Raw genomic sequence first — 49,912 nt, 5'->3', positions numbered from 1 at the left:
TTATATCTATTACTACAATAATAAACGGATTAAAACAAAACTGGCCGGAAAAACTCCGGTTCAATACCGAAATCTTTCCGACCAGCTAGTTGCTTAAACTTCTCTCCAATTTTTGGGGTTCAGTTCATGGTCGCTTTTTATTATTAAATATAATCACGATAATTTTAATAAAATATTAGATAAATTCGCCGAATGTGTATAATAAGTTGACATTTTAGAAAAAAAGCAATAACATTTGAATATCGAATATTTCGATGTTCGAAATAAATTTTGGAAGGAGCACAACTGTGGCAGTTCTATCTACGACAGAGATTATGGATTTAATTCCAAATCGTTATCCTATCTTGTATATGGATTATGTTGACGAGATGACTCCAGGAGAATCATTAGTTGCAACGAAAAACGTCACAATTAATGAACAATTTTTCCAAGGACATTTCCCAGGTAATCCAGTGATGCCAGGAGTGCTAATTATTGAATCATTAGCGCAAGCAGCTTCGATTTTAATTTTATCGTCACCACAATTTGTTGGTAAAACAGCTTATATGACTGGAATCGATAACGCGAAGTTTAAGAGAATGGTTAAACCAGGTGATACAGTGAAATTACACGTTGAATTTGGTAACTTACGTGAAAATATGGGAACAGTGCAGGTTAAAGCAGTGGTTGATGGTAAGTTGGCTACTAGCGCTGAACTAATGTTTGTCGTTTCACCTGAAGATAAGTCAGCCAGTGACACGGAGAAATAAGTATGACCGCACATGAAGAAGACTCTTTTGAAAAAATGAATGAATCCTTAGTAGATGTCTTTAATAATGTGATGTGGATTGAAGAAGCGTCACTGCGTAAGTCACGTTTTAAGGATATTTCTATTAAGGATATGCATACGATTGCGGCGATCACGATGTATGACACACGGACCGCTTCACAATTATCGCAAACGATGCATCTAACACCTAGTGCAATGACTAGTGTGATTGATAAGCTTGAAAAAAAGGGTTATGTGGTTCGTACTCGTGATAGCAAGGATCGACGTGTTGTTCGAATCGGATTGACGCATAAAGGACGTACTGTTTTTCGTGCTCATGAGGCCTTTCATCGTGGCATGGCCCATTCATTGTTTGATTCATTAGAGGAAGGTGAAGCACCCGTGGTTGAAAAGGCCGTTGGTGACTTACAAGATTATCTTCATGAGCTAATACAGTTTTAATTGAGGACATTATGGAACGATTTACAATTGTTGAGTCCGCTCACGTGGTACCTGAACGTATTGTTACAAACGATGAATTGGCAACGTTTATGGATACGTCAGACGAATGGATTCATTCACGAACAGGTATTCACCAACGGCATATTGTGTCAAATGAGAATACTAGCGATTTGGCAACAGCCGTTGCTAACAAGCTCTTGGCACAAGCTGATTTATCAGCAGATCAACTAGATTTTATTGTTGTTGGGACAATGTCACCAGACCACCTAACACCAAGTGTTGCGCAACAAGTTCAAGGTCGGATTGGGGCAACGAATGCTTTTGCATTTGATTTGTCAGCGGCTTGTTCGGGCTTTGTGTATACGCTTAGTATGGCTAGTAAGTTACTAGCAACTAATTATCAACGTGGTTTGGTCATTGGTGCTGAAGTGCTAAGTAAGCTAGTAGATTGGGAAGACCGTTCGACAGCCGTTCTTTTTGGAGATGGTGCTTCAGGCGTTTTGTTACAGCAGGCTTCAACAGAGACTGGTTTATTAGCAGAATCGCTAAAAACCTATGGTAATCAATCAGAGTTCTTGACAGCGGGTCGTCAGCAAAATACGAATCATTTTGTTGGTAACATTGTGACAGCAGATCCCTATTTTCATATGAACGGACGTGAAGTTTATAACTTCGCAACTCGCCAAGTACCGGTTGTTTTATCCGAGGCATTGGAGAAAGCACAATTAACGGCAAATGACATTGATGTGTATGTACTACATCAAGCAAATGCCCGAATTATTGCCAGCATTGCAAAAAGGTTTGGTCAACCGATTGAGAAATTCCCAATAAATGTGACCGACTATGGTAATACCAGTGCAGCAAGTATTGGTATATTGCTTGATGAACTACGGACAAATGGTGTGGTTCATCAAGGACAAAGGATTGCTTTAGCTGGTTTTGGTGGTGGCCTGACTGCAGGTGCCCTAATTATCCAGTTATAATTTATAACAATTAATTTACTATTTTAATAAACGAAAAAGAGGAAAAGAACATGACTGAAACAGAAATTTTTAACAAAGTAAGCGAAATCTTGGTTGACCAATTTGATTTAGAAGATGATGAAATTAAACTAACAACTAACTTAAGCGAAGATATTGATGCAGATTCACTTGATTTGTTCGAAGTTTTGAACCGTGTTGAAGATGAATTTGATATTAAGTTGGCTGTTGCTGAAGAAATTCAAACGGTACAAGATTTGGTTAACAAGGTAGCAGAACAAGTAAACGCCTAAGTAGTCGACGTAGTTAGAAGGGACGATATTATGAGCTTTGAGCTAAATAATCCACTTTTTGAAAAGTTGGGCATGAAGTATCCTATTATCCAAGGCGGTATGGCTTGGGCTGGAACTGGTCATTTGGCTGGATCGGTTTCAGAGGCTGGTGGATTAGGTATTATCGGAACTGGATATTGGAAGGCTGACAAAGTACGTGAAGAGATTCACCGTGCTCGTGAAGTAACGGATAAACCTTTTGGGGTTAACGTGATGCTATTGTCACGTCATATTCGTGAAGTATTCGATGTTGTGATTGAGGAAGGTGTGAAAGTCGTTGCTACTGGTGCCGGCGATCCATCACCTTTTATTGATGAGTTGCACAGTCATGGTATTTTAGTCATTCCGGTTGTTCCATCCGTTGGACTTGCCAAAATGATGGAAAAGAAGGGCGTTGATGCCGTTGTTGCCGAAGGTATGGAATCTGGTGGCCACATTGGTAGTTTGACGACAATGACGCTGATACCTCAAGTTGTCGATGCTGTTGATATTCCAGTTATTGCTGCTGGTGGAATCGGGGATGGACGTGGTGTTGCAGCCGCCTTCATGCTTGGTGCATCCGGTGTGCAAATGGGAACGCGTTTCTTAGCATCTGAAGAATCAGAGGTCCATGAAAACTTTAAGAACGCAGTTGTGAAAGCTAAGGATATTGATACATTAGTGACTGGTGAAATTATGGGAAACCGTGCTCGTGTGCTAAAGACAAAGATGTCAAAGAACTTTGTTAAGCAAGAACGAGTTGAAATTCAAAAGCCCAAGCCAGATGCTGACGCTATTGAGGATTTGGAAAACGGTTCACTACGCCGTGCGGTGATTGATGGTGATAAAACTACTGGTGCTTTCATGGCTGGACAAGTTTCTGGATTGATTAAAGAATTAAAGCCAGTGTCACAAATTTTGTCAGAGACCTGGTCTCAGGCAGAGAATCTTTTGAAGTAACAATATTGGAGGACATATGAAAATTGGCATTTTAATGAGTGGACAAGGGGCTCAAAAAGTTGGCATGGGTGCTGATTTATACGAGCAAGTTCCTGCTTATAAAGAAACCATTGATGAAGCTAGTCATGTGCTAGGTTATGACATCATGTCAACTATTGTTAATGATGAAGAAAATGTTAAACAGACAAAGTATACCCAACCAGCAATTCTAGCGATGAGTACTGGTATATACCGAGCACTAGCTGATGTTATGCCAAAACCACAAGCAACTCTTGGCTTGAGTCTAGGTGAGTATAGTGCTTTGGTAGCAGCTGATGTATTAACTTTTGATCAAGCAATGCGGATTATCAAAGATCGTGGCGCTTATATGCAACAAGCTGGTGAAGATAATCCTGGTAAGATGGTTGCCGTTATGACAGATGATCAAGATTTGGTCATTGCAACGATTAAAAAGTTACAAGCAGCTGGTAAACGTGTTTATCCAGCAAATTATAATACATTTAATCAACTAGTTATTGGTGGTGTTGAGGCAGATGTGGATGCTGCAGTAGCGGCATTGACAGATGCAGGCATTGAACGAATGGTTGCGTTGCCGGTTTCAGGACCGTTCCACACACCATTGATGCAATCAGCAGCTGATCAATTGACAACGCGTATCGCAGATGAAAACTTTGCACCGATGGCATTTGATGTTTATTCAAATACGACAGGTGAGAAGTTTTCAGATGTTAAAGCGACATTATTAGATCAGATTGTTTCACCAACTTACTTTGCACAAGCATTGCAAGCAATGGTCGATGATGGTGTTGATACATTAATTGAATTTGGTCCAAGTGATACGCTTTATAAATTTGCTCGTAAAATTGTTGGTAAAGATATCAAACGTTATAAGGTCACTAATTTCAAGACGTATCAAGAAGTGCGGAACATGCTAGCAGCAGAATAGGAGACGAAGTGATGAATCTCGAAGGGAAAACAGTCTTAGTTACAGGGTCAACCCGTGGTATTGGTTTGGCCATTGCCCAAGCTTTTGATAAAGCTGGCGCACGTGTCATTTTGCACGGCCGTTCAGCTCCCAAAGCAGAGGTATTAGCTAAATTTAGTGAAGATACAATGGCGATTACAGCAGATATTGCCGACGATGCGAGTGTTAAAACAGCATTAGATGGGTTATTCGCTGAAATTAAAGGGATTGACATTCTGGTTAACAATGCTGGAATTGTGAATGACAAACTCACAATGGGAATGAAGTCAGCAGATTTCGCACAGGTTGTAAATACTAACTTAAATGGGACATTCAATGTCACGCAACCTGTGTTTAAGAAGATGTTGCGTGCCCGTACTGGACAGATTATTAACATGGCTTCTGTTGTTGGTTTGATGGGCAATGTTGGTCAGGCCAATTACGCTGCTTCTAAGGCAGGTATCGTTGGATTAACCAAGTCTCTTGCTAAGGAAGGTGCAATGCGTGGTATTCGTGTGAACGCCATTGCACCAGGTATGATCGACTCAGATATGACGAATGCCTTATCAGATAAAGTGAAAAATCAAGTGCTGGAAGCAGTACCATTAAAACGGTTTGGTGAAGCAACTGAAATTGCACATACAGCTGTTTTCTTGGCTCAAAACGATTACATTACCGGCCAAACAATTACGGTCGATGGTGGATTATATATTTAAGCAACGCATACGTGCGCTTTTGCACTTATTTATTTTTATTGACTTTTTTCGTACGTATAGAATTGCTAAAACATAAAGGAGAACAAGATGACACGAGTTGTTATTACAGGTTTGGGTGCTGTTACACCCGTTGGAAATAGTACTGAAGACTTTTGGAATGGTATTTTTAACGGTGAAGTTGGTATTGCACCAATCACAAAATTTGATGCAACAGAAACAGGTGTGACTGTTGCTGGTGAAGTTAAAGACTTTGATCCTTCTGCACGCGTTGGTAAGCGTGAATCACGTAAGATGGATCTATTTTCACAATATGCTGTTCATGCGGCTGGTGAAGCACTTGAACAAGCAGATTTAGCTGATGGCGTTGATAATCCAGACCGTTTTGGTGTGATTATGGGAACTGGTATTGGTGGTTTAACAACTATCGAGCAACAAGTTATTAAGATGCATGATAAAGGGCCAAAGCGTGTAAGCCCAATGTTTGTACCTAATGCTATTCCTAATATGGTTTCTGGTAACGTTTCAATGCGTTACGGTGCTAAAGGAATTAACTATACGGTTTCTACAGCATGTGCCAGTGCCACAAATGCGATTGGTGAGGCTTTCTGGCGTATCCAATCTGGTAAGATGGACGTCATGATTACTGGTGGGGCAGAAGCTTCAGTTAATGAGATGGGGATTTCAGGATTCGCCGCTTTAACAGCTTTGTCAACTGAACCAGATCCATTAAAAGCTTCAACACCATTTGATGTTAACCGTCATGGATTTGTATTAGGAGAAGGTTCAGGTGTATTGATCCTTGAATCATTGGAGCACGCTCAAGCACGCGGTGCCAATATTATTGCTGAAATTGTTGGTTATGGTTCAAATGCTGATGCTTATCACTTAACGAGCCCAACCCCTGATGGTTCAGGACCTGCTGGCTCAGTTAAATTAGCATTGGATGATGCTGGCATTCAACCAGAAGATATCGATTATGTAAATGCCCATGGAACAGCTACTGGTGCAAATGATGCAGCTGAATCAAAGGCAATGGAAGCTATCTTTGGTAAGAATGGTGTTTTGGTGTCTTCAACTAAGGGAATGACCGGTCATCTATTAGGTGCCGCTGGGGCGATTGAAGCCATTGCAGCTATTGGTGCGCTTGTTCGTGAAGAATTGCCAGTTAATGTTGGCCTTACTGAACAAGATCCTGAAACTGCTGGTGTGACTCTAGTCAATGATGATAATAGGCATGTTGCACCAAATTATGTGCTATCAGCAAATTATGGGTTTGGTGGTCATAATGCGGTGGTTATTTTTAAGAAATGGAGTGAAAAGTAATGGGTTTGCAATTAGACGAAATTCGAACGTTAATGCAAGACTTAGAAAAAAGCTCATTGCGTGAATTTTCATTACAATCAGAAGATTTTAGCTTACATTTAAGTAAGAATGAGATGACACAGCCAGTTGTCACAACACCTGCTCAGCCAGAAACAACTGAGCAAGCTGTGACAACTGATAAGAAAGTAGCTGAAGGAACTGATGACTTGGGCGCTGATAATAGCGTCTTAGTTGAAGCACCTTTGGTTGGAACGGTTTACTTGAAGCCAAAGCCAGATGCCGCTCCTTTTAAAGAGGTTGGCGATCATGTGCAAGTTGGTGAACAAGTTGCTATTATTGAAGCAATGAAATTAATGACCCCCGTTAAAAGTGAAGTGACAGGTGTGATTAAAGAAATCTTGGTTGAAGAAGAAGATGTTGTTGATTACGGACATGCTTTGTTCCGTGTCCAACCGGATGACTAGGAGGATTTGATATGTCAGTATTAAATACACAACAAATTCAAGAAATTTTGCCACATCGTTACCCAATGCTAATGTTGGATACCGTAGAAGAATTGGTACCTGGCGAAAGCGCAGTTGCGATTAAAAATGTAACGGTCAATGAAGAAATTTTCCAGGGGCATTTTCCAGGCAATCCAACATTTCCAGGTAATTTAACAATTGAGGCTTTAGCCCAAACTGGCGCAGTCGTTTTGTTATCAATGCCTGAATACAAAGGGAAAACGGCTTATTTCGGTGGTATTAAAAAGGCTCGTTTCCGTAAAATGGTTCGCCCTGGTGATCAAGTGAGATTAGAAGTTAAGTTGACCCGTTTACGTGGCCCTATCGGGGAAGGTAAGGGAACAGCCTATGTGGATGGCAAGCGTGTCACCACGGCTGACTTAACATTTATTGTTGGAGATTAAATATGTTCAAAAAAGTTTTAGTGGCGAATCGAGGAGAAATTGCGGTTCGTATCATTCGTACACTGAAGGAAATGGGCATTAAATCTGTCGCTATTTATTCTTCAGCCGATGCGGATAGTCTTCATGTGCGATTAGCAGATGAAGCAATTGCCGTTGGTGGACCAAGGTCAAAAGACAGCTATTTAAATATGAAAAATATTTTGAGTGCTGCTGTATTGACTGGTGCTGAGGCTATCCATCCGGGCTATGGTTTCTTATCTGAAAATGAAGCCTTCGCTGAGATGGTGGGTGCAGTTGGTCTAAAGTGGATTGGACCAAGTCCTAAGGTATTGGAATTGATGGGAAACAAAGCGAACGCGCGTGAGTCAATGCGTGAAGCTGGTGTACCAGTCATTCCAGGATCTGAAGGCTTTATCCATAATGCAAGTGAAGCGAAAAAGGTTGCTGAGCGAATCGGTTATCCTTTGTTGCTAAAAGCCGCCGCTGGTGGTGGTGGTAAAGGGATGCGATTTGTTTATGAGGAAACCGAATTAGCTGACAAATTTGATGATGCCCAACATGAGGCGAAAGCCGCTTTTGGGGATGGTCATATGTATGTTGAGAAGGTCATGACTAATGTGCGTCATATCGAGATGCAAATTATTCGTGACCAACAAGGCAATGTGCTATATTTCCCAGAACGAAATTGCTCATTACAACGTAATAACCAAAAAGTTATGGAAGAAAGCCCAGCGGTTGGTGTGACACAAGCAATGCGTGATGAATTGGGAGCTATCGCAACCAAAGCCGTCAATGCATTAGATTATGAAAATACCGGAACACTTGAGTTTTTGGAAGATCATGAAGGTAATTTCTACTTCATGGAAATGAATACTCGAATTCAAGTTGAGCACCCAGTTACTGAATTAGTTACTGGCGTTGATTTAATAAAGATGCAGGTACAGGTGGCAGCTGGTGAGACATTAACCATGCAACAGGCAGAGATTAAAGTTAATGGGCACGCAATCGAGGTGCGATTAAATGCTGAACAACCAGAGCGTAACTTTGCTCCAAGTGCTGGTAAGATTAATTTTGCCTTTTTACCAACTGGTGGACCAGGTATTCGTATCGATTCTGCGATTTACTCAGGTGACATTATTCAGCCATTCTACGATTCCATGATTGGTAAGCTACTGGTGCATGGTGATGACCGTAGTGAAGCAGTTATTAAGATGAAACGTATTTTAGATGAGCTGGTCATTGATGGTGTCAATACGAATGCGGATTTCCAAGAAGCGTTGTTGAATGACGAGGTTGTCGCCAAAGGATTGTTTACGACTCAGTACCTTGAGCATGACTTTTTACCAACATGGCAAAAAAGTTTAACAACAGGTGAATAGGAGGCAAATAATGGATTTATTTAATAAACCAAATGCCAAATTGCCTAAAATTAAAAAGGATGCGCATGTTGATGCTCAAATTCCGGATGGTTTATTTTTAGCATGTCCATATTGTGGCGCACAATTATATTCTAAGCAATTGGGAGAACATCGCGTTTGTCCAACTTGTGGTTACGGATTTCGTTTGCAAGCATATGAGCGTGTTCATTTAATGACAACGGCATTTGAAGAGTGGGATGCAGACTTAACACTAGAAACGACAGACTTTCCTGGTTATGCAGAAAAGCTAAGTCGCGCAAAATCACAAACTAAACTGAAGGAATCAGTTTTGACTGGTCAAGCGGTTATTGAAAATGAGACGGTTGCACTGGGAATTATGGATTCTTACTTTATGATGGGGTCATTAGGAACTGTGACTGGCGAGAAAATTACGCGCTTGTTTGAAAAAGCAACCACGCAACAGTTACCAGTTATATTATTCACTGCCTCTGGTGGTGCCCGTATGCAGGAGGGTATCAACTCTTTGATGCAGATGGCTAAGGTATCGGCAGCAGTAGCCGCACATCAGGAAGCCGGATTGCCATACTTTGTGGTATTAACTGATCCAACAACTGGTGGTGTGACTGCTTCATTTGCAATGCAAGGGGATGTTACATTAGCTGAACCACATGCGTTAGTTGGCTTTGCCGGTAAGCGTGTGATTGAGCAAACCATCCATGAGAAAGTACCTAAAGATTTCCAGCGTGCGGAAACAGTGTTGGAAAATGGGTTCATTGATGCAGTTGTGCAACGTAAAGAATTGCCAAAGGTTTTGGCACAACTCGTTAAATTCCATCAACCACAAGGAGGTCGTTAATCATGGTGAGTTTATTTAGACGTGAATTAACCCCCGTCCAAATCGTTAAACGTGCGCGTGAGGACCGGTTTATGGCCCGTGAAATTATTTCAGGCGTGTTTACTGATTTCTTTGAGCTACATGGTGATCGTTATGCTGGTGATGATAAAAGCGTGATTGGTGGTCTCGCAAACCTTAACGGTGAACCAGTGACGGTGATTGTGATTGACAAAGGTTCAGATATCAATGATAAGTTAGCTAAACGTAATGGTTCACCTGAACCATACGGTTATCGTAAGGCAATTCGTTTAATGAAACAGGCAGCTAAGTTTGGCCGACCAATTATTACGTTCATTAATACACCCGGAGCTTTTCCAGGAAAAACCGCTGAGGATCAGGGGCAAGGTGAAGCGATTGCGCAAAGTATTTTGGAGAGTCTGAAATTACCAGTACCAATGATTGCCATTGTTTATGGTGAAGGTGGTTCTGGTGGAGCGCTTGCATTGGCAACAGCTGATCAAGTGTGGATGTTCCAGAATTCAACTTATTCGGTTCTTTCACCTGAAGGATTTGCATCTATTCTATGGAAGGATGCAAAACGTCATGATGAAGCAGCGGCAGTGATGGGCTTAACGCCTAATGATTTGCTAGATAATCATGTCATTGAGTACATCATACCTGAAAGTCGTTCACATTCACGTGTCTTTTCACTGATTCGTGCAAAATTGACTGAGGAAATTCAAACATTGGCTAATATGCCAACGGATAAATTGATTGCCCAACGACGGGCGCGTTTTCGTAAATTTTAATTATAAAGGGAGCGAGATAAAAGTTGTTTTGAAGCCGGTGTGTGACGTGAATTGTGTTACATTGAGGCTTCAGACTTTTGACACGCGTTTATACTATCAAAGTTACAGACGTAAATTAATATATTTTTAGTAAAAGTGGCTGGAACATTTATTTTGTTCCAGCCACTTTTCTTATCATTTAGAGGAATTAGCCCATCGTGTCATGTTGATTTCTGCCATCCCCGTCTTTTTTCTATCTTTTTTCAATTTTTCCCGGTAGAATAAACTTAATATTAGGGGGATGAGGAGGAATATACAGTGACTGATAGGCAAATGGTGCAAAAGCAACAAGCTGGAGAATTTGCGGCGACGTTGATTGCAGATGGCATGATTGTTGGTCTAGGGACCGGTTCAACTGTACGTTTTTTTATTGAAGCATTGGCGGCCAGAATTAATAGTGAAGGATTGGATATTATTGGTGTCACAACATCTAATAAAACATCTTCATTAGCCAAGTCATGGGGAATCAAGTTAGCTTCAGTTGATGAAGTACCCAAAATTGATTTAACGATTGATGGTGCTGATGAAGTCGACCACCAATTAAATGGCATCAAGGGTGGGGGTGCAGCTCTGCTGTTTGAAAAAATTGTTGCGTTAAATTCAGAGAAAAATATTTGGATTATTGATGAATCAAAATATCATGAGGTGATTGGTCAATTTCCATTACCCGTTGAAGTGGTGCCTTATGGCAGTCATCATCTGTTGCAAAAGTTTTTGGCAGCAGATATGAATCCGACTTTTCGACGAACGACGACAGGCGAACGGGTAACCACTGATGCAGGTAATTACATTATTGATTTGCACTTAAACCACATTACGCATCCTACAAGTTTAGCGTATTTTTTGGAACAAACGATTGGGGTCGTTGAACATGGGTTATTTTTGAATATAGTCGATGAGGTTATTATTGGCGGCAATCAACCGACATTAATTTCTAATACAAAGCCATCATGTTAGACTAAATAACGCCATAATCCTATGGTACAATGAGATTAGTTGTATTGGGGAACACAATAACAAAGGAGAATGACAGAAATGACTTGGCAAGATAATTTTCAATTATGGACAAAACACAATGATTTACCAGAATATTTAAAAAATGACATGGATGAGTTGGCAATAGATGAACAACAAGCAGAAGATGCTTTTTATCAACCATTGTCATTTGGAACTGCTGGTATGCGAGGCCTGTTAGGTGCAGGAATCAATCGTATGAACATTTACACGGTCCGACAAGCTACAGAGGGATTAGCTCGTTTGATGGATTCATTATCTGAAGATGTGAAAAAGCGCGGTGTTGCGATTTCATATGATTCACGTCATTTCTCACAAGAATTTGCTTTTGAATCAGCCAAGGTTTTGGGTGCCCATGGTATTAAGGCCTATGTCTTTGAATCACTACGCCCAACACCAGAGCTATCTTTTACTGTGCGTCATCTTAATGCTTATGCAGGGATTATGATTACAGCTTCGCACAATCCAAAAGAATACAATGGTTATAAAATTTACGGTGAAGATGGTGGCCAGATGCCACCAAAGGAATCGGATATTATTACAGCATCAATCCGTGAAGCCGACATGTTTACGGTACCAGTAAAGCCGCAAACGGAGCTAGAATCTGCCGGTTTGTTGGTAACCATTGGTAAGGATGTTGATGATGACTATTTGTCTGAAATCAAGACGGTTACGGTGGATCAAGAATTGGTTAATAAAGAAGGCCGTGATATGAAGTTGGTCTATTCACCACTTCATGGAACGGGCGCTTTGATTGCCGGCCAAGCGTTGGCTAATGCTGGCTTTAAGAATGTGACGATCGTACCAGAACAAGCACAGCCAGATGGTGATTTTCCAACAGTTACTTTGCCAAATCCGGAAGACCCAGCAGCATTGGCCATGGGGATTGATTTGGCTAAGCAACAAGGTGCTGATGTGGTGATTGGTGTGGATCCAGATGCTGATCGGATGGGAACAGCGGTCCGACTACCATCAGGTGAATATCAATTATTAACAGGTAATCAAATTGGAGCCATTTTACTGCACTACTTACTAACTGCTAAGCAAACAGCTGGTACGTTACCAGCAAATGGTGTGCTTGTTAAATCAATTGTTTCATCAGAGTTTGCGGCAGATATCGCAAAGAGTTTTGATATTGAAACTGTTAACGTGTTAACGGGCTTCAAGTATATTGCTGAACAGATTCAAAACTATGAATCAACGCATGAGCACACTTTCTTGTTTGGCTTTGAAGAATCATATGGTTACCTTGTTAAACCATTTGCTCGTGATAAAGATTCTGTTCAAGCAACTGTTTTGTTAGCGGAAGTAGCAGCTTATTACAAGTCATTAGGTAAGACGCTGTATGACGGTTTGCAAGACTTGTTCAAGACATATGGTTATTTTGTTGAAAATACACAATCACTAACATTTAAGGGAATCGATGGTGCGGAGAAGATTGCAGCATTAATGGCGAAATTCCGTGCTGAGCAACCAACTTCATTTGGTGACATTGCGGTCACAAAGTTTGCGGACTTTACGTTACAAACAGAGACTGATACGCAGACAGGTGTGACGACCCCAATGACATTACCAAAGGCAAATGTATTGAAGTATTGGTTGGCTGATGGCTCATGGGTAGCTGTGCGTCCATCTGGTACTGAACCAAAAATCAAACTATATGTTGGTACTAAAGGTGCAACACAACAAGCGGCTGATGATAAATTAACAGCTATTCAGCAATCAATTACTGATTATGTTGATTAATGCATTTTAAGTATAAGAGGTTGGAACATTTTCTTGTGTCCCAACCTTTTTTAGGTTATTCGTCAAATGGTACTGATAGCAGAATTATTTAATTGAATAGCTTAAGCGCTAAGCAGCTGAATTCTTCATGAATTTGGCTGCTTTTTGTGTATAGTTTTGTGAGTAGAAACTGTCTTTAAAAGCAATTAATATACGCAAACGGAATAGTTTGAAATTGCGAAAACCGTATGCAGTACGCTTAATGGCTTTAATTTTATTATTAGCCCTCTCAACGGGACCATTAGAGAACTTATAGGTAAAACTGTTTTCAATTTCTGATAGATGCTTTTTTAGAGTCAGCCGAGCCTTTTTCATATCTAGAGGGATTTTTTGTTGGACAGACTAGTTACAGCTGGTCTGTTTTTTTATTTATCGTAAATTATACAGAAACAAATAAAAAGGTACCGATGACTAATCTGAATGATTAGCTATCAGTACCCAAAATTGTAGAACCCTTTTTTATCAATAAAGGGTTGTTATGCCACACGCATATTATAAAAAAATAAATATTAGGCGATGGATATTTTTGGGCATGTTACAATGTAGGATAGTAGACTAGAAAGTATCTTATGATTATTAGTTCATAAAGATTGGAGAAAATGATGATTGGATGGATTATTGTCGGTATCGTGGTTGTCTTGGCTTTATTATGGGTAGGAATTTATAACGGCCTTGTACAGGCACGTATGCGTACACAAGAGTCATGGAGTCAGATTGACGTACAGTTAAAGCGACGAAACGATTTGATTCCAAATTTGGTGGAGACAGTCAAGGGCTCAGCTAAATTCGAACAAGGAACTTTAGAGAAAGTTGTTAGTCTGCGTAATGCATTAACACAAACACCAACTGATGACCATCAGAAAACAATGGCCCTATCAGACCAACTGACCAACTCTTTGAAGTCAGTTTTTGCAGTTGCTGAATCGTATCCCGATTTGAAAGCATCAAATCAATATAATAAGTTGATGGAAGAATTGACGAATACAGAAAATAAAATTGCTTATTCACGTCAGTTATTTAATACCACAACTGCCACATACAATACAAAATTGCAGTCGTTCCCAACAAACTTTGTTGCTAAGATTCATAGCTTCAAACCTAGTGAATTCTTGGAAACACCAGCAGAAGAACGAGAAATGGTCAACGTCTCATTTGATGAACGTGGCCTTTAAGAGGTGATTGACCATGTTATTTGAACAAATTGCAAAAAATAAACGCAAGACAATTGTGTTGTTTGTTGGTTTCTTTTTGTTCATGGGAATTGTTGGTGCAGCGTTAGGGTATTGCATGTTTGGTGAATGGGTAGCAGGTGTAATTATAGCGGTCGTAACAGGAATTGTTTACGCTGTCTATATGTTTGGTCAATCAACAGATGTCGTAATGGGAATGAATCATGCCCAGGAAATCACGAATGCGGACCAGGCGCCTGACTTATGGCATATCGTAGAAGATATGGCGCTAGTCGCAAATGTGCCAATGCCACGTGTATTTATTATTGATGATCCAAGTCCTAATGCTTTTGCAACGGGTAATGACCCTGAACATGCAGCGGTAGCAGCGACTTCTGGCATCATGTCAGTATTAACACGTGAAGAATTAGAAGGTGTCATGGCACACGAGATGACGCATGTTCGTAACTATGATATTCGACTGCAAACAATTGCCGTTGCTTTGACATCAGCAATTGCCATGTTGGCCAACTTTGGAACCCATTTTTGGTACTTTGGTGGTAGTCGTAATCGTGATAATAAAGAAGGCAACGTTATTGCGTTAATTGCTTCGATTGCTGTGCTTGTGTTGGCACCAATTGCGGCAACGTTAGTCCAATTAGCAATTTCACGAAATCGAGAATTTTTGGCAGATGCCGGTGCAGTGGAATTGACGCGTAATCCGCAGGGACTGATCAATGCCTTGAATAAAATTTCTAATAGTGAACCAATGTCTGATGAAAATGTTTCACCAGAAAGTGCCGCATTGTATATTTCTAACCCATTACAAACAAAAAAATTAACCAATCTATTTTCAACACACCCACCAATGTCTGAAAGAATTTCAGCATTACAAAAAATGTGAAGATGAATATATTTTAAGCATAAACATTAATAGACAAAAGATATTTTAAAGTCAGAGTAAATCGCGTGACATTGAAAGATCAGTCTTTTGCCACATGTTTATGCTTTTTTCTTTTGGCTTTTGAATACGCTGTGATACAATGAAAGAATTGTTGGTCGTCGAAAAGGCCAAAAGAAGGAGAAAATGATGAAAAAGAAAGCCCCAGTGGTTAAGAATCAAGAATTTGATGCTGAAGTAATCGACTTAACTTACCAAGGAAATGGTGTTGTTAAAGTTGATGATTTTCCGGTATTTGTGACGAATGCAGTTCCTGGCGAAAAGATTCGCGTGGGTATTACAAAAGTTACTAGTAATTATGCCTTTGGACGGGTGGTAAAGACAATTGAGTCATCACCAAACCGTAATCATATGGTTAATACAGCTGCTTTAACAACTGGTATTGCACCATTAGCACACCTAAAATATGATGCACAATTGAAATTCAAGCAACAACAGATTGCCGAATTATTCAATAAGCAACATGTTGATGTTAATGTAGCACCTACTATTGGTATGGAAAATCCAACGGGTTACCGTAACAAAGCACAAATTCCAGCTCGTGAAATTAAAGGACAATTAACGACTGGATTCTTCCGCCGTGGTTCACACCGGTTGATGCCAATTGAGGATTTTTATATTCAAGATCCTGAAATTGACAAAGCCATTGTTATTATTCGTGATATTTTACGGAAGTTCCATATTGCCGCTTATGATGAAGTTCATCATAAGGGGGTTATTCGTAATATTATGGTTCGTCGTGGTTATTATTCACACGAAATGATGGTTGTGTTAGTTACACGTTCAAAGCGTATTCCTGGTGCAAACATTATCATTCCACAAATTAAAGAAGCGCTGCCAGAAGTGACTTCGATTATTCAAAACGTTAACCAAGATAAGACAAATGTTATTTTGGGTGATGTTAACCATGTATTGTGGGGAAACAAAGTGATTAAGGATACTTTGTTTGATAAGACTTTTGCGATTGGACCAAATTCATTCTATCAAGTTAATCCACAAACAACCGAAGTGCTTTATAAGTTAGCAGCTGATAAGGCTGAATTAACTGGTAATGAAACAGTTATTGATGCTTACTCAGGTATTGGAACGATTTCATTGACGATTGCTGATAAGGTAAAGTCAGTACTTGGTGTGGAAGTTGTGCCAGCAGCTATTGATGATGCTAAGCGTAATGCAGATTTAAACAATGTTCATAATGTTAAATTTGAATTAGGTAAGGCTGAAGAAAAGATGGTCGCATGGCAACAAGATGGCCTACAACCAGATGTTATCTTTGTGGATCCACCACGTAAGGGATTGACCCCCGAGTTAATTGATGCGGCTTCGGCAATGGCACCAAAGAAAATTGTGTACATTAGCTGTAATCCAGCAACCTTAGTACGTGATATTGTGCAATTCGAAGAAAATGGTTACACGATTAAAGGTGATGTGCAACCAGTTGACCAATTCCCACAAACAACGCATATTGAGTCAGTAACTGTACTTGAGCGTGATTAATAATTATTTTTAAAAGCATGAATGAAGAGCAGGCTGAGGCAACTGGATGCCACAGCCTGCTTTATGCTTAAAATGTATCAATTGTAAATCAACAATTTTTACAGCATAAACACGTGTCAAATTTATTTTAGAATAATTTATCAGCTGAGAGATAGCTAATTTTATTGTTGATGATGATATAATTAATATTAACTAAACGTATAAGTAGTACACAAGGGGAACTAATTATGGCATACAAACTTGGAATCATTGGCACCAATTGGATTACAAAACAATTCGTACAAGCGGCTCACGAATCAGGTCAATATGTGCTAAAGGCAGTATATTCACGTCATGAAGATACTGGTAAGCAATTTGCTCAACCATTTAATGTTGATGATGTTTATACTGATTTGGAAACTTTCTATAATAGTGGTATCAATGTTGTTTACATTGCATCACCTAATAGTGTGCACTTTGAACAGGTTAAAGCTGCGATAAGCCATGATATTCATGTGATTGTGGAAAAAACTGCTTTTTCTAACCCAACGGAGTATGCTGCGATTTTAGAACTACTACATGATCATCCCAATGTACGTTTATTTGAAGCAGCCCGTCATATCCAGCAGCCTAATTTTAAAGTTATTGAACAACAAGTGGCCCAAATGGAAAAAATTTCTGGGGCAACTTTTGTTTATGAAAAGTACTCATCACGCTTTGATGACTATCTAGCAGGTAACGAACCTAATGTACTCAGTCGTCGTTTTAGTGCGGGAGCATTGACAGATTTAGGTGTGTACCCAATTTATGCCGCTATTAAACTGTTTGGTGCACCAAAACAAAGTCGTTATTTTGCGACACCATTACGTAATGGTGCTGATGGTCGTGGCATAGCTATTCTACGTTATGATGATTTTGATGTAACAATCGAGTTTGGAAAGGGATCTAATAGTCATTTACCATCTGAAATTCTAGGTCGACGGGACACCCTAGTAATCGGTGATATTGCTGAAGTACTTGATGTAACTTATTATGATAACGAAGGTGCTGCCCATCGATTGAGTCAAGAACCATTAGAAAATCCGATGATTGATGAAGCGGTAAAATTTGCTGATATGATGACAAATCCGGTCGATACTGCGGAAGCTTATCAAGAATTATTAGCCTTAAGTAAAACAGTAAACCAGGTACTATTTGATTTACGTCAAGATGCTGGGATTGTATTTCCTGCTGATAAATAACAATGAAACATAATATGAAGGAGATAAAATGGATTCCCGTTTTGAAGAACGTTTAACAAGTGTTGGGTTTACCACGCTAACGCCAATTCAATCAGCTGTTGCTGAACCCTTGGCAAATGGTCAATCAATTGATGCACTTGCACCAACAGGGACAGGAAAAACACTGGCCTTTACCTGGCCACTGTTACCTAAATTGGTGCCTGAAGATGGCGAACAATTATTAATATTAGCGCCGTCACAAGAATTAGCTATGCAAACAACACGGGTTGTCCGTGATTGGGCGAACGTACTGTCATTAAAAGTGTTGTCACTAACTGGTGGTGCAAATATCAAGCATCAATTGGATCGTTTAAAAAAGCACCCAGAAATTTTGATTGGAACGCCTGGACGGGTCAGTGAGTTGATTAATAACGGTAAACTAAAATTAAAAAGATTAAGAACGTTAATTTTAGATGAAGCTGATGAGTTGTTGCGCGATGATACAGCAAATCAAATTGATCTTATTTGGGATTCAATTGATGACGATGACGTACAAGTTGCATTATTTGGTGCGACGGAAGTTGATCAGTCAACGGCTAGCGGTCTATTTAATCGTGAATTTTCGCGGATTGATCAACGACAGGTTAGCATTCCAACAGCAATTAAGCATGAGTTTTGGTTAACAGCACGTGATCAACGACAAAAAAGATTGCGTCAATTAGCGACAGAAAGGCGTTTTCAAGCGATTGTATTCTTTAATACAACAAAACAATTAAAGATTACAGCCAGCTTTTTGGCACATGAACATGTGGCGATGGCGACTTTGGTACGCGGTGATTCAAGTACCACAAGGGCAAAATCACTTACTAATTTCCGCCAGGGTAAAGCAAAATTTTTGTTAACCACTGATGTTGCGGCAAGGGGACTTGATATTCCCGATTTGCCAGCAGTAATAAATTTCGACTTACCACGTGATGGGGAGACTTACACACATCGTGCCGGTAGAACTGGTCGTATGGGGAAAGTCGGTACTGTAATTTCTTTCGGAAATGATCATGATTTCCGCGATTTGAAGAAAATGGTTGCTATTGATATTCAGGCCATTTCTGGTGGTAAAGGGTTACCAAAGGCTGAGAAAGCAACAATTACTGAAAAAGCGGCTCATAAAAATCAAAATGAGACGTCTGTGACCCGTCCGAAATCAAAGTCATCAAAGGTTGACCAGCCTAGAAAAAAGAAAGTAGCAACTACCGACAGTATTTCACGTCAAGAGCGTTTTGCTAAAGAAAAGCGTGCCAAACGTAAGCATCGTAAAAATAAAGGTAAGCCAAAACATAATTAATAAGTGGATTGAGAACGAGATAAAATCAAATATTTCGCTCTTTTTTTATGAGCAATCCACTATTCAGGAAACGTTTTCACAAATTGTCTGTTTGTGAATAAAAAATTGTTATTTCATTCACAAAAAACGCTGTATATGTTACGATAATAGGTAATGAGAGATTCACAATATTTGAGATAGATTGTGAAAATAGGTAAATTTTGAAAAAGAGGTCGAAATAAATGGTTGAACATGATATTCCTAGAGCAACGGCAAAGCGATTGCCAATATACTATCGCTACTTAAAACTGTTGTTAGACTCTGGGACTGTCCGCGTTTCATCAAATGAGTTATCTGATGCAGTAAAGTTTGATGCGGCAACAATTCGACGTGATTTTTCTTACTTTGGCGCATTAGGTAAGCGTGGATACGGTTATGATGTCGAAGCCTTGATGACGTTCTTTGGTGAAATTCTTAATCAAGATACGTTAGCTTCTGTTGCGTTAGTTGGAGTAGGAAACTTAGGTCAAGCTTTGTTGAATTTCAATTTCCATCAAAGCTCAAATGCACGTATTGCAGCAGCATTTGATGTTAATCCTGATATTGTTAATACCATTCAGTCAGGAATTCCAGTGTACAGTCTAGATGATTTAGAGAAACAAATTACGGATCAGCGCATTGATGTTGCAATTGTAACGGTACCTGCTGATGTCGCACAAGATGTTGCTAAGCGTTTAGCTACTGCAGGTGTGCGTGGTATTTTGAATTTCACACCATTGCGTTTGGATGTACCAAAGTCAATTCGTGTTCAGAACGTGGACTTAACTAATGAGCTACAAACGCTTTTGTATTTTATAAATAATTTCGGTGAAAAGTAGGTTTTTACCAAAATTATAATTAATTATAAATAAAGAAGGGGTTACGACAGATTCTAGTCGTAACCCCTTTTCTCTTAAAATCAGCTTCAAGATGACTTTCGTCTCGTCTGATGTTAATCGTTAATATAAATGAAGTCTGCAGCATGTTGTGTAACTTGGAGCTTTCTATCACCAGAAATTAATACTAAGGGACCATCAAATGGTAGCCGCTCTTTAATTGTCCACGTGCTATTCAGGTCTAGTTGCAAAGTCTCGGTATATTGTAATAGTTCTAAGTCTTCAGTGAAACTATTGATAGTAACAGTTTCGTTATCGTTCGCTTCACGCAATGCTCGTAATGATTTTGGGTGGTAGTGATGGTCAATGTCGGGAATGACAAGCCCATGAGGACTCAATTCTGGGAATCCCAAATATTTATCTAGTGCGTTGATAAATTGATCATTTGCATCATGGTCCAGATGATCAGCATTAGAATGCGCTTCTGAAATTGATAAGCCAAGTTTGGTTGCACCAAATGTTTCAATCAAACGATGTGATCGGATTAAACGAAGGGCAGTTGCACGACCGGGTTTTGTTAAAGTGACACCATAATAAGGTACTACGTCAACTTCACCAGCTTCTTGCAGTTTTGCTAACATATTTGAAACTGATGAGGGAGTGACATTTAAATGTTCAGCAATTTGGTTATTTGAAATTTTTGTTGATTCATCGCCAACACTTAATTCTAGGATGGTTTGTAAATACTGGGTTTTAGAAATAGATTCAGGCATAATGTAAAAATTCCTCGTTTGTTGTGTAATAGTTAATGCTGTTAATTATATCACGGAAAAGACAATTGTGTTTTTTATATGATTAAAAAAATAATACGTTTGATAAAATATTTAGGATAGGTTATCATAATTATGGAAAATTAAATTAGCAACTGACGACAGTCAGTAACAAGTTTTGGAGGCTAGATATGCAGGAAACAAAGATGCGCCAAGAGAACAAGTTAGTTGGATGTGCCGTGATTCGGCAATTATTGCAAAGCTCGCGTGACATTTCTGAGCAGACTGTTCATCAATTAGTTGAATTGCTAGAGGCGACGCGTGATTGCCAACAAGAAGTTTTTGTTGGTCAGGTATATGATAGTTGTGTCTACAGAATCGGTTGTGGTTCCGTTTACTCGGAAACAAAATTAAAATTTGCCACACCGGATGTCCGTAATAAGTTTGCCAGTTCATTTGAGGCTGCTTGTCATGAGGTCGGGTTGCGTGTTCATCGAAGTTACTAATAATAGGTTAAAAACTACTTTCTAATTTCTATAATTAGTCATTTGGATGGATAATTATGAATATGACAGCCTGGTACTATAAAGTAGTGAGGCATGAGTTCAAAGGGGGTTGGGACATTTATTTGTCCCAACCCCCTTTATGCTTAAAATACATTAATCATAAGTTTATAAACTCTAATTATAAACGTTTTTTATTTGTCAGTCCTTAAACCAACGTAATTGTTTTATATTTTTTGGTGTAGCTGCTCAATTGTTTGATTGTTAAGCAAAAAATATAACAAAATACTTTGGATAGGTAAAAAGACAAGTTGTTTAATCACTCGTACCCATAACAAAGACATAATAGTTTCGTTATTATGAATATTACCAATTATCACGACCCATAATGTATTGCATAGGACGTTGACGATTACAAGGACAATACTTACTGTTACGATGATTCGAAGCCAAGATAACGTTTGTTGCTTATAGAAGGAAAAACCGTAAATGGCAGCTGCTAGGACAGCAGATAAGGTAAATCCCCAAAAATAACCGTAACCATTGAGCAAGCTACTGATCACATCAGTAAAAATCGCAACTAGCATTCCCCAGGCAGGACCATACCATTTTGCAATCATGCCAACGATTAAAAAAGTAAAACCAACTTTAATTGTGGCAGTTCCTAATGAGAAGCGACTGATGACTAACTGTAGGGCGATTAAAATACCCAACATAGCCAATTGTTTTGTACGTAAACGTGGTAAACCATATTCTAATGTTTTCATTTGAAAACACCTCCTTCTTTTGGAGGGTTTCACTTATTACAGTGAATGTGACCAAGACATCGCGGTAATCCTTCGTCCATGGCCCACATTCCGTTTCCATGGCACTTAACGCATCTTGATCTACCCTGTGCATCTAACAAATTTATATTATACTGCAAAGAATTTAAAAGTAAAATGAATTTCTAAAAAGCAAAACAAACGTCAAGGGTTTAAAATGTTTAAAAAGTTGGTAAAATGTTTTAATAAGGATAATTCATGGATATAAAAATGAAGACTGTCTACAAAGGGGCCGGATATGGGAAAAGTTTCAATTAGAGATGTTGCTAGTTTAGCGGGCGTATCAATCGCGACAGTATCACAAGTATTAAATGGCAAAGGGACTCGTTTTTCTGAAAAAACGAAAGCGAAAGTTTTGGCGGCCCGTGATGAAATTGGCTATGTACCAAATGCAAGTGCCCGTAGTTTAAAACAAGGGGCTACGATGCTAATTGGTGTCGTCGTGCCAAGTTTACGTAACCCGTTCTTTGGTGATTTGGTGCAACACATGCAAGAAAATATTCCTGATAATGTCTCATTATCAATTATGACGGCAGGAGCTGGTCAGGCTGATCAAACGGTTGAAATGTTGGTTAATTCAGGCGTTCATGGTATTATTATGGCAGGTCAATTGGCACAACCTGTTGCTATTGCTAGTAGTTTGAAAAAGCGTGGCATAGCCTTAGTGGTTCTTGAGAATCATGACGGATTAGTTGATGCAGATGCTGTTTATGCTTCTGATAAAATGGGTGGTCACCTGGTGGCTGAACACCTGTTAGCTCTCGGTCATAAACACGTTGTGCTGTTAGGAAATCAAGTTTATACTGATAACCTGCAATATCGAACAGCAGCGTTTAAAGAGACGATGTTAGCTGCAGGGGCGAAAGTTAGTGAGGTTGCAACACGTAATTTGACAAAGCATGCTGGCCGTGCAGCTGCAATGGCTGTTTCGATTACACAAGCAACAGCAGCATTTGCATTAAATGATGAACTTGCTATCGGCTTAATTGCTGGACTTAATGCACATGGTATTCAGGTACCTAAAGATATGTCGGTTATTGGCTATGATGATACTGACTATGCTGAATTTTTCAGACCTGCATTAACGACTGTTGAACAGCCACTTTGGTTAATTGCTGAAGCGGCCATGAAAACGGTGGTGGCACGTATTAATCATCCTGATGCGGAACGACAAGTGGCTGCATTTGATACGAAATTAATTGTTAGAGAATCAACTGCATCACTATCATAGATATGGTAAGGTAAGTGTAACAAGGAGGTCATTTTATAATGACAGGATTGTTCAAACGAACACGCGAACTAATAAAGTCACCAATAGGAGTCGATAAGCGCCAGACCATTATGTCAGCAGCCTTATCGACCCAAGTAACACATCTTATGAATGATGGTTGGGTGCCAAAGTCAATCGCTGCTTATGTTGACGATATTGTTAATAATGAGCAATTGAACGACCAAACAATGAATCAAATCTTATCGGAAAAGTGGGGCGAAGCACATCGGATTGGGTCGTCGCTTTTTACAACCATGTTTACAGCTGGGTTTCATCGTGGTGGTGTACCCGCAGCTGACCGCCTTGACGTGCTATACAAATTGCTGGGTATGACAGTTAGTCCAACTAATTTTGTGAGAATGTCACGGTTAGGTGATTGGGACTCAAAAGACAAAATTAAGGATGTAGACATGTATTATTTGCATCTCGAAACGGTTGATGAGGTGCAAGATTATTTTGAATTCGTTAAACAAATCGCCTTTATGGTACGGCTAAAGCATCATGCTTGGAATGGTATTCGTTCAAAGTATGAAACTAGTCGACAATTAAGTACGATCATGGACAATCAATTGCGATACTATCTCAGCAAGCCAATTGTGGATTTTATTTTACGCAATAATTGGCGTCAGGAAGACGTTGCTGAGGAAACCTTACAGTTGACTGGTACGCCAGTGTCTTATCCTAATGTCGCCTTTCATAATCGTGGGGTTGCGAAGCAGGATAATGTCAAGATGGCATTACCAGGTTATCATCTGGAATTGATTTTTAATAATCAAGGTCATTTGGTATCGATGTGGGAGGCCTTAGAGGCTCATCAGACGGTTGATGAATATGGCGTGCTTACTTTTTCAGAAGTACCAGACGATTACTCATTAGCTGAACTACAGATGATTGCCAATACGGAATCAACCAATTATGCAAATGCTGGTGGTCCAATCCACCAGTCATTAGATGTAAAGCCAGCCAATCGTTACGCTGGACTTGAATCAGATTTACGTAATTATGCGAAAAAGCAATTTTAAATAGATGTAACCCCCTCGTTGAACTGCAACGAGGGGGTTATTTGTATGTTAACGTTAGAAAACGGCGTTATATATGACTTGTACGGCTTCGTTCATGCGATCGACAGGGACACCAATCATTGTTGAAATTTGTGATGCGCCTTGATTTATCATTGGTAGATTGATACCAGCTTCAGCTAATGCCGAAGTTATTTTGCTAAATGTACCAATGTGTTGTTGCATACCTTCACCGACAATCATAATGATGGCATAGTCGTCTAACCAATCTAGTTCATCTGGGGCAATGATGGCGTAAAGATCATGACTAATATGCGCTTTGATCTCAGGTGTTAATTGTGCTTTATCAAAGATGATAGTCATATCATCGATTCCGGAAGGCATATGTTCATAGCTGACATTATATGTTGCTAAAATTTGTAAAATTTTTAAGGTAAAACCGACTTCACGGTTCAGCAAATAGCGATGTAAGTACAGGGAAGCAAAGCGATTGTCATTGGCGATACCTGTAACAGGATTTTTTGGATCAATCGCATGATTAGGCATGATCATTGTACCAGGAGCTTGTGGATCATTGGTGTTTTTGACATTAATTGGTATATTCGCTTCAATAACCGGGATAATTGCCTCATCATGGAAAACAGCAAAGCCGGCATATGATAATTCACGCATTTCACGATAAGTCATTTTTGAGATTGGTTGTGGATGGGCGACAATCTTTGGGTTAGCCGAGTAAATTGCTGATACGTCAGTAAAATTTTCATACAAGTCAGCTTGCAGGCCTCTTGCCAAAATTGCGCCAGTAATATCAGAACCACCGCGGCTAAACGTTGCAGCATAACCATCATTGGTATAGGCGATAAATCCAGGAACAATGAGGAGACTCGAGTCATCGAATTGATACTGATTGATTGCATGATAACTTTCTGGATCTAAGCGGGCAGCGCGTGGCGAACCAGTCACAGTAAGTCCTAATTCAGCTGGTGAAACAAAGTTAGCTAGCATGCCTTTTTCTTGCATAATTGCTGCTAGTAATTGGGCGTTTAATAGCTCACCATGTACCATGAAAGCGGCGTAGAGATGATTAAATGATGGATAGTGCACTCGGTTTAGGTGAACGAGTTGTTGCTTAATCTGTGAAATAATCTTATTATCTTCTAACGAAAAATGTTGAGCAATTTCTTGATAACGCGCTAATATTGTTGTCATAATTTCATCGGTGTTGGCACCAGCAATTGTTTGATCAGCGTAGGTTTTTAGTAAGTCGGTCACTTTGATGTCACTATCAAAACGCTTGCCCGGAGCTGATACGACAACGACCCGACGATCATGATCTGCTGTAATAATATCCAAAACTTTTTGGAATTGTGCGCCTGTCGCCAGGGATGAACCACCAAATTTTACGACTTTCATTGTTTCTGCCTCCAATTGAATTCCTAATTGGCACTAATTAAAAGTGAAAAAAAGATTAATGTCAAGTATTGACATAGCCATAAGATTAATATATTCTAATGTTACGTTAATGATTAATAGAGGTTGCAACCAACAACAGTCACTTAGTGGAGTTCACACAGACAATGATACTAAGTAAAAGGGGCGGTTGCCGAAATGATACAGATTGTGTAACTCGTATCGTTGGGCTAATAGCGAAAAACTATTAGACTGTCGCTGAATAAGCGGGGAGCTATTGTCACGGTCTTAAGGAATAGAAATGTGTCCGATTGACAGTGCAATAGTACTGTCAATCGGTTTTTTTATGCAATAAATTTAACAGCAAAGGGGCCATTATCATGGTAGTAGCAGCAACAAGACCAACAAGAATTAAAATATCACAAGTGGCAGTCACACATAATGTGGCCGTTACTCGTCAGGCCAGCGGTGCGAAGTTTATGTTTTTAGCCGTAAAAGCCAACGCTTATGGATTTGGTTTGATACCAATGGCACAAGCCGCGGTCAAAGCGGGGGTTGATGGCTTAGCGGTTGCCGTGTTAGATGAGGCCTTAGCGTTACGACAAGCAGGCATTACGGTACCAATTCTTATCTTGGGAATTACGTTGCCACAATATGCCAAGTTGATAGCTGATAATAATTTAATTGCGACGGTTAGTGATTTGGCTTGGTTACAATTAGCTCAGGAAAATTTGGATGAACATCAGGCGACTTTGCAAGTTAATTTAGGGGTCGATACTGGTATGGGGAGAATTGGTTTTCGTAGTCGCGAAACGTTATCTGAAGCAATTACGTACTTACAATCGCATGCGAGTTTCTTTAAATATCAAAGTATCATGACCCATTTTTCAGAATCTGATTCATTAGCCACAGATTACTTTCAAAAGCAGCTGGCAAATTGGCATCGCTTAACGGATGACTTACCAATGCCGCCGATGGTTCATTTAGCGAATTCTGGTGCCGCGATGTATCATGCCGATGAATTACCAACTGATTATATTCGTGCAGGGACAGTCGTGTATGGTATTGAACCATCACGTGGTGAGGTTTTGCCAGATAATTATTTAAAACCTGTCCTAACTTTGGAAACAGAACTTGTTTTTGTGAAAAAAATGCCCGCCGATGTGGGGATTAGTTATGGTCATACGTACTACACATATGAAGGTGAATGGGTTGGTACGCTACCAATCGGTTATGCCGATGGTTTGCCACGACCAATTCAAGGATTTGAAGTATTAGTAAATGGCAAAAAGGCACCTATTATTGGACAAATAGCAATGGACCAAATGATGATTTCATTACCGGAAGAGTTACCAGTGGGTACCGTCGTGACGATTATTGGTAAGCAAGGACAATATGAAAATACAATTGAAGATGTTGCGCAACATGTGGGACTAGCCCCTTGGGTCGTTGCTACAGGATTACAAGATCGACTGATGCGTGTGCTTGTTGATTAAAAGGGAGAAATAGTAAATATGTCAAAACCATATAAAGTCAATCAGGACGGTGAATTAACAATTGGTGGCGTTACAGCGACAGAATTAGCTTCACAGTATCAGACACCACTTTATGTGTATGATGTAAATCATATGCGCCAGCAAATGCGAGCTTTCAAGGCCGTGTTTATGAAGAGGAAACTTGATTATGCAGTTTCATACGCATCTAAAGCCTTTGCGACAGTTGCTATGTATGAAGTCGCTGCACAAGAAGATGTCCATTTGGATGTTGTCTCAGGCGGTGAGATTCAAACAGCCCTAGCGGCAAATTATCCAATGAATCATGTATCTTTTAATGGTAATAATAAGTCGGTTGCTGAGCTGGAAATGGCAGTTGATAGTGGTCTCGGCACGATTATCCTTGATAATTTTTATGAATTAGATATTTTACATGATGTGTTGAGTGAACGTGACAAAAAGCAAAATGTCCTATTAAGAATCACGCCAGGAGTTGAAGCACATACCCATGATTACATTTCTACTGGTCAAACTGATAGTAAATTTGGCTTTGATGTTGCAAGTGGTCAAGCTTATACAGCGCTTCAAAAAGCAATTGCTGATCCATATCTGAATGTACTAGGTGTTTCGGCCCATATTGGTTCACAGATATTTGATGTGACGGGTTTCCAGATGGCAGCTGCAAAGTTGGTCGACTTAGTACATGAATGGGGCTTTGATCCACAAGTTATCAATACCGGTGGTGGCTTTGGTATCCGATATACAGAAGATGACAAACCATTACCAGCAACTGAATTTGTTGAAGCTATTATTGATACGATTACGGAGAAAACGACGTCATATGGAATGGCGATGCCGGCTATTTGGATCGAACCAGGACGAGCAATTGTTGGTCCAGCTGGTTATAACTTATATACAATTGGTGCCAAGAAAGACGTACCTGGCATTCGAACGTATCTATCAGTTGATGGTGGGATGGGCGATAATATTCGGCCAGCTTTATATGAAGCAAAATATGAAGCGGTCTTGGCAAATAATCCACAAGCATCCACGGAACAAGTAGTTCGGGTTGCTGGTAAATATTGCGAATCGGGGGATGTCTTGGTTTGGCAACAAGAATTACCAAAAACGAAACCTGGGGATGTCCTAGCTGTCTTAGCGACTGGTGCGTATGGCTATTCAATGGCATCTAACTACAATCGTAATCCACGACCAGCAGTTGTCTTTGTGGAGGATGGCCACTCACAATTAGTTGTTGAACGAGAAACATATGCTGACATGCTTCGCTTAGACAAGCATTATCAATAAAAAATAATTGCAAGTAGGAGACAAATCAAGATGAATAATTTAGATGCACAAGAAATTATCAATTATATTGCAACTGCCCCTAAAAAGACGCCAGCAAGGGTAACTTTAGCAGGAGATTTAGCCGATATTGAATGGCCGACAACGGTGCAGGCTTTTATTGAAACCAAAACCGGTACGGTCATTGGTGACTACCAAGATATCCAACCTGTCCTTGCCGCAGCAGCGGATCAGATATCGGATTATCATGTGGAATTATTGGCGCGAAATAGTGGTGTCCCATTGTTGAACTATGAAAATGTTGCTGCACGAATTGAGCCAGGTGCCATTATTCGTGATCAGGTGGCAATCGGTGAGAATGCTGTGGTGATGATGGGAGCGGTTATTAATATCGGTGCTGAGATTGGCGCTGGTACGATGATTGATATGGGCGCAGTTCTTGGTGGCCGTGCAACTGTTGGTCAACACAGTCATATTGGTGCGGGAGCCGTGCTTGCGGGGGTCGTTGAACCAGCTTCAGCAACACCAGTGACGATTGGTGATAATGTATTGATTGGTGCCAATGCAGTAGTTATTGAAGGGGTTCAAGTTGGTGATAATGCGGTTATTGCAGCTGGTGCAATTGTTACCAAGGATGTACCAGCAAACACGGTAGTTGCTGGTGTTCCGGCTAAAGTAATCAAGGAAATGGATGAAAAGACCCAGGCAAAAACGGCGTTAGTTGATGCCCTAAGATCGCTATAAACGGAGGTAGATATGACGATTACAGATTTAAATTTAATTGATATTCGTCGCCATTTACATGCACACCCGGAATTGTCACTGGAGGAGTTCGAGACACAGCGTTATTTAAAAAATATTGTGACAGCTTGGCAATCTCCTTGGTTGACGATTCGAGAAATACCAGCGTTACCGACAGCCCTATTGGTACGATTGACCGGTAAGCATCCTAAACGAACGATTGGTTATCGAACAGATATTGATGCACTACCTATTACAGAAGAGACGGGCCTACCTTTCTCGTCAAAGCGTGCCGGAGTCATGCATGCATGTGGGCACGATATTCATATGACTGTTGCCCTGGGAGTTTTAGCCCATTTTGCTGAACAACAACCAGAAGATAATATGGTCTTTTTGTTCCAACCAGCTGAAGAAGAACACGCTGGCGGTAAACAACTTTATGAATTAGGCACATTTGTTGATGAATGGCGGCCAGATGAGTTTTATGCCTTACATGATCAGCCTGCTATGCCAGCTGGCCAGATTGCTACTCGTCAAGGCACTTTATTTGCCGGTAGTGCAGAAATTCACTTAACGATTAAAGGACAGGGTGGCCATGCTGCCTTTCCACATCGATCACAGGATGTGATTGTTGCTGCAGCGGCTTTTATCATGCAAGTTCAGACAATCGTCTCGCGTAATGTTGATCCAGTTCATGGTGGCGTGGTAACGATTGGTATGGTACAGGCTGGTAACATTGGGAATGTCATTCCAAACGAGGCAAAGCTAGCAGGGACGATTCGCGCGTTTGACCAGTCAGAATTAGAAATGATGCAACAACGCGTCAGAGAAATTGCACAAGGGTTGGCAGCTGTGTATGGTGTGGCATTTGATTTACAATTAGAACAAGGTGGTTATTGGCCTGTTAATAATAATTCCGATATTACCCGTGAGTTTATTCAGTACATGGCAAATGATGATGAGATTGATTTTACAACTTGTGAACCAGCTATGACGGGAGAAGATTTTGGGTATATTATTAACCAGATTCCAGGAACGATGTTTTGGCTAGGGGTCGGCGATGTTGACCATAGTTTACATGACAGTCGATTAAGTCCGGATGAAACAGCGATTGAAGCAGGAGTTAAGTCAATTATTAAGTATTTGTCTTGGCGGATGTCAGCATAGAAAGTGTGAATAAAATGTACGAAGATATTTCTTTAATTACAGCAATTATTACACCATTTACTAATGATAATACAATCGATTATCCAGCATTAGATTCATTAACTGAACGATTGATTGCCGAAGGAACCCAAGGATTTGTTATTGGTGGTACGACTGGTGAGTCGCCAACATTAACCCATGACGAAAAAATTTCGCTATATGCTTATTTTGCAGCGAAAGTTGGTGACCGGAGTCCAGTCATTGCGAACGTAGGTGATAATAATACCGCCCATTCCGTTGCATTTGCCAAAGAAGTCAGCGAGATTTCTGGTGTTGATGCGGTGTTGGCAGTAACACCATACTATAGTAAGCCTAATCAAAAGGGAATGATTGCGCATTTCAAGGCTATTGACGATGCATCGAATGTTCCCGTTATGATTTATAATATCCCCGGTCGTACCGTGGTTGGATTGGATAATGAAAGTGTTTTGGCATTGGCCGAACACCCTAATATCAATGCGGTGAAGCAAGTAACAAGTATTGATGACTTAGCCTATCTGGTTGATCATGCACCTGACGGATTTAAAGTTTATACTGGTGAAGATTCACAAACATTAGCTGCTAAGGCAGTGGGGGCAGCCGGAACGATTTCAGTGGCTGCACACTTATATAGTAAGGAAATGACTGATTTGTTCCAAGCACTTGCCGAAGGAGATGTGGCAAAGGCTGGTGCACAACAACGTTGGTTAACGCCACGTATGTCAGCTCTGTTTAGTTACCCATCCCCAGCACCAGTAAAAGCGGTGCTTGCGCATCAAGGTGAGGTCAAAAACGTGACTCGTTTGCCAATTATGTCATTAGATAACGCAGAGACAGCAGATGTATTAGCAAAACTTGATCGGAAGGAATAATGATATGACAACCGTATTTTTAGCTGGTGGTTTCGGTAAAATGGGCCGTGCCATTCAGCAGATGATTCAAGATGCCGCTGATTTAGAATTAGTTGGTCTATTATCAAGATCATCACATGACAGTGAATTACCTGTTTTTACATCATTAGCAGATATAGACGTGACAGCAGATGTTTGGGTTGACGTTACCCAACCAGATGCAGCTTTTGCTAATGGACAATATGCGCTAACGCATGGATTTCAGCTAGTTGTTGGGACCAGTGGATTACAATCTGAACAAATTACGACCTTAAAAACATTAAGTGAGAAAGAACAGCATTCAACTTTGATTGTGCCTAATTTTTCATTGTCGGGGGTTTTATTGATGCAGTTCGCCGCGCAAGCAGCTAAGTATTTACCTGATGCAGAAATTTTGGAAATTCATAATCCTAAGAAAATTGATGCACCCTCTGGGACAGCGCGTGCGACTGCGCAAGCAATTGCTAAAGCACGCCAACAAGCACCAGTGGCAACGAATACAGCAGATCCAGCACGCGGTGATCAGATTGATGGTGTTGATGTTCATGCCATGCGGTTACCTGGATATGTCGCCGAAGAAGAAGTTGTATTTGGCGCACCAGGTGAAACTTTGCGTATCAAACAAACATCGTTTACTCGTGAGTCGTTTATGGGTGGGGTCGGATTGGCTATCCGCCAGGTTAACACCATTACAGGATTACAAATTGGGTTAGAAAAGGTATTATAGATATTAAAAAGTAGGCAAGGAGCCAAGGGGAGTTAAAAATGGTTGAATTAAGTGCAGCGTTAGAAGGACAGTGCAACAAAGTATTAGCGGCGACGGTACCTTCGCCAATTCGTGTGGTCGATGAAAAGTTTTCACAAATTGATGGTATTTTAAAATTAACACTAGGTGAGCCTGATTTTGCGGCGCCAGAACATATTAAACAAGCAATTATTCGTGATGTACAAGCGAATGATTCACATTATTCACCTTCACAAGGTATCATGCCATTGCGTGAAGCAATCTCAGATTACTTAGTTGAACGTTTTGATACACCAAGATATGATCCAGCTACTGAGATCAGTGTAACAGTGGGGGCTGCTGAAGCAATCAATGCGGCATTTCAAGCTTTGTTTAATCCTGGGGATGAATTGATTATTCCAACGCCAACTTTCCCATTATATGAGTCGGTTGCTCAAACGTCAGACATTAAAGTAGTCGGTCTAAATACAGCCCCTGATTTTATTGTGACACCTGAAAAGTTAAAGCATGTCTTAGCTGAGCATCCAAATGCCAAAGCCATTTTGCTTAACTACCCATCAAATCCAACCGGGGTCACTTATTCTGAAGACGAATTAAAAGAATTAGTCGCTATTTTGCGGGACCATCAATTATTAGTAATTGCTGATGAAATTTATGCTGAGTTGGTTTACGATGCCAAGCATACTTCAATGGCTCGTCTTTTGCCAGAGCAAACAGTATTGATCAGTGGCGTCTCAAAGTCACATGCGATGACTGGATATCGAATTGGTTATGCTGTTGGACCAGCTAAATTGATGAAGCAGGTTGGTAAAGCGCATCAATCAATGATTGCTACCGCACCAGGTCCTATGATGGCCGGTGCTTTAGAAGCCTTGCGTAATGGTCGTGAAGACCCTGTTAAGATGCGTGCTGTTTATGAAGAGCGTCGTGATTTAGTTTTGAAAGGCTTGTCAGAAGCTGGCTTTACGGCGGCTCGACCTGGTGGGGCTTTCTACATTTTTGCGAAGATTCCAGAATTTTTGAATACTAATGATATTGAATTTGTTTATGACTTGGCAGATGCTGTCAAATTGGGAGTTGCACCTGGTTCAATTTTCGGTGCTGGTGGTGAAGGTTATATTCGTATTTCTTACCCCGCATCAACTGAAGATTTGGAATCAGCTATTACCCGTTTAAAACACTATGTTGATTTAAAAAAATAAATTTATAACTAGTGAAATGGGGGAGAAAATCAGATGACGAATGAAGCAGGTTACGATGTAGCTATTTTGGGAGCTACTGGTGCCGTTGGTACCCGAATTTTAGCGCAGTTAGAACAGTCAACGATTCCAGTTAAATCACTGAAATTGCTAGCGTCTGTTCGTTCAGCTGGCCAGATCCGCCAGTTTAGAGGACAAGATATTGTTGTTGAAGAAGCAACGCCAGATTCATTTGATGGGGTTGATTTGGTATTAGCATCTGCTGGTGGTAGTTTAGCAGGTAAATTATTACCAGAAGCTGTTAAGCGTGGGGCTGTGGCAGTTGATAATTCATCACGCTGGCGTATGGATTCTAATGTACCACTTGTGGTACCAGAAGTTAATCCGGAGACCTTGGCAAATCATCAAGGAATTATTGCTAATCCTAATTGTTCAACAATTCAAATGGTTGTTGCCTTGGAGCCATTACGTAAAGCTTACGGCTTGAATCAGGTGATTGTGTCGACTTATCAAGCTGCTTCAGGTGCTGGTCAACGGGCATGGGATGAGTTATTGCATGAAGCACAACAACACTTAGATGGGGAAACTGAAACGGCTGACATTTTGCCAACTAAGGGGGATAAAAAACATTTCCCATTGGCCTTTAACTTATTGCCACAAATCGATGTTTTCCAAGATGATGGCTATTCTTTTGAAGAACAAAAGATGATGCAAGAAACTAAGAAAATCTTGTTTGGTGATCCTAAGTCAAGTGAGGTAAAAGTTACGGCAACTGCCGTACGTGTACCGGTCCCAATTGGTCATGGTGAATCAGTGTATGTTTCTGTAGCTGATGAATCAGCAACGCGAGAGGATGTCCAACATATCTTAGCTAGTGCACCAGGGGTAATCCTAGAAGATGATCCAGCTAACCAAGTATATCCACAACCAATCAAAGCGGTTGGTAAGCGTGAGACATTTGTTGGTCGTGTCCGTGCTGACAGTGAAAATCCGGGCAGCTTTAACTTATGGGTCGTGTCAGATAACTTGTTGAAAGGTGCTGCATGGAATACCGTGCAAATTGCTGAAGAACTTGTAAAGCGCGACTTGATTCATAGTCAGGCTAAATAAAATACTAAAAAGGTGTGACAAAACAGTTTCAAAACGTTTTGTCGCACCTTTTTTAGTATTTGCAATTGTTAATAAGCTTCAACCCATGGGAATTCAGGCTTTGTGGCACCATAGATGGCAAAACCATTGTTAGTCAGACTAGCCCAGTTTTGATTACCGTAATCAAAATGCCACCATTCTTCACTATAATTCGTGAACCCGACTTGGGTCATGACATGGTATAACAAGCGTCGGTTTTGACGTACAGCGTCGTATTTCGGATCAGTCTCTTCTGTTTCGTAATAGGTCGTTTTTGCTCGTTGGCTGATATCATCAAACGGACTACCCATATCTAACAAGCGACCATTCTCATCAACAATTGATAAATCGATTGATCCACCCGTGTTATGAGGGGATGGCTTCGTTGCATCAGTTGATGGCAAGGCAACAATACGAAGGGCTGCTTGCTGGATTTCTGATTCAGAATAATCAGGATGCTCCTGCTTTACAAAGCGCTTCATTTGATCAAATAAAGCTTGTTGCGTTGGAATGCTGCGCCATGTATCAAAAATCACAAATTTATACCCATAGGGTAGCTTGCGAGTTGCTGCAATGAGCTTTTCTTGAACGCCAGCACGTGTATACAAGTCAGGGTAGCTGCCTGGCAGATTTTGAATAAAGTATTGTGGACTAACGACCATCTTTTCTGGTAAATAGCTTAAAGAAACGAGTGGCTCGTTATTCTCCCGAATAGGAACCTCACGAATGGGAGACCAGTCCCAGTTTGTAACTGGTGTTTCAATTGGCGTGTCAGTGAAATCTAACATCTAATGCCTCCTTGATAATTAAAAAATTATGTCAATTTATTAGTACGTCTTAGCCCTATTTTACCATGAATTCGGTTTAATGAAACCGCTTTATGGTTGTTAAAAAACGCACAAAGAGTGTAAAATAAAAGTATTCTTTTTACAGAAGTAAATGCTTTCCTGAAAATCGGATTTTATATTATAATGATATTCAATTAAAAAATAAAAAGAAATGTGAGTGAATTAAAATGACCAAAAATGAATTTGTACAACCACTTAATCCAAAGGTCACAAGCTTAGCTGCTGATGGCCTCATCGGCTTTCAAAAAAAGTTCGCGATATTCCTGATTTGTTACGTTTAACATTCGGTGAACCTGGTTTCAACGTAGATGATGCAATTAAGAACGCCGTCATTTCATCAGTTGCCAACAATAATTCACATTATAGTGATGCCCAAGGGGAACGTGATTTACGTCAAGCAGCTGTAAAGTATTATGCATCTCGCTATGATTTACCTTTCGAGAGTGAAGACAATGTGATTGTAACCGTCGGCGCTTCTGAGGCAATCAATGTTATCTTTATGACACTGTTGAATGAAAATGAAGGATTGATTATTCCTGAACCCGCATACACACCATACACAACATCGTTGGACTTGGCACATGGTACAAAAATTACCATTAATACCCGGCCAACAGACTTTAAATTAACCCCGGAGTTGGTAGCTGATGCCGTAGAGCAATCTAATGTACCAGTAAAGGCCATTCTATTTAATTACCCATCAAACCCAACTGGAGTCACTTATACTCGTGATGAGTTAGAAGCCCTGGCCGATGTGTTTAAACGTTATCACTTATGGGTGATTTCCGATGAGATTTATGCACAATTGACGTATGACCAAGACCATGTGTCGTTAAGTAGCCTATTACCTGAGCAATCGATTTTGATGACCGGACTATCAAAGTCACATGCCATGACTGGTTATCGCATTGGGTTCATTATTGCTGATCAAGCCTTTATTGATGAAGCACAAAAGGTGCACCAAGCATTGACATTCGCATTGCCAAAATTTATTCAGGATGGTGCTAAGGTGGCCTTAACGACGGCTGCTGATGTTGCTGATGACATGCGTGATATTTACAAGCGTCGTCGTGACTGGTTAGTACCACATTTAGAAGAATTTGGGTTTGAAGTTGTTAACCCTGAGGGAGCCTTTTATATTTTTGCTAAGATTCCTGAGGATATGGGGCATGATAGCGAGGCTTTTGCCTTGGACTTAGCAGAGAATGGTCATGTTGCGATGATTCCTGGAGCAGCCTTTTCTGAATACACGCCGGAGTATGTGCGTATTTCATACGCTGCTTCAGATGAAGATTTGCAAGAAGCGGTGCGTCGTATGTCAGCTTTCTTCGCTGCCAAAAGAGCTAACGTTAACGCCTAAAAAATTTACATAGCGGTTTCAAAACATCGTTTGTCGCATCCATTTTTTGGTATATAATAAACAATGCAGCTTAGAGTGTTTAATAACTTTATGATAAATTTGGAGGAACGCGATGCAAACGCGTGTAAACAAAAGTCGACATTTAGTCTTAACAGCGCTGTTTATAGCGATTATCTTACTACAATCAATTGTGCCATGGCTCGGCACGTTACCTTTAGGTGCTTTTGCGGTCGGTGCAGCAGTAACGATTATTACTTATACGGTCGCCATTGGTGCGATGGTTCTTGGACCTAAAACGGGAGCTTTATTAGGTTTTGTTTGGGGTGCCTATTCTTTATGGCATGCATGGGCTAGTGTCCCAAGCATTGGCGCCTTGATTTTCCGTAATCCCATCACAGCATTGGTACCAAGGATTATGGTTGGATTATTGACTGGTTATTTATATCAAAAATTTGTGCAACAATATGAGTTAAAAAAGCAGGGGCCTGGCTTAGCTATCTTAGGTAGTTTGTCAGCTGTTATTAATACAACGTTGGTCTTATTAATAACATGGCTCAGTTTTACTGTGATGGATACTTCTTTTACCGGTATTCCAAACACTAATTTAGCGCAGTGGTTGATCGTTTCGATTGCTGGTTTTAATGGGATTTTTGAAATTATCGCAGGGGCCATTTTAGTACCACTGATTGGCTTACCAATCATGACCTATTTTAAAAATCGTCTGGCGTAGTATGCAGACCAAACAATTAAATCGACGTATTAACCTGGTTTATTTAATCAGGTAACGACAGCGAGTAACAACACTCATGAACGTTACCTGTTTTTTTACGGCTATTTTTTGAAATTTTATCGTAACAAAAACTTTTTATTTTTATCTGGTGTATAATAAGAAAAGAGGAGAAAGCATATGACGATAGGTAAAGATTTGGCACAAAGGAATAATATTATTCGGGCTGCTGTTATGGGAGCTAATGATGGTATTTTATCCGTATCAGGTATTGTTATCGGTGTTGCGGGGGCAACAACAAATTCTTTTGCAATTTTTATTGCTGGTTTTGCCGGTGCACTGGCCGGTACAGTTTCGATGGCGATGGGTGAATATGTTTCAGTGCATTCAGAAAATGATGCGCAAAGCAAGGCCGTGGCAACTCAGAAAGCAGCATTGACAAACCATTATGAACAAGAATTTGACTTTGTGAAAAAGCAATATATGGCACAAGGTATATCAGCAGATTTGGCGCAAACGGCCACGTCAGAATTGATGGCCCGTGATCCATTAGAAACGACGATTCGTGAACGGTATGGCTTTACGCAGCATCATGAAATATCTGCTTTAGCGGCAGCCTTAGCATCAATGATTTCATTTCCATTAGGTTCATTGTTACCGATGCTAGCAATTACATTATTACCAGTTCATTTACGTATTCCTGCAACAGCGCTTGCTGTGTTGATTGCCTTAGCAATTACTGGTTTTTCAGCTGCTCATTTATCAGGAGCAAATGAATATAAGGCAACTGGCCGTAATGTTATCGCAGGTATTTTTACAATGATTGTGACATATTTTGTCGGAACATTAATAGGAGCGTGAAATTATGCAGGACTCACAAACAACGATGTCTGAAAAATTGAACACGATTCGTGCAGGTGTATTAGGATCAAATGATGGCATTTTGACAGTTGTTGGTGTTCTTTTTTCAGTAGGTGCAGCGACAACTAATCAGTTTACAATTTTAATAGCTGGATTAGCAGATTTAATGGCGTGTGCCTTGTCAATGGCATCTGGTGAGTATGCCTCAGTTAGCTCACAAGCGGATGCAGAAAAGGTTGTGGTCGCGCTTGAGCAGGATCGAATTCAGGTTAATCCTAATAGTGTGCAACAAGATATTTATAACTTTTACCATGAACAAGGACTAAGTGAAACAACTGCAGACAAAATTGCTAATGAATTAATGCGTAAAAACCCGCTGGCAACAATTTTGAAGGTAAAATATGATGTTTCATTGGGCCATTATGTTGGTCCTTGGTCTGCAGCATTTTCTTCCTTATTCTGTGCAGCTTTGGGTGGCTTTTTACCATTAATTGCCATGTATATGGCGCCAGTTAAGTGGCAATTCTTAGCCACAATTGGCGCAACGGTCATTGCGGTTGCTTTGACAGGCTTATTAAGTGCGCGGTTGGGAAATGGTTTCCCAAAGCGTGCAATTATTAGAAATATAATTATTGGGATAATTACAATTACTATTCACTATGGTATTGGAAAGCTCTTTTGATTTTAGTACACTAAACAGAGAGAAGAGTTTAGCAATATCATGTCACTCGAGAGGCTGTACTTTTCGGTCTCTTTTTTATTGCTAAAAATATATATTCCTGGAGATAATAATGACAGATCATTACGGGCTAATTGGTTATCCGGTACAACAATCCAAATCACCAATTATGCAAAATGAAGCCTTTCGGTTGTCTAATGTTGATGCTGACTATCAGTTATTTGCTATTGAGCCAGAAAATTTAGGGGAAAAATTTCATGAATTGGTTACCAGTGGTATACGTGGTCTGAATGTCACGATGCCTTTTAAGCAAGCAATTATTCCTTATATAGATGAAATGTCTGCGTTATCGAAAAAATTAGGAGTGGTTAACACGATTACTGTGCAAGATGGCCAGGTATTTGGTGACATTACGGACGGCATTGGCTTTTGGGCAACAATTCAACAGGTACCAAAGCATGTTGTTGTTTTAGGCACTGGTGGTGCGGCACGCGCCATTATTGCCAGTGCACCTAGTGAAAGTCAGTTACATGTCTTTAATCGCATGACGCCAGAATTTGATAAGAAAGCAGCCATGTTAGCACCATTATTGGATGAACCATTACATAATATTGCCTATGTGGATCAGTTTTTATTAGAAGCAGATTTGATTATTAATGCAACAAATGTGGGGATGCAAAATAATCAATCGCTTCTTTCACCAAGACAATTTGCCATTACGCCAAACCATGCGCAAGTTGTTGATAATATTTATAAGTTGACTGATACACCATTTGTAGCAGCTGCCAAACAGGCCAATCGACAAGCAACCGATGGTCTCGCCATGTTAGTAGGGCAAGGTGCATTGAGTTTTGAAAGATGGACAGGCATCCAACCTGATCAAAACGCAATGTTGACAGCGATTTTAAGAGAAGGAAGATAATAAAATGATTGTTATCATGGCAGATGAGTCTGCAGCACAAAAAACTTTAGCGGAGGCCAAGGCTAATCATATAGAGCATGTTTATGCCTCTGAAAATCGTGTTGGTTTTGCTGGTTTAAAGGACATTGACGATGTTCCATTTATTAATGAGCAGCAAGTCGTAGATGTTATTACGGATCATCCGGGAGCAATGCAAGTTAGCCGGGCCTTTCATCCAACTGATACGGTGATTCAGACACCTCATTCAACAATTGGTGGTCAGAACTTTAGTTTAATTGCTGGACCGGATGCTATTGAATCTGCCGAACATGTTTTAGCGATGGGTCAAGCTGCCAAGGCAGCTGGCGCAACGATTTTACGTGGGGGATCTTATAAACCACGTACGAGCCCATATAGTTTTCAAGGACTTGGTGAACAAGGACTTATTTGGCATCGTGCAGCGGCAGATGCTTTAGGTATGGACATGATGACAGAAATCATGAGCCCTGCGGATGTTGATTTAGTTGGTAAATACACAGATATTTTCCAAATCGGCACACGTAACATGCAAAATTTTTCCTTACTAAAAGCTGTCGGTCGTCAAAATAAACCAGTGTTGTTAAAGCGCGGTATGAGTGCGACAGTTGATGAGTTTTTAAGTGCAGCAGAGTATATTGCATCTGAAGGGAATCGACAAATCATTTTGATGGAGCGGGGTATTCGTAGTTTTGATCAAAAATATTTACGGAATACAATGGATGTTAGTGTGATCCCGGTCTTGCAAAAGTTGACTCATTTACCTGTTTTGGCCGATCCATCACATGCTGCTGGGGTTTCTGAACATGTGACGCCAATTGGATTAGCTGCGGTTGCGGCTGGTGCGCAAGGGCTAATGCTTGAAATTCATGATCAACCAGCAAAGGCCTGGGTGGATGGCAAACAAGCATTGACGCCTGATCAGATGACGAATTTATTTGCAAAAGCAAATGCTATTCATGAACTATGAGGTGAATAATATGGTGACAGTTTCTGTTCCTGATAAAACTTATCAAGTGCAAGTTTTAGACGGTTTGCGCCATGAAATTGGTAAAAAAATTCGACAAGTATGGTCACCACGACAGATATTAGTGATTACTGATAAAAATGTGGCTGATCTGTATTTATCTGATACAGTGGTACAACTGCAATCAGCAGGTTACCACGTTGCCACGCTGGTACTGCCAGCAGGTGAACGTTCAAAGTCATTGGCAAGTCTTGAAAAAGCCATTTCTTGTTTAGCTGAACATCAATTCACTCGTGCGGATGGTGTAATTGCTTTAGGTGGTGGGGTAGTTGGTGATTTAGCAGGTTTAACAGCCGCCACATATATGCGTGGTATTGCATTCATTCAAATTGCAACATCGCTAACCGCCCAAGTTGATTCAAGTGTGGGTGGTAAAACAGCCATCAATTTAGGTCAGACAAAGAATATTATGGGAACATTTTACCAACCTGATTTGGTATTGATTGATCCAACCTATCTTAAGACGCTAGCCATTCGTGATTTAGTTGAAGGCTACGCTGAAGTGATTAAATGTAGTGCCTTAGCAGGTGGCGATTTTTGGCAATTGACTGGTACGATTCGGACGGTTAATGATATTTTGACTAGATCATCCGATCTGATTACCCAATCTGTACAATATAAAGCTGATATTGTAATGCAAGATGAACGTGAAGCAGGAATTCGCAAGTATCTTAATTTTGGGCATACGATTGGCCATGCGATAGAATTACTGGCTGAAGGTGGCCTCAGGCATGGAGAAGCAGTGGCAATTGGTATGATAGCAATCACAGAACGTTTTGTGGCTGAAAACATTAGTTCGTCTGAATTTTTACAGGCGTTAAATCGGCGCTTACAGCTAGTTGGTTTGCCGGTGGATTCTGCTTTGATTCGCCAGCCAGCGACAATTGAACAGTTGGCGCACGATAAAAAGAACCTTTCAGGTGTCTTACAGCTAGTCGCAGTTAAAGAACCTGGTCAACCAGCAATTATCAAAAAGTCATTGGCAGAGATGACAGAATTTATTGAAGGAGCATCTTAACCTATGCGATATATGACAGCAGGAGAAAGTCATGGTCCAGAAGAGGTTGCCATTATTGAAGGCATTCCGGCGGGCCTGACAATTACAACAAATGATATTAATGAACAACTGGCTCGGCGCCAACATGGTTATGGGCGTGGTCAACGTCAAGTTATTGAAACAGATACCGTAACGATTATGTCTGGTGTCCGTCACCAAGTCACTTTAGGATCACCCATTGCTTTAAATGTTCATAATGATGATCACAATCATTGGTCAAAAATTATGGACCCAAATATCCCCGCGACTGTTGAGAATAGTATGCGTAAAGTCATGCGACCAAGACCGGGTCACGCCGATTTAGTTGGTGGCATGAAATATCGTCATCAGCATGATTTGCGAAATGTCCTAGAACGTTCATCGGCTCGTGAGACAGTGATGCGTGTGGCTGTGGGCGCAGTTGCTAAAAAACTATTGGCAGCGCTCGATATTGATGTTCATGGTTTTGTGATGAATATCGGTCCCGCTAGTTCGGATTTGACACAACTAACGCAATATAAAACCTTAGCGGAATTACGTGCGGTCACTGAAAGTTTGCCAACACGTGCATTGACTGCTGCGGATGATGAAGCAATGCGTGAAGTGATTGATCAAACAAAACGCAATCGAGATACTGTTGGTGGTACGGTGCAAGTCATGGCCACTGGTGTACCAGCTGGGTTAGGATCGTATGTATCAGCAGATGAAAAATTAGATGCGAAGATTGCCCGTGCAATGGTGGGCATTAATGCCTTTAAAGGTGTTGAATTCGGTGGTGGTTTTGCGAATGCGACAAAATATGGTAGTGAACTGATGGATGAAATCTATTGGTCAGCTGAGCGTGGCTTTTATCGTGGCGCTAACCATCTGGGTGGCTTTGAAGGCGGTATGACAACTGGTGAAATGATTGTTGTCCGTGGTCTTGTTAAGCCGATTCCAACACTATACCAACCAATGCAGAGTGTTGATATCGACACTCATGAAGATCACCGTGCATCAACAGAAAGATCAGATACGACGGCAGTAACAGCAGCAGCAGTTATTGCTGAGGCTATGGTGGCAATTGAACTTGCAAAAGCCATCCTAGATAAATTTGATACTGATAGTTTGTCACGTTTACAAGAACAAGTGGCAGCTTATCGTGAAGAAATCAAACATTTTTAATTGGAAAAGAATTGTAGGTTAAATAATGGGCAAGATTAAGTTACAAACAGCGGGGAAAAAACTGCGGGGAACTTTAACGATGCCTGGTGATAAAAGTATTTCACATCGAGCAGTTATGTTGGGAAGTATTGCGTCAGGTGATACGCGGGTACAACATCTTTTGGATTCCGAAGATGTTCGTCATACAGTGACGGCAATGTCAAATTTAGGGGTGACATTTAGTACTGACAATCATGATTTAATTATTCATGGCAGGTCATTGAATGAACTCGTTGAGCCAAGTCAAATGTTAGATATGGGAAATTCAGGAACGACGGCCCGTTTATTAATGGGGTTATTAGCGAATCAACCATTTGCGGTAACATTTCGTGGTGACAAAAGTTTATCAAAACGACCATTTGCGCGGGTCATTAAACCATTGATCGCCATGGGCGTCAGTTTTGTGACAAAGAATGACCATTTACCAGTCACTAAACTTGGTACACACGAACTGGCAGGCCTCGTTTATGAATTGCCAGTGGCGTCTGCCCAAGTAAAAAGTGCCATTATCTTAGCGGCACTGCAAGCAAAAACGCCAACGACAATTATTGAGCCAATTGCGACTCGTGACCATACTGAACGAATGTTAGCAGCATTTGGCGTACATTTGGTGCGCGAGGACCATCAAATTAAAATTACACCACAGACGCATTTAACTGCGACCACTATTCGCGTCCCTGGCGATATTTCGTCAGCCGCTTTTTGGATTGTGGCTGGTGTGCTGGTTCCGAAAAGTGCGCTTACTCTCAAACAGGTTGGAATTAACCCAACTCGTACAGGTATCATGAAAATTTTGCAACGAATGGGTGCTAAATTTACATTTGATAATGAGTCAGCTGATGGAGAACCAATGGCTGATATCCAAGTGCAATCGCAATCATTACATGGCACAACGATTACAGCAGTTGACGTCCCAGCTATGATTGATGAAATGCCACTAGTTGTGCTCGCTGCGACACAAGCACAAGGCGATACAGTTATCTCGGGTGCTAGTGAATTACATGTGAAAGAAAGTGATCGGATTGCCACTGTCACTACCCAGTTAAATAAATTAGGAGCTGATATTGAGCCTAGAGAAGATGGCTTTTATATTCATGGTGGGACACCATTACAAGTTAAGCAACCAACAATCATCGATTCTTGTGGTGACCACCGCGTGGGGATGATGTTGACCATTGCGGCCTTAATAACAACAGGGGATGTATCACTTGCCAATGCAGAAGCAGTGAATATTTCGTATCCCAACTTTTTTAGTGATTTAAGTGAGGTCATAGATTAATATGAAAGTGATTTTAATTGGCTTCATGGGAGCTGGTAAAACAACAGTTGGACAATTACTGGCTGAAAAAACGACGTTGCCATTTTTTGATACAGATCAACTGATTGTCACACAGACTGGTCAGACACCTGGAGAAATTTTTGCAATTGTTGGTGAATTAGGTTTTCGACAGTTAGAACAAACTATCCTGCAAGAAAATCTGACAAAATCTGGGATTATGGCTACCGGTGGTGGCATTATTGAATTAGAGCAAAATCGACAACTGTTAAAAAGTAGTCCAGTACCAGTTATTTACTTATCTGGTTCCTTTGGTCAAACAGTCGAAAGGTTGGTAAAAGATAATACACGGCCAATCGTCCGTAATAAATCTTTATTGGAACTGGCTGAACTTTGGGAGCAACGTCTCAAAAAGTATTCAAGTATTGCAACAGAGGTTATTTATACTGATAACAAGACTGCTGACCAGGTTGCTGAAGAAGTATTGCAATATATGAGAGCTTTTAATGATGAAACGACTGAAAATAGGTAATGCGAGTGCAACTGAACAACGACCACTTGTCGCTGTACCCATGGTTGATGAGACGATGGCAGATGTGAGACAGACGGCACGGATGCTCAGCCAAACGGCTGCCGACGTCGTCGAATGGCGGGTTGATTACTTATCAGATTTCTGTGAGTTAACGGTTAGTAATATTCGTCAGGTTCATGAGATACTTAATAAACCCTTGTTATTTACTTGGCGAACTGCCAGTGAAGGGGGACAATTAAACTATCATCATGATAGCTACCAAATGGTTTATCAACGGGCGCTAAAAGCAGGCGTTGATGCCATTGATATTGAGGTTGCGCTACTAGCAGATCAACAAGCACTTTTGAAACTAGTGCCTGAAAATGTTAAAGTTATCGGTTCTAAGCATAACTTTGACGCAACCCCTAATCATTTAGTTAGTCTTTTAATGGAGATGACCAGGCTACCTATTGATGTTGTAAAGTTAGCGGTCATGCCAAAAGTAGCAATGGATGTTGACCGCGTATTGCAGGCGACTGCGATTGTTGCTGCAGACAGTGATTTACCGCTGATTACGATGTCGATGGGGGCGTTGGGAATGAAATCACGCGAGGTTGGCTATCAGTATGGGTCACAGTTAACTTTTGCAAGTGGGAAAGCAGCATCAGCACCAGGCCAAATGACACTCGCAACACTATTACATAAATGGGGAGAATCAGATGTATAATAGTCACTTTTTTTCAGATGATAGACAAGCTGTCCTCAATGAAATACCGGGTACCATGGGGTATACCTTGATTACATTTCACGCAGAGGGCGATGATATTCAGTTAAATCAGGCGAAATTACGACTTGACTGGCGCGCACCGGATATTTTTCGACAACACTTAGCACAAGAATTACAGCATAATGAACAGTTTGATCGGATTGGCTATGTGACGCGTGTTGAAATGTTGCTTGGTCAGGCTATGTTGGACTATAATGGTCGCTTTACTTTAGATACAACCGCACTAAAAAGTACTATTCAAAAGCAAACGCAAGAACCAATGCAATTAACAGCAGTTGCTGCAGATATGATTTTACCAATTGGTTTCACTGATTTGCGTCATGTTGTCCATTTAACAAAGTGGGTTCACGAAAATCATGTGGTCTATCATTTAGTGGCTGGATTACCAGCGCTAGAAAAGAAGGTTGATAATTTACGGAATTCAGCTGTGTTTAAAAATAAGGGTCCCGTATTAATTCACGAAACGGAAATTGATTCACAAGCATTGCTGTTGTTTTTACAAAATTTAATTCAAGATTATTTTGGTGTCGAAGTTGCGAAACTTCATTTGACACAGGCAGCATTCGGCCAGGCTGACCCAACAAAACAGTCGGCAGGGAACCGAGTATTGATTGCAAATTTTGAAAATTAAAAACCAGCCAAACAGTTTTTTAATCTTATTTTAATTTAACGGTTGCTTTTTCTCATACTAGCGTTATAATTAAATAAATTCTAGTAAGACATGTAAGGAGAAAACATCATGTTATTAATAAATTCACAAATTAATCAAGTTGTATTCTCAGCAACTATTTCATGGTGGTGGCCAACGAGATAGTTGGCTATTTGTTGTGGGCTAGCTATCAGTTAAGTATTAACGATAGCTAGCCGCTAGAAATTAACCTGTCAATTTTAAAAGACAACGGCTAGTTAGCACATAATGTGCTGATTGGCCGTTTTTTATTTGTTGAGTTAATTATTATTTAATGGAGAATTGCTATGAGAATAAAGAAATTATCATTCATATTGTCAGTGGGGATGACGACGGCAACTATTGCAAGTTTGTCACAGGAAAGAGTAGCTTTTGCGGATCAAGCAATCAATTGGACAGAATCGGCAGCTTTGACGACGATGAGTCCATCGCAGGCTAATGATTCTACTGGTTCGGAAATAGTCACTCAAACTGGGCAAGGGTTATATCGATATGGTAAAAATAATCAACCGCAATTAGCTGATGCCAAGTCGGTTGATATTTCAAAAGACGGTCGTGAATATGTGTTTCATTTAAAAGATGATCTAAAGTGGTCTAATCACGAAAAAGTGACGGCAAATGATTATGTCTTTGGTATGCAACAGACTGTTGATCCGAAAAATAAGTCTAATGGCGCTACCTTAGCTAATAATATTAAGAACGCGACAGCAGTAACAAACGGTGAGAAAGCAGCTGATGATCTTGGTGTTAAAGCACTTGATAGTCAGACATTGAAAATCACTTTGAATAATCCTGATCCTGCTTTTAAAAGTATTCTGACTGGCACAGCATTTTATCCGCAGCCTAAAAAATTTGTTACGAAGGTGGGTAAGGCATATGGTACATCCTCAGATAAAACATTATCGAATGGGCCATTTATACTAAAAAATTGGCATGGTTCGGATAAATCGTATCAGTTGGTAAAAAATAGTCAATATGAAGATAAGAAAAATGTTGCCACAAATAAAATTAATATCCAGACCGTGACCGATAATACGACTGGTTATAATTTATATAAAGCTGGGAAATCTGACTATACACCATTAACTGCTGATCAAGTTCGAGCGAATGAAAATAACCGCGCATACCATAGTATTAAAAATGGTCGGACTGACTTTTTGGGATTAAATATGAAAAATAAATATTTACAAAATAAAGACGTGCGAGTTGCCATCAAGCAAGCTATTAATACAAAAGGGCTGACAAATAAGGTGCTTAAGGGTATTCAACGTAGCGGGAATGCCTTTACGCCTGAGAATACAATTAAGAATCCAGATAATCAGCGTGACTTTAGTAAAGAGGCTAACAGTAAAAAATATGCCTTTAATAAAAAAGACGCTAAGAAAAGTTTAGCTGCGAGTGAGACGAAGAAAATAAAGCTAACTTTACTAGCCGATAACGATGATCAGAGTAAGATTGAAGCACAATATGTGCAAAATCAGTTACAAAAGAATTTACCTGGTGTTGAATTAACGGTTAAATTTCAACCGAAGGCTGCGCGAGTTAAAGCACAATTATCACATGATTTTGACATTGTCTTAACTTCATGGGGTGGTGAATATGCAGATCCAATGAGTTTTCTTAATATGGTTCAAAGTGATAGTGGTATCAATATTGCACAATTTAATGATAAAGAATATGATGCAGCGCTCGCACGGGCTAATGGCAATGATGTTAATAAGCCATCTAAACGGTACCAGGATTTACTACAAGCTGAACAACGAATTCATAGTGAACTGCCAGTTGTTACTTTAGGACATCAGTCGACACCATCATTGGTTCGACCAAATGTTAAAGGATTGTTAGTGAATACTTATGGCGCAACGTTTGACTTTAAAGAAGCTTACAAGAAATAAATAGGGGAATATCAGTAATGACACAAGTAAAATTTATTAATGGCGCAATTTTTATCGCAGGTGAATTTAAAACAGCAGCTTTTACGGTTGATACAGACTCAGGCTATTTTATAGATAATGATGATGATGCTCGAGTTGTTGATTTATCAGGTAAGTTTATCATTCCGGGATTAATTAATGCGCATACACATATTTCAGATTTAACAACTAGTGATAAAAAGCAACTGGCAAACATTACCAATGAGACGGAACTGGCCATTTATGCAACGAAACATTTACGTGAATTTTTATCAGATGGTGTAACGACAATCAGAGAGGTTGGCGCAGCAAATAACATTGATATTAAATTAGCGAAATTGATTAAACAACATGTGATTGCTGGTCCAAATATTATCGCTAGTGGGGCTGCACTGACGATTACCGGTGGTCATGGGGCAGGGGCTATTGGTAAGGAAGTAGATGGTGCTGATGAGGTCCGCAAAGCAACGCGTCAATTGATTAAAGAGGGTGCTAAAAACATCAAGTTGATGGCAACTGGTGGTGTTACGAGTAATGATCAAGAAGTACCTGGTAATGTCCAATTCAGTGTTACTGAGTTAGCAACAGCTGTCGAAGAAGCGCATAATTATGGCATACCAGTAGCTGCTCATGCGCAAGGTAATCAAGGAATAAAAAATGCAATCAAGGCAGGTGTAGATTCAATCGAGCATGCGATTTATTTGGATGATGAGGCGATTGATATGTTACTACAAACCGGTACGCCAATTGTGCCAACGCTTTCTGCGCCAGATGCTATCCATGATCATAAAAAAGACATCATTGCATGGATGTATGACAAAAATGAGGATGTCTTGCTAGCTCATCGTCAGAGTATCGCAAAGGCCATTGAGGCAGGGGTTGAAATCGTTATGGGTACTGATGCGGGGACACCATTCAATAACTTTAGTGATGGTTCAACGAAGGAGCTTGAAAAAATGACAGCGCTCGGCTTAACGCCCCAAGATGCTATTCTGGCAGCAACTCGCAATGCCGCGAAAGTGTTAAGAATTGATGACCATGTTGGGGAAATAGCGCCTGATTTTATGGCTGATTTTATTGTTTTGAATGAAGATCCATTAGCAAATATAAAGGCTCTACAAGGTCCGAAGTCCGTTTATAAGTCTGGAAAATTAATTAATTAATAACATGAAAAAGGTTGGAACAAAAAAATGTTCTGAACTGAACCCCGTAAGTTGGAGTAATTTCCAAAACTTACGGGGTTTTACTATGTTTTCAAAAGAAGTACAAATTGAAGCAGTCACGATGTACCTACAAGGTATTCCGCCTTATAAAATACGGAAA

General features: G+C 40.3%; 51 protein-coding genes, 1 pseudogene and 2 riboswitches. Of the genes and pseudogenes, 47 read left to right on the top strand and 5 right to left on the bottom strand.

From position 1 onward, the window contains the following. Positions 1–4 precede the first annotated feature (4 nt). From NGR58_RS04930 to NGR58_RS04855, 16 genes are all read left to right on the top strand, one after another. Positions 5–97 (top strand): IS3 family transposase, encoded by a 93-nt coding sequence (locus NGR58_RS04930; protein ID WP_407077141.1) that lies wholly within the window; start codon positions 5–7, stop codon positions 95–97. A 190-nt stretch (positions 98–287) separates the two neighbouring features. Beyond that, positions 288–749, top strand: coding sequence for a 3-hydroxyacyl-ACP dehydratase FabZ (gene fabZ, locus NGR58_RS04925; RefSeq protein ID WP_115470906.1), 462 nt, complete (start codon positions 288–290; stop codon positions 747–749). A 2-nt stretch (positions 750–751) separates the two neighbouring features. Then, complete coding sequence (locus NGR58_RS04920) at positions 752–1,210, top strand: MarR family winged helix-turn-helix transcriptional regulator (RefSeq protein WP_075269308.1); 459 nt, start codon at positions 752–754, stop codon at positions 1,208–1,210. Positions 1,211–1,221: 11 nt separating this feature from the next. Continuing rightward, on the top strand, positions 1,222–2,193 hold the full coding sequence (locus tag NGR58_RS04915) for a beta-ketoacyl-ACP synthase III (RefSeq protein ID WP_258088517.1): 972 nt from the start codon (positions 1,222–1,224) through the stop codon (positions 2,191–2,193). A 50-nt stretch (positions 2,194–2,243) separates the two neighbouring features. Further along, a complete protein-coding gene (locus NGR58_RS04910) occupies positions 2,244–2,483 on the top strand; it encodes an acyl carrier protein (RefSeq protein ID WP_075269310.1) in 240 nt (79 codons plus the stop codon). A 30-nt stretch (positions 2,484–2,513) separates the two neighbouring features. Next, positions 2,514–3,461: a DUF561 domain-containing protein gene (locus NGR58_RS04905; RefSeq protein ID WP_258088516.1), complete on the top strand. Its 948-nt coding sequence runs from the start codon at positions 2,514–2,516 to the stop codon at positions 3,459–3,461. Between the two features lie 16 nt (positions 3,462–3,477). Continuing rightward, positions 3,478–4,407 (top strand): ACP S-malonyltransferase, encoded by a 930-nt coding sequence (locus NGR58_RS04900; RefSeq protein WP_258088515.1) that lies wholly within the window; start codon positions 3,478–3,480, stop codon positions 4,405–4,407. Positions 4,408–4,418: 11 nt separating this feature from the next. Then, positions 4,419–5,141, top strand: coding sequence for a 3-oxoacyl-ACP reductase family protein (locus NGR58_RS04895; protein ID WP_258088514.1), 723 nt, complete (start codon positions 4,419–4,421; stop codon positions 5,139–5,141). Positions 5,142–5,228: 87 nt separating this feature from the next. Further along, positions 5,229–6,464, top strand: a complete 1,236-nt coding sequence (gene fabF / locus NGR58_RS04890) for a beta-ketoacyl-ACP synthase II (protein ID WP_258088513.1) — start codon at positions 5,229–5,231, stop codon at positions 6,462–6,464. After that, positions 6,464–6,928, top strand: a complete 465-nt coding sequence (gene accB, locus NGR58_RS04885) for an acetyl-CoA carboxylase biotin carboxyl carrier protein (RefSeq protein ID WP_258088512.1) — start codon at positions 6,464–6,466, stop codon at positions 6,926–6,928. Before fabF ends, accB begins: the two co-directional genes overlap by 1 nt. An 11-nt stretch (positions 6,929–6,939) precedes the next feature. After that, entirely contained in the window at positions 6,940–7,371 is a 432-nt protein-coding gene (gene fabZ / locus NGR58_RS04880; RefSeq protein ID WP_258088511.1) for a 3-hydroxyacyl-ACP dehydratase FabZ, read from the top strand. Positions 7,372–7,373: 2 nt separating this feature from the next. After that, positions 7,374–8,750: an acetyl-CoA carboxylase biotin carboxylase subunit gene (gene accC, locus NGR58_RS04875; protein ID WP_258088510.1), complete on the top strand. Its 1,377-nt coding sequence runs from the start codon at positions 7,374–7,376 to the stop codon at positions 8,748–8,750. A gap of 10 nt (positions 8,751–8,760) precedes the next feature. Next, positions 8,761–9,606, top strand: a complete 846-nt coding sequence (gene accD, locus NGR58_RS04870) for an acetyl-CoA carboxylase, carboxyltransferase subunit beta (protein WP_258088509.1) — start codon at positions 8,761–8,763, stop codon at positions 9,604–9,606. A gap of 2 nt (positions 9,607–9,608) precedes the next feature. After that, a complete protein-coding gene (gene accA / locus NGR58_RS04865) occupies positions 9,609–10,394 on the top strand; it encodes a carboxyltransferase subunit alpha (protein WP_258088508.1) in 786 nt (261 codons plus the stop codon). A 312-nt stretch (positions 10,395–10,706) separates the two neighbouring features. After that, positions 10,707–11,390, top strand: coding sequence for a ribose-5-phosphate isomerase RpiA (gene rpiA, locus NGR58_RS04860; protein WP_258088519.1), 684 nt, complete (start codon positions 10,707–10,709; stop codon positions 11,388–11,390). 78 nt (positions 11,391–11,468) lie between these two features. Further along, complete coding sequence (locus NGR58_RS04855) at positions 11,469–13,193, top strand: phospho-sugar mutase (RefSeq protein ID WP_258088507.1); 1,725 nt, start codon at positions 11,469–11,471, stop codon at positions 13,191–13,193. Between the two features lie 108 nt (positions 13,194–13,301). On the opposite strand, the gene NGR58_RS04850 is transcribed toward NGR58_RS04855, so the two are convergent. Beyond that, positions 13,302–13,547, bottom strand: a complete 246-nt coding sequence (locus NGR58_RS04850) for a transposase (RefSeq protein WP_258088506.1) — start codon at positions 13,545–13,547, stop codon at positions 13,302–13,304. 287 nt (positions 13,548–13,834) lie between these two features. Between NGR58_RS04850 and NGR58_RS04845 the strand changes: the two genes are divergently transcribed. From NGR58_RS04845 to NGR58_RS04820, 6 genes are all read left to right on the top strand, one after another. Continuing rightward, a complete protein-coding gene (locus tag NGR58_RS04845; RefSeq protein WP_258088505.1) occupies positions 13,835–14,404 on the top strand; it encodes a LemA family protein in 570 nt (189 codons plus the stop codon). A gap of 13 nt (positions 14,405–14,417) precedes the next feature. After that, on the top strand, positions 14,418–15,305 hold the full coding sequence (gene htpX / locus NGR58_RS04840) for a zinc metalloprotease HtpX (RefSeq protein WP_258088504.1): 888 nt from the start codon (positions 14,418–14,420) through the stop codon (positions 15,303–15,305). A gap of 186 nt (positions 15,306–15,491) precedes the next feature. Further along, positions 15,492–16,859: a 23S rRNA (uracil(1939)-C(5))-methyltransferase RlmD gene (gene rlmD, locus NGR58_RS04835; protein ID WP_258088518.1), complete on the top strand. Its 1,368-nt coding sequence runs from the start codon at positions 15,492–15,494 to the stop codon at positions 16,857–16,859. Positions 16,860–17,086: 227 nt separating this feature from the next. After that, positions 17,087–18,079: a Gfo/Idh/MocA family protein gene (locus NGR58_RS04830; protein WP_258088503.1), complete on the top strand. Its 993-nt coding sequence runs from the start codon at positions 17,087–17,089 to the stop codon at positions 18,077–18,079. A 28-nt stretch (positions 18,080–18,107) separates the two neighbouring features. Beyond that, positions 18,108–19,400, top strand: a complete 1,293-nt coding sequence (locus tag NGR58_RS04825; protein WP_258088502.1) for a DEAD/DEAH box helicase — start codon at positions 18,108–18,110, stop codon at positions 19,398–19,400. A 221-nt stretch (positions 19,401–19,621) separates the two neighbouring features. After that, entirely contained in the window at positions 19,622–20,257 is a 636-nt protein-coding gene (locus tag NGR58_RS04820; protein WP_075269327.1) for a redox-sensing transcriptional repressor Rex, read from the top strand. Between the two features lie 113 nt (positions 20,258–20,370). Here the strand turns inward: NGR58_RS04820 and NGR58_RS04815 are convergent, their stop codons facing one another. After that, on the bottom strand, positions 20,371–21,027 hold the full coding sequence (locus NGR58_RS04815; protein ID WP_258088501.1) for a metal-dependent transcriptional regulator: 657 nt from the start codon (positions 21,025–21,027) through the stop codon (positions 20,371–20,373). 188 nt (positions 21,028–21,215) lie between these two features. On the opposite strand from NGR58_RS04815, the gene NGR58_RS04810 reads away from it, so the two are divergent. Further along, on the top strand, positions 21,216–21,530 hold the full coding sequence (locus NGR58_RS04810) for a hypothetical protein (RefSeq protein WP_258088500.1): 315 nt from the start codon (positions 21,216–21,218) through the stop codon (positions 21,528–21,530). A gap of 224 nt (positions 21,531–21,754) precedes the next feature. Here NGR58_RS04810 and NGR58_RS04805 read toward each other — a convergent pair whose 3' ends face one another. Beyond that, on the bottom strand, positions 21,755–22,294 hold the full coding sequence (locus NGR58_RS04805) for a folate family ECF transporter S component (protein ID WP_258088499.1): 540 nt from the start codon (positions 22,292–22,294) through the stop codon (positions 21,755–21,757). Positions 22,295–22,331: 37 nt separating this feature from the next. After that, positions 22,332–22,424, bottom strand: a riboswitch (THF riboswitch). Between the two features lie 165 nt (positions 22,425–22,589). Here NGR58_RS04805 and rbsR point away from each other — a divergent pair. After that, positions 22,590–23,582: a ribose utilization transcriptional repressor RbsR gene (gene rbsR, locus NGR58_RS04800; protein WP_258088498.1), complete on the top strand. Its 993-nt coding sequence runs from the start codon at positions 22,590–22,592 to the stop codon at positions 23,580–23,582. 38 nt (positions 23,583–23,620) lie between these two features. Continuing rightward, entirely contained in the window at positions 23,621–24,643 is a 1,023-nt protein-coding gene (locus tag NGR58_RS04795; protein WP_258088497.1) for a DUF3114 domain-containing protein, read from the top strand. Between the two features lie 54 nt (positions 24,644–24,697). On the opposite strand, the gene NGR58_RS04790 is transcribed toward NGR58_RS04795, so the two are convergent. Continuing rightward, on the bottom strand, positions 24,698–26,053 hold the full coding sequence (locus NGR58_RS04790) for an aspartate kinase (RefSeq protein WP_258088496.1): 1,356 nt from the start codon (positions 26,051–26,053) through the stop codon (positions 24,698–24,700). A gap of 109 nt (positions 26,054–26,162) precedes the next feature. Next, positions 26,163–26,335: riboswitch (Lysine riboswitch) on the top strand. Between the two features lie 95 nt (positions 26,336–26,430). Here NGR58_RS04790 and alr point away from each other — a divergent pair. Genes alr through NGR58_RS04750 form a run of 8 tightly spaced genes read left to right on the top strand, consistent with a single transcriptional unit; the run spans position 26,431 to position 34,718 of the window. Then, entirely contained in the window at positions 26,431–27,546 is a 1,116-nt protein-coding gene (gene alr / locus NGR58_RS04785) for an alanine racemase (protein ID WP_258088495.1), read from the top strand. 18 nt (positions 27,547–27,564) lie between these two features. Next, positions 27,565–28,851, top strand: a complete 1,287-nt coding sequence (gene lysA, locus NGR58_RS04780) for a diaminopimelate decarboxylase (RefSeq protein ID WP_258088494.1) — start codon at positions 27,565–27,567, stop codon at positions 28,849–28,851. Between the two features lie 30 nt (positions 28,852–28,881). Next, on the top strand, positions 28,882–29,592 hold the full coding sequence (gene dapD / locus NGR58_RS04775; RefSeq protein ID WP_258088493.1) for a 2,3,4,5-tetrahydropyridine-2,6-dicarboxylate N-acetyltransferase: 711 nt from the start codon (positions 28,882–28,884) through the stop codon (positions 29,590–29,592). Positions 29,593–29,604: 12 nt separating this feature from the next. Continuing rightward, a complete protein-coding gene (locus tag NGR58_RS04770; protein ID WP_258088492.1) occupies positions 29,605–30,756 on the top strand; it encodes an N-acetyldiaminopimelate deacetylase in 1,152 nt (383 codons plus the stop codon). 14 nt (positions 30,757–30,770) lie between these two features. Further along, on the top strand, positions 30,771–31,646 hold the full coding sequence (gene dapA / locus NGR58_RS04765; protein WP_258088491.1) for a 4-hydroxy-tetrahydrodipicolinate synthase: 876 nt from the start codon (positions 30,771–30,773) through the stop codon (positions 31,644–31,646). Positions 31,647–31,650: 4 nt separating this feature from the next. Continuing rightward, positions 31,651–32,391, top strand: coding sequence for a 4-hydroxy-tetrahydrodipicolinate reductase (gene dapB / locus NGR58_RS04760; RefSeq protein ID WP_258088490.1), 741 nt, complete (start codon positions 31,651–31,653; stop codon positions 32,389–32,391). 38 nt (positions 32,392–32,429) lie between these two features. Further along, the gene (locus NGR58_RS04755; protein WP_258088489.1) at positions 32,430–33,611 is read left to right on the top strand and encodes an aminotransferase class I/II-fold pyridoxal phosphate-dependent enzyme; all 1,182 of its coding nucleotides are present in this window, start codon (positions 32,430–32,432) and stop codon (positions 33,609–33,611) included. Between the two features lie 33 nt (positions 33,612–33,644). Then, the gene (locus tag NGR58_RS04750; RefSeq protein ID WP_258088488.1) at positions 33,645–34,718 is read left to right on the top strand and encodes an aspartate-semialdehyde dehydrogenase; all 1,074 of its coding nucleotides are present in this window, start codon (positions 33,645–33,647) and stop codon (positions 34,716–34,718) included. Between the two features lie 68 nt (positions 34,719–34,786). On the opposite strand, the gene NGR58_RS04745 is transcribed toward NGR58_RS04750, so the two are convergent. Next, the gene (locus NGR58_RS04745; protein WP_258088487.1) at positions 34,787–35,524 is read right to left on the bottom strand and encodes a M15 family metallopeptidase; all 738 of its coding nucleotides are present in this window, start codon (positions 35,522–35,524) and stop codon (positions 34,787–34,789) included. 227 nt (positions 35,525–35,751) lie between these two features. Between NGR58_RS04745 and NGR58_RS04740 the strand changes: the two are divergent. The 14 genes and pseudogenes from NGR58_RS04740 to NGR58_RS04675 all read left to right on the top strand — a co-directional run bounded on the left by NGR58_RS04740 (position 35,752) and on the right by NGR58_RS04675 (position 49,752). After that, positions 35,752–36,944, top strand: a pseudogene (locus NGR58_RS04740) (aminotransferase class I/II-fold pyridoxal phosphate-dependent enzyme). Positions 36,945–37,056: 112 nt separating this feature from the next. Next, positions 37,057–37,674 (top strand): ECF transporter S component, encoded by a 618-nt coding sequence (locus tag NGR58_RS04735; protein ID WP_258088486.1) that lies wholly within the window; start codon positions 37,057–37,059, stop codon positions 37,672–37,674. Between the two features lie 177 nt (positions 37,675–37,851). Continuing rightward, positions 37,852–38,532 (top strand): VIT1/CCC1 transporter family protein, encoded by a 681-nt coding sequence (locus NGR58_RS04730; RefSeq protein WP_258088485.1) that lies wholly within the window; start codon positions 37,852–37,854, stop codon positions 38,530–38,532. A gap of 4 nt (positions 38,533–38,536) precedes the next feature. Then, the gene (locus NGR58_RS04725; protein WP_258088484.1) at positions 38,537–39,214 is read left to right on the top strand and encodes a VIT1/CCC1 transporter family protein; all 678 of its coding nucleotides are present in this window, start codon (positions 38,537–38,539) and stop codon (positions 39,212–39,214) included. A 109-nt stretch (positions 39,215–39,323) separates the two neighbouring features. Beyond that, positions 39,324–40,133 carry a shikimate dehydrogenase gene (gene aroE, locus NGR58_RS04720; protein WP_258088483.1) on the top strand — a complete coding sequence of 270 codons (810 nt, stop codon included), beginning with the start codon at positions 39,324–39,326 and terminating at the stop codon, positions 40,131–40,133. Between the two features lie 4 nt (positions 40,134–40,137). Beyond that, on the top strand, positions 40,138–41,118 hold the full coding sequence (gene aroF / locus NGR58_RS04715) for a 3-deoxy-7-phosphoheptulonate synthase (protein ID WP_258088482.1): 981 nt from the start codon (positions 40,138–40,140) through the stop codon (positions 41,116–41,118). A gap of 10 nt (positions 41,119–41,128) precedes the next feature. Then, a complete protein-coding gene (aroB, locus tag NGR58_RS04710; RefSeq protein ID WP_115470870.1) occupies positions 41,129–42,193 on the top strand; it encodes a 3-dehydroquinate synthase in 1,065 nt (354 codons plus the stop codon). Between the two features lie 3 nt (positions 42,194–42,196). Beyond that, complete coding sequence (gene aroC / locus NGR58_RS04705; protein WP_258088481.1) at positions 42,197–43,375, top strand: chorismate synthase; 1,179 nt, start codon at positions 42,197–42,199, stop codon at positions 43,373–43,375. Positions 43,376–43,400: 25 nt separating this feature from the next. After that, positions 43,401–44,693 carry a 3-phosphoshikimate 1-carboxyvinyltransferase gene (aroA, locus tag NGR58_RS04700; protein ID WP_258088480.1) on the top strand — a complete coding sequence of 431 codons (1,293 nt, stop codon included), beginning with the start codon at positions 43,401–43,403 and terminating at the stop codon, positions 44,691–44,693. Position 44,694: 1 nt separating this feature from the next. Next, positions 44,695–45,222 carry a shikimate kinase gene (locus NGR58_RS04695; RefSeq protein WP_115470867.1) on the top strand — a complete coding sequence of 176 codons (528 nt, stop codon included), beginning with the start codon at positions 44,695–44,697 and terminating at the stop codon, positions 45,220–45,222. Next, a complete protein-coding gene (gene aroD / locus NGR58_RS04690; protein WP_115470866.1) occupies positions 45,197–45,928 on the top strand; it encodes a type I 3-dehydroquinate dehydratase in 732 nt (243 codons plus the stop codon). Before NGR58_RS04695 ends, aroD begins: the two co-directional genes overlap by 26 nt. Then, positions 45,921–46,619 carry a hypothetical protein gene (locus NGR58_RS04685; protein ID WP_115470865.1) on the top strand — a complete coding sequence of 233 codons (699 nt, stop codon included), beginning with the start codon at positions 45,921–45,923 and terminating at the stop codon, positions 46,617–46,619. Before aroD ends, NGR58_RS04685 begins: the two co-directional genes overlap by 8 nt. Before the next feature lie 344 nt (positions 46,620–46,963). Beyond that, on the top strand, positions 46,964–48,571 hold the full coding sequence (locus NGR58_RS04680; RefSeq protein WP_258088479.1) for a peptide ABC transporter substrate-binding protein: 1,608 nt from the start codon (positions 46,964–46,966) through the stop codon (positions 48,569–48,571). Positions 48,572–48,588: 17 nt separating this feature from the next. Continuing rightward, positions 48,589–49,752 (top strand): metal-dependent hydrolase family protein, encoded by a 1,164-nt coding sequence (locus tag NGR58_RS04675; RefSeq protein WP_115470863.1) that lies wholly within the window; start codon positions 48,589–48,591, stop codon positions 49,750–49,752. Positions 49,753–49,912 lie beyond the last annotated feature (160 nt).

Origin of the sequence: Weissella fangxianensis, assembly GCF_024718545.1 — a bacterium.
Taxonomy (GTDB): Bacteria; Bacillota; Bacilli; order Lactobacillales; family Lactobacillaceae; genus Weissella; species Weissella fangxianensis.
Note: the sequence above shows the minus strand (reverse complement) of the source record. Positions and strands in the feature narration are given on the sequence as shown.

Coding starts and splice junctions, on each gene's coding strand:
- dapB (WP_258088490.1), top strand. CDS start 31,651: ATGACAACCGTATTTTTAGCTGGTGGTTTCGGTAAAATGGGCCGTGCC.
- NGR58_RS04695 (WP_115470867.1), top strand. CDS start 44,695: ATGAAAGTGATTTTAATTGGCTTCATGGGAGCTGGTAAAACAACAGTT.
- NGR58_RS04680 (WP_258088479.1), top strand. CDS start 46,964: ATGAGAATAAAGAAATTATCATTCATATTGTCAGTGGGGATGACGACG.
- htpX (WP_258088504.1), top strand. CDS start 14,418: ATGTTATTTGAACAAATTGCAAAAAATAAACGCAAGACAATTGTGTTG.
- NGR58_RS04915 (WP_258088517.1), top strand. CDS start 1,222: ATGGAACGATTTACAATTGTTGAGTCCGCTCACGTGGTACCTGAACGT.
- NGR58_RS04920 (WP_075269308.1), top strand. CDS start 752: ATGACCGCACATGAAGAAGACTCTTTTGAAAAAATGAATGAATCCTTA.
- NGR58_RS04735 (WP_258088486.1), top strand. CDS start 37,057: ATGCAAACGCGTGTAAACAAAAGTCGACATTTAGTCTTAACAGCGCTG.
- NGR58_RS04845 (WP_258088505.1), top strand. CDS start 13,835: ATGATTGGATGGATTATTGTCGGTATCGTGGTTGTCTTGGCTTTATTA.
- NGR58_RS04745 (WP_258088487.1), bottom strand. CDS start 35,524: ATGTTAGATTTCACTGACACGCCAATTGAAACACCAGTTACAAACTGG.
- NGR58_RS04675 (WP_115470863.1), top strand. CDS start 48,589: ATGACACAAGTAAAATTTATTAATGGCGCAATTTTTATCGCAGGTGAA.
- NGR58_RS04855 (WP_258088507.1), top strand. CDS start 11,469: ATGACTTGGCAAGATAATTTTCAATTATGGACAAAACACAATGATTTA.
- NGR58_RS04755 (WP_258088489.1), top strand. CDS start 32,430: ATGGTTGAATTAAGTGCAGCGTTAGAAGGACAGTGCAACAAAGTATTA.
- NGR58_RS04825 (WP_258088502.1), top strand. CDS start 18,108: ATGGATTCCCGTTTTGAAGAACGTTTAACAAGTGTTGGGTTTACCACG.
- aroF (WP_258088482.1), top strand. CDS start 40,138: ATGATTGTTATCATGGCAGATGAGTCTGCAGCACAAAAAACTTTAGCG.
- NGR58_RS04850 (WP_258088506.1), bottom strand. CDS start 13,547: ATGAAAAAGGCTCGGCTGACTCTAAAAAAGCATCTATCAGAAATTGAA.
- NGR58_RS04685 (WP_115470865.1), top strand. CDS start 45,921: ATGTATAATAGTCACTTTTTTTCAGATGATAGACAAGCTGTCCTCAAT.
- NGR58_RS04770 (WP_258088492.1), top strand. CDS start 29,605: ATGACGATTACAGATTTAAATTTAATTGATATTCGTCGCCATTTACAT.
- accA (WP_258088508.1), top strand. CDS start 9,609: ATGGTGAGTTTATTTAGACGTGAATTAACCCCCGTCCAAATCGTTAAA.
- NGR58_RS04820 (WP_075269327.1), top strand. CDS start 19,622: ATGGTTGAACATGATATTCCTAGAGCAACGGCAAAGCGATTGCCAATA.
- fabF (WP_258088513.1), top strand. CDS start 5,229: ATGACACGAGTTGTTATTACAGGTTTGGGTGCTGTTACACCCGTTGGA.
- lysA (WP_258088494.1), top strand. CDS start 27,565: ATGTCAAAACCATATAAAGTCAATCAGGACGGTGAATTAACAATTGGT.
- dapA (WP_258088491.1), top strand. CDS start 30,771: ATGTACGAAGATATTTCTTTAATTACAGCAATTATTACACCATTTACT.
- NGR58_RS04750 (WP_258088488.1), top strand. CDS start 33,645: ATGACGAATGAAGCAGGTTACGATGTAGCTATTTTGGGAGCTACTGGT.
- aroB (WP_115470870.1), top strand. CDS start 41,129: ATGGTGACAGTTTCTGTTCCTGATAAAACTTATCAAGTGCAAGTTTTA.
- NGR58_RS04900 (WP_258088515.1), top strand. CDS start 3,478: ATGAAAATTGGCATTTTAATGAGTGGACAAGGGGCTCAAAAAGTTGGC.
- accD (WP_258088509.1), top strand. CDS start 8,761: ATGGATTTATTTAATAAACCAAATGCCAAATTGCCTAAAATTAAAAAG.
- rpiA (WP_258088519.1), top strand. CDS start 10,707: ATGGTGCAAAAGCAACAAGCTGGAGAATTTGCGGCGACGTTGATTGCA.
- NGR58_RS04895 (WP_258088514.1), top strand. CDS start 4,419: ATGAATCTCGAAGGGAAAACAGTCTTAGTTACAGGGTCAACCCGTGGT.
- NGR58_RS04790 (WP_258088496.1), bottom strand. CDS start 26,053: ATGAAAGTCGTAAAATTTGGTGGTTCATCCCTGGCGACAGGCGCACAA.
- aroE (WP_258088483.1), top strand. CDS start 39,324: ATGACAGATCATTACGGGCTAATTGGTTATCCGGTACAACAATCCAAA.
- aroA (WP_258088480.1), top strand. CDS start 43,401: ATGGGCAAGATTAAGTTACAAACAGCGGGGAAAAAACTGCGGGGAACT.
- NGR58_RS04905 (WP_258088516.1), top strand. CDS start 2,514: ATGAGCTTTGAGCTAAATAATCCACTTTTTGAAAAGTTGGGCATGAAG.
- aroD (WP_115470866.1), top strand. CDS start 45,197: ATGATGAAACGACTGAAAATAGGTAATGCGAGTGCAACTGAACAACGA.
- alr (WP_258088495.1), top strand. CDS start 26,431: ATGGTAGTAGCAGCAACAAGACCAACAAGAATTAAAATATCACAAGTG.
- NGR58_RS04910 (WP_075269310.1), top strand. CDS start 2,244: ATGACTGAAACAGAAATTTTTAACAAAGTAAGCGAAATCTTGGTTGAC.
- rlmD (WP_258088518.1), top strand. CDS start 15,492: ATGAAAAAGAAAGCCCCAGTGGTTAAGAATCAAGAATTTGATGCTGAA.
- dapD (WP_258088493.1), top strand. CDS start 28,882: ATGAATAATTTAGATGCACAAGAAATTATCAATTATATTGCAACTGCC.
- NGR58_RS04730 (WP_258088485.1), top strand. CDS start 37,852: ATGACGATAGGTAAAGATTTGGCACAAAGGAATAATATTATTCGGGCT.
- rbsR (WP_258088498.1), top strand. CDS start 22,590: ATGGGAAAAGTTTCAATTAGAGATGTTGCTAGTTTAGCGGGCGTATCA.
- NGR58_RS04805 (WP_258088499.1), bottom strand. CDS start 22,294: ATGAAAACATTAGAATATGGTTTACCACGTTTACGTACAAAACAATTG.
- NGR58_RS04810 (WP_258088500.1), top strand. CDS start 21,216: ATGCAGGAAACAAAGATGCGCCAAGAGAACAAGTTAGTTGGATGTGCC.
- aroC (WP_258088481.1), top strand. CDS start 42,197: ATGCGATATATGACAGCAGGAGAAAGTCATGGTCCAGAAGAGGTTGCC.
- NGR58_RS04725 (WP_258088484.1), top strand. CDS start 38,537: ATGCAGGACTCACAAACAACGATGTCTGAAAAATTGAACACGATTCGT.
- NGR58_RS04815 (WP_258088501.1), bottom strand. CDS start 21,027: ATGCCTGAATCTATTTCTAAAACCCAGTATTTACAAACCATCCTAGAA.
- fabZ (WP_258088511.1), top strand. CDS start 6,940: ATGTCAGTATTAAATACACAACAAATTCAAGAAATTTTGCCACATCGT.
- accC (WP_258088510.1), top strand. CDS start 7,374: ATGTTCAAAAAAGTTTTAGTGGCGAATCGAGGAGAAATTGCGGTTCGT.
- NGR58_RS04830 (WP_258088503.1), top strand. CDS start 17,087: ATGGCATACAAACTTGGAATCATTGGCACCAATTGGATTACAAAACAA.
- accB (WP_258088512.1), top strand. CDS start 6,464: ATGGGTTTGCAATTAGACGAAATTCGAACGTTAATGCAAGACTTAGAA.
- NGR58_RS04795 (WP_258088497.1), top strand. CDS start 23,621: ATGACAGGATTGTTCAAACGAACACGCGAACTAATAAAGTCACCAATA.